The 57,671-nt window shown below is 40.3% G+C and carries 49 protein-coding genes (1 of these 49 only partly in view); 23 read left to right on the top strand and 26 right to left on the bottom strand.

What is annotated here, in order from left to right:
- Positions 1-713, top strand: the 3' portion of a protein-coding gene (locus QL995_RS11365) for an MBL fold metallo-hydrolase (RefSeq protein ID WP_024593451.1). Its footprint begins 367 nt before the window's first position; only the last 713 of its 1,080 coding nucleotides appear in the window; the start codon falls outside the window, past its left edge; the stop codon is at positions 711-713.
- Positions 714-780: 67 nt separating this feature from the next.
- A complete protein-coding gene (locus QL995_RS11370) occupies positions 781-1,509 on the top strand; it encodes a CBM9 family sugar-binding protein (RefSeq protein ID WP_024593452.1) in 729 nt (242 codons plus the stop codon).
- Positions 1,510-1,664: 155 nt separating this feature from the next.
- On the opposite strand, the gene QL995_RS11375 is transcribed toward QL995_RS11370, so the two are convergent.
- Together QL995_RS11375 and typA are read right to left on the bottom strand one after the other, a co-directional pair.
- Positions 1,665-2,606 carry a 5'-nucleotidase gene (locus QL995_RS11375; RefSeq protein ID WP_197184151.1) on the bottom strand — a complete coding sequence of 314 codons (942 nt, stop codon included), beginning with the start codon at positions 2,604-2,606 and terminating at the stop codon, positions 1,665-1,667.
- Between the two features lie 290 nt (positions 2,607-2,896).
- On the bottom strand, positions 2,897-4,720 hold the full coding sequence (gene typA / locus QL995_RS11380) for a translational GTPase TypA (protein WP_010554793.1): 1,824 nt from the start codon (positions 4,718-4,720) through the stop codon (positions 2,897-2,899).
- A 507-nt stretch (positions 4,721-5,227) separates the two neighbouring features.
- Between typA and glnA the strand changes: the two genes are divergently transcribed.
- From glnA to QL995_RS11405, 5 genes are all read left to right on the top strand, one after another.
- Positions 5,228-6,634 carry a glutamate--ammonia ligase gene (gene glnA / locus QL995_RS11385; RefSeq protein WP_290294198.1) on the top strand — a complete coding sequence of 469 codons (1,407 nt, stop codon included), beginning with the start codon at positions 5,228-5,230 and terminating at the stop codon, positions 6,632-6,634.
- 113 nt (positions 6,635-6,747) lie between these two features.
- Positions 6,748-7,269, top strand: a complete 522-nt coding sequence (locus QL995_RS11390) for a DUF4124 domain-containing protein (protein WP_024589531.1) — start codon at positions 6,748-6,750, stop codon at positions 7,267-7,269.
- 82 nt (positions 7,270-7,351) lie between these two features.
- A complete protein-coding gene (gene glnL, locus QL995_RS11395) occupies positions 7,352-8,422 on the top strand; it encodes a nitrogen regulation protein NR(II) (RefSeq protein ID WP_010554790.1) in 1,071 nt (356 codons plus the stop codon).
- A gap of 14 nt (positions 8,423-8,436) precedes the next feature.
- Complete coding sequence (ntrC, locus tag QL995_RS11400; RefSeq protein WP_007582175.1) at positions 8,437-9,822, top strand: nitrogen regulation protein NR(I); 1,386 nt, start codon at positions 8,437-8,439, stop codon at positions 9,820-9,822.
- A gap of 29 nt (positions 9,823-9,851) precedes the next feature.
- A complete protein-coding gene (locus QL995_RS11405; RefSeq protein ID WP_010554789.1) occupies positions 9,852-10,310 on the top strand; it encodes a cyclic nucleotide-binding domain-containing protein in 459 nt (152 codons plus the stop codon).
- Between the two features lies 1 nt (position 10,311).
- Here QL995_RS11405 and QL995_RS11410 read toward each other — a convergent pair whose 3' ends face one another.
- Positions 10,312-10,977 (bottom strand): hypothetical protein, encoded by a 666-nt coding sequence (locus QL995_RS11410; protein ID WP_290294199.1) that lies wholly within the window; start codon positions 10,975-10,977, stop codon positions 10,312-10,314.
- 56 nt (positions 10,978-11,033) lie between these two features.
- Positions 11,034-11,321: a hypothetical protein gene (locus QL995_RS11415; protein ID WP_007582180.1), complete on the bottom strand. Its 288-nt coding sequence runs from the start codon at positions 11,319-11,321 to the stop codon at positions 11,034-11,036.
- A 245-nt stretch (positions 11,322-11,566) separates the two neighbouring features.
- Between QL995_RS11415 and QL995_RS11420 the strand changes: the two genes are divergently transcribed.
- The 4 genes from QL995_RS11420 (at position 11,567) to QL995_RS11435 (ending at position 15,992) form a co-directional block, all read left to right on the top strand.
- Complete coding sequence (locus tag QL995_RS11420) at positions 11,567-11,950, top strand: RNA-binding S4 domain-containing protein (protein ID WP_010554787.1); 384 nt, start codon at positions 11,567-11,569, stop codon at positions 11,948-11,950.
- A gap of 101 nt (positions 11,951-12,051) precedes the next feature.
- Complete coding sequence (locus QL995_RS11425; RefSeq protein ID WP_197152802.1) at positions 12,052-12,480, top strand: hypothetical protein; 429 nt, start codon at positions 12,052-12,054, stop codon at positions 12,478-12,480.
- A 202-nt stretch (positions 12,481-12,682) separates the two neighbouring features.
- Positions 12,683-15,427: an aconitate hydratase AcnA gene (gene acnA, locus QL995_RS11430; protein WP_197152801.1), complete on the top strand. Its 2,745-nt coding sequence runs from the start codon at positions 12,683-12,685 to the stop codon at positions 15,425-15,427.
- A gap of 310 nt (positions 15,428-15,737) precedes the next feature.
- Positions 15,738-15,992, top strand: a complete 255-nt coding sequence (locus QL995_RS11435; RefSeq protein WP_290294200.1) for a hypothetical protein — start codon at positions 15,738-15,740, stop codon at positions 15,990-15,992.
- Here the strand turns inward: QL995_RS11435 and QL995_RS11440 are convergent, their stop codons facing one another.
- From QL995_RS11440 to QL995_RS11455, 4 genes are all read right to left on the bottom strand, one after another.
- A complete protein-coding gene (locus QL995_RS11440; protein WP_290294201.1) occupies positions 15,993-16,541 on the bottom strand; it encodes a DUF4124 domain-containing protein in 549 nt (182 codons plus the stop codon).
- A 142-nt stretch (positions 16,542-16,683) separates the two neighbouring features.
- Positions 16,684-17,424 (bottom strand): phosphoadenylyl-sulfate reductase, encoded by a 741-nt coding sequence (locus QL995_RS11445; protein ID WP_007582191.1) that lies wholly within the window; start codon positions 17,422-17,424, stop codon positions 16,684-16,686.
- Positions 17,425-17,467: 43 nt separating this feature from the next.
- Positions 17,468-19,165, bottom strand: coding sequence for an assimilatory sulfite reductase (NADPH) hemoprotein subunit (gene cysI / locus QL995_RS11450; protein WP_007582193.1), 1,698 nt, complete (start codon positions 19,163-19,165; stop codon positions 17,468-17,470).
- 61 nt (positions 19,166-19,226) lie between these two features.
- A complete protein-coding gene (locus QL995_RS11455) occupies positions 19,227-21,041 on the bottom strand; it encodes an assimilatory sulfite reductase (NADPH) flavoprotein subunit (protein WP_290294202.1) in 1,815 nt (604 codons plus the stop codon).
- 303 nt (positions 21,042-21,344) lie between these two features.
- On the opposite strand from QL995_RS11455, the gene QL995_RS11460 reads away from it, so the two are divergent.
- Positions 21,345-22,970: an endonuclease gene (locus tag QL995_RS11460; protein WP_290294203.1), complete on the top strand. Its 1,626-nt coding sequence runs from the start codon at positions 21,345-21,347 to the stop codon at positions 22,968-22,970.
- Positions 22,971-23,056: 86 nt separating this feature from the next.
- Here the strand turns inward: QL995_RS11460 and QL995_RS11465 are convergent, their stop codons facing one another.
- Positions 23,057-24,043, bottom strand: coding sequence for a hypothetical protein (locus tag QL995_RS11465; protein WP_290294204.1), 987 nt, complete (start codon positions 24,041-24,043; stop codon positions 23,057-23,059).
- Positions 24,044-24,461: 418 nt separating this feature from the next.
- Between QL995_RS11465 and QL995_RS11470 the strand changes: the two genes are divergently transcribed.
- Positions 24,462-25,961, top strand: a complete 1,500-nt coding sequence (locus tag QL995_RS11470) for a DUF3360 family protein (RefSeq protein WP_007582201.1) — start codon at positions 24,462-24,464, stop codon at positions 25,959-25,961.
- Between the two features lie 93 nt (positions 25,962-26,054).
- On the opposite strand, the gene leuD is transcribed toward QL995_RS11470, so the two are convergent.
- From leuD to fabR, 13 genes are all read right to left on the bottom strand, one after another.
- On the bottom strand, positions 26,055-26,654 hold the full coding sequence (leuD, locus tag QL995_RS11475) for a 3-isopropylmalate dehydratase small subunit (RefSeq protein WP_010555450.1): 600 nt from the start codon (positions 26,652-26,654) through the stop codon (positions 26,055-26,057).
- A complete protein-coding gene (gene leuC, locus QL995_RS11480) occupies positions 26,654-28,054 on the bottom strand; it encodes a 3-isopropylmalate dehydratase large subunit (RefSeq protein WP_121954607.1) in 1,401 nt (466 codons plus the stop codon). Before leuC ends, leuD begins: the two co-directional genes overlap by 1 nt.
- A gap of 60 nt (positions 28,055-28,114) precedes the next feature.
- The gene (leuB, locus tag QL995_RS11485) at positions 28,115-29,191 is read right to left on the bottom strand and encodes a 3-isopropylmalate dehydrogenase (RefSeq protein ID WP_007582207.1); all 1,077 of its coding nucleotides are present in this window, start codon (positions 29,189-29,191) and stop codon (positions 28,115-28,117) included.
- On the bottom strand, positions 29,188-30,741 hold the full coding sequence (leuA, locus tag QL995_RS11490) for a 2-isopropylmalate synthase (protein WP_008171909.1): 1,554 nt from the start codon (positions 30,739-30,741) through the stop codon (positions 29,188-29,190). The genes leuB and leuA overlap by 4 nt, the downstream gene beginning before the upstream one ends.
- A gap of 599 nt (positions 30,742-31,340) precedes the next feature.
- Positions 31,341-32,411, bottom strand: coding sequence for a hypothetical protein (locus QL995_RS11495; RefSeq protein ID WP_290294205.1), 1,071 nt, complete (start codon positions 32,409-32,411; stop codon positions 31,341-31,343).
- A gap of 45 nt (positions 32,412-32,456) precedes the next feature.
- Positions 32,457-33,527, bottom strand: coding sequence for a hypothetical protein (locus QL995_RS11500; protein ID WP_290294206.1), 1,071 nt, complete (start codon positions 33,525-33,527; stop codon positions 32,457-32,459).
- A gap of 148 nt (positions 33,528-33,675) precedes the next feature.
- A complete protein-coding gene (locus QL995_RS11505; protein ID WP_290294207.1) occupies positions 33,676-34,746 on the bottom strand; it encodes a hypothetical protein in 1,071 nt (356 codons plus the stop codon).
- A 161-nt stretch (positions 34,747-34,907) separates the two neighbouring features.
- Positions 34,908-39,647 carry an OmpA family protein gene (locus tag QL995_RS11510; protein ID WP_290294208.1) on the bottom strand — a complete coding sequence of 1,580 codons (4,740 nt, stop codon included), beginning with the start codon at positions 39,645-39,647 and terminating at the stop codon, positions 34,908-34,910.
- A 2-nt stretch (positions 39,648-39,649) separates the two neighbouring features.
- Positions 39,650-40,717, bottom strand: coding sequence for a hypothetical protein (locus QL995_RS11515; RefSeq protein ID WP_290294209.1), 1,068 nt, complete (start codon positions 40,715-40,717; stop codon positions 39,650-39,652).
- A 94-nt stretch (positions 40,718-40,811) separates the two neighbouring features.
- Positions 40,812-41,174, bottom strand: a complete 363-nt coding sequence (locus tag QL995_RS11520) for a hypothetical protein (RefSeq protein ID WP_290294211.1) — start codon at positions 41,172-41,174, stop codon at positions 40,812-40,814.
- A 1-nt stretch (position 41,175) separates the two neighbouring features.
- Positions 41,176-41,832, bottom strand: a complete 657-nt coding sequence (locus tag QL995_RS11525) for a peptidoglycan-binding protein (RefSeq protein WP_290294212.1) — start codon at positions 41,830-41,832, stop codon at positions 41,176-41,178.
- 9 nt (positions 41,833-41,841) lie between these two features.
- Positions 41,842-43,029, bottom strand: a complete 1,188-nt coding sequence (locus QL995_RS11530; RefSeq protein WP_290294213.1) for a hypothetical protein — start codon at positions 43,027-43,029, stop codon at positions 41,842-41,844.
- A 129-nt stretch (positions 43,030-43,158) separates the two neighbouring features.
- Positions 43,159-43,782: an HTH-type transcriptional repressor FabR gene (gene fabR / locus QL995_RS11535; RefSeq protein ID WP_007582233.1), complete on the bottom strand. Its 624-nt coding sequence runs from the start codon at positions 43,780-43,782 to the stop codon at positions 43,159-43,161.
- Between the two features lie 126 nt (positions 43,783-43,908).
- Here fabR and QL995_RS11540 point away from each other — a divergent pair, with 126 nt between their 5' ends.
- Positions 43,909-45,042, top strand: coding sequence for a fatty acid desaturase (locus tag QL995_RS11540; RefSeq protein ID WP_024589509.1), 1,134 nt, complete (start codon positions 43,909-43,911; stop codon positions 45,040-45,042).
- Positions 45,043-45,055: 13 nt separating this feature from the next.
- Positions 45,056-46,486, top strand: coding sequence for a Si-specific NAD(P)(+) transhydrogenase (gene sthA / locus QL995_RS11545; protein ID WP_033040546.1), 1,431 nt, complete (start codon positions 45,056-45,058; stop codon positions 46,484-46,486).
- Between the two features lie 107 nt (positions 46,487-46,593).
- Here sthA and hemE read toward each other — a convergent pair whose 3' ends face one another.
- The gene (gene hemE / locus QL995_RS11550; protein WP_002961084.1) at positions 46,594-47,658 is read right to left on the bottom strand and encodes a uroporphyrinogen decarboxylase; all 1,065 of its coding nucleotides are present in this window, start codon (positions 47,656-47,658) and stop codon (positions 46,594-46,596) included.
- 530 nt (positions 47,659-48,188) lie between these two features.
- Here hemE and QL995_RS11555 point away from each other — a divergent pair.
- A complete protein-coding gene (locus tag QL995_RS11555) occupies positions 48,189-48,659 on the top strand; it encodes an Rsd/AlgQ family anti-sigma factor (protein WP_007582240.1) in 471 nt (156 codons plus the stop codon).
- Positions 48,660-48,724: 65 nt separating this feature from the next.
- Here QL995_RS11555 and fkpA read toward each other — a convergent pair whose 3' ends face one another.
- Positions 48,725-49,471 (bottom strand): FKBP-type peptidyl-prolyl cis-trans isomerase, encoded by a 747-nt coding sequence (gene fkpA, locus QL995_RS11560; RefSeq protein WP_290294214.1) that lies wholly within the window; start codon positions 49,469-49,471, stop codon positions 48,725-48,727.
- Positions 49,472-49,686: 215 nt separating this feature from the next.
- Between fkpA and QL995_RS11565 the strand changes: the two genes are divergently transcribed.
- Complete coding sequence (locus QL995_RS11565) at positions 49,687-50,685, top strand: hypothetical protein (RefSeq protein ID WP_101162983.1); 999 nt, start codon at positions 49,687-49,689, stop codon at positions 50,683-50,685.
- A complete protein-coding gene (locus QL995_RS11570) occupies positions 50,672-50,887 on the top strand; it encodes a SlyX family protein (protein WP_007378900.1) in 216 nt (71 codons plus the stop codon). Before QL995_RS11565 ends, QL995_RS11570 begins: the two co-directional genes overlap by 14 nt.
- Before the next feature lie 32 nt (positions 50,888-50,919).
- On the opposite strand, the gene QL995_RS11575 is transcribed toward QL995_RS11570, so the two are convergent.
- Positions 50,920-51,123, bottom strand: coding sequence for a YheV family putative zinc ribbon protein (locus QL995_RS11575; RefSeq protein ID WP_007378899.1), 204 nt, complete (start codon positions 51,121-51,123; stop codon positions 50,920-50,922).
- A 132-nt stretch (positions 51,124-51,255) separates the two neighbouring features.
- Here QL995_RS11575 and QL995_RS11580 point away from each other — a divergent pair, with 132 nt between their 5' ends.
- The 5 genes from QL995_RS11580 (at position 51,256) to QL995_RS11600 (ending at position 56,927) form a co-directional block, all read left to right on the top strand.
- Positions 51,256-53,178 (top strand): ATP-binding cassette domain-containing protein, encoded by a 1,923-nt coding sequence (locus QL995_RS11580; protein ID WP_290294215.1) that lies wholly within the window; start codon positions 51,256-51,258, stop codon positions 53,176-53,178.
- Positions 53,162-53,584: a TIGR02444 family protein gene (locus QL995_RS11585; RefSeq protein ID WP_290294216.1), complete on the top strand. Its 423-nt coding sequence runs from the start codon at positions 53,162-53,164 to the stop codon at positions 53,582-53,584. Before QL995_RS11580 ends, QL995_RS11585 begins: the two co-directional genes overlap by 17 nt.
- Before the next feature lie 838 nt (positions 53,585-54,422).
- A complete protein-coding gene (locus QL995_RS11590) occupies positions 54,423-55,415 on the top strand; it encodes a hydrolase (RefSeq protein WP_007582255.1) in 993 nt (330 codons plus the stop codon).
- Positions 55,412-55,666, top strand: a complete 255-nt coding sequence (locus QL995_RS11595) for a YheU family protein (RefSeq protein ID WP_007582257.1) — start codon at positions 55,412-55,414, stop codon at positions 55,664-55,666. Before QL995_RS11590 ends, QL995_RS11595 begins: the two co-directional genes overlap by 4 nt.
- Before the next feature lie 64 nt (positions 55,667-55,730).
- Positions 55,731-56,927, top strand: coding sequence for a dipeptidase (locus QL995_RS11600; protein WP_290294217.1), 1,197 nt, complete (start codon positions 55,731-55,733; stop codon positions 56,925-56,927).
- A gap of 46 nt (positions 56,928-56,973) precedes the next feature.
- Here QL995_RS11600 and QL995_RS11605 read toward each other — a convergent pair whose 3' ends face one another.
- The gene (locus tag QL995_RS11605; protein ID WP_290294219.1) at positions 56,974-57,618 is read right to left on the bottom strand and encodes a hypothetical protein; all 645 of its coding nucleotides are present in this window, start codon (positions 57,616-57,618) and stop codon (positions 56,974-56,976) included.
- Positions 57,619-57,671: the final 53 nt, after the last annotated feature.

Raw genomic sequence — 57,671 nt, forward strand, 5'->3', positions numbered from 1 at the left:
CAGTCGCACTTGGCTTTAAACTCGGCGGTGGTATTTATCGTAAAGCAGGGGCTTGGCCTAGCGATCAAGAACTGGAAAATATTGATGCGGTAATGTATTCGCATATTCATTACGATCACTTTAATAAAGCCGACATACAAAGCATTGGCAATAAACCTCGCTATTTAACACCACTCGGTATGGCCGACAACTTCCCCACCGGCGGTTTTAATATTACCGAAATGCCATGGTACTCAACAACCAGCATTGACGACTTAGTTATTAATGCCGTGCCAGCTCATCATTTTAGCGCTCGCGTATTAGTGCCCTTTATTTACGAAGATAATAATAAAGACGCATGGAATGGCTGGCTGCTCGAACAAAACGGTAGCACCTTATTTTTTGCAGGCGATACAGGCTACTCAAACCACTTTAAAGATATACAGCAAAAATATGGCGATATTGATGTGTGCTTAATGCCTATCGCATCTTACTACAGTAAAGACAGTGGTAAATTTTATCGTTACGTCCACACCACACCAGAGGATGCGCTAAACGCAGCACAAGAGCTTAACTGCAAAGTAATGATACCGTGGGGATACGGTAACTCAAGTTGGAAAATGGGCGACCATACTAGCCACTCTGCTTTGCTACGTTTATTACACATGGTTGAAAAAATGGATGCTAAAACACCGCTGTATATTTTAAACGAAGGCGAAAGTATTTCACTATAACTATTTACTTAGCTGTTTTAAGATTGTTATTACATTAAGACAAATCGACAATAAAATTGAGAAATTAATGAAAAAATTAGCACTCGCCTTAAGCTTTTTATTAAGCACGCCAGCAATGGCTATTGATGTTGAACATACATCAACTCCAATTACTATTGATGGCGTATCAGAAAGTGCGTGGGATAAAGCCGCTTGGCACGATATGCCTTATTTAATGGATGGCACACTGCCATCAAGCGATGCCGACTTTAAAGGGCGTTATCGCTTACTGTGGGATCAAAACTATTTATACCTACAAGCCGATATTGTGGATGACGTTTTAATAGATACACACGCCGATCCAACGTATAAATATTGGGATGACGATGCGCTTGAAGTATTTATTGATAGCGATGCATCAGGTGGTAATCATCAATTTAATCACACCGCTTTGGCATACCATATTGGCCTTGATAACCAAGCCGCCGATTACGGACCTGATAAAAAAGCCCATTTGTATACCGACCACCTAGTCAGTAACTGGAAGCGCAACACCACCGCACCTTTTAACATTACCTGGGAAGTAGCAATAAAGCTCTACCCTAATGATTATAAAGAAGGTGCTAAAAACACCCCAATTACACTTAGCGAAAAGCAAGTAATCGGATTTATGTTAGCGTATTGCGATAACGATGGCAGTGACGTGCGCGAGCACTTTATGGGCTCACACGAAGTACAGCCAGTAAATGGCGACAGAAACCGTGGTTTTATAGATGCTGACGTATTTGGCAAAATCACCCTACTCCCTAAAAAGTAAGTAACTACCAATAAAATAATTGAACACGTATGTTGGGTTGAGCGAAGCGAAACCCAACGAAAAAACACCCCACCAACAAACACAGGGGCTTTGCATTATCGGGGATTTTAAAACGCATTAAATATGACATCAAATTAAATGCGTTTGGATAGAGATTAGTCTAACTTTAAATTTTTAACACCAAAAGGTATATGAACTGAAGGGGCAACTGTACTTGTAGAGTTTAAATGCCCTGATTGGTCATCGAAGAAGATATGAGGCTTAAGTACTCCTAATACTAAACCTTTATCTACACCACCGAGGAAAAATGCATCGTTAGCCATTACACCCCATTTCTTTAGAGTATTTAGAGCTCTCTCATGTGATGGAGCATTACGGGCAGTTACAATTGAAACTCTCAGACGATTTTTATAGTCAGGATCAGATTTCTTCTTTTTTTCTTCTAATTTTTGAATATCAGATATTTTTACAAGAAATTCTTTCAAAGGTCCTGGATTATGAGGCTGCAACACATTCTTAGTTTCATGTTCATGAAACTGGTTAACATCATTTGTATTATGCATTACCGTTTCAGATTCATCGTCAGCTAGAACACCATCAAAATCGAAAGCTATTCTTAAATCATCATCGTCTTCATCTACAATTGCTGATTCGAGAACATGACCCGCAGGGTATCCCATATCTATTGCTTCTTTGATATCAGAAGAATTACCGGATAAAAATAAAGATATACTTAATGCTGGAATATATTCGTAAGGAGATTTTCCTTGCATAAAAATAGCACGTGATATTGGTAAGCCATGGTGCTTAATCGATTTCATGACACGTAATCCGGTATCTGGATCATTACGTGATAGTAATACTACTTCCACTAAAGGATCAGTTTTAGGATTCTCGCTTAAGTTATTTAAAGAAAGTAACCGTTTAATAAATGAAAATGACACTCCTTTATCAAGCGGGTTATCAAGATTTTCTAATTGGTACTTCCTATACTCTTCCTCACCCTGCTTTCTGAAAACAGTATCCGATTCTAACAAATCAAACATAGCACTTGAAGCTACACCAATTACTAGTCTTTTCCCTAACTCATAGGCCATAATATACTCCAAATTGAGATTTAATAATTAAAAACTCTAACAGTGCACCACCAAGAATACCGATAAATATTTAGTGTTTGCACCAGCAAAACCCTTGCTAATATATAACAACACTATTACCCAAAAACAATACAAATTTACAAGTCGACCTAGATATACCACGCAGCGCCTCGGTGAGCTCTGTAGTAAAAACTCCTTCAACCTTTTTACTCAATTAACCTTCACCCACAAAAAAGCCGCTGTATTTTTCAATACAGCGGCTTTTAAAATCATTATTCTAAATTAATAGATTATGACTTAGGTCCACGACCTGCACGTTTACGCTCGTTTTCAGTAAGGTAACGCTTACGAATACGAATGTTTAGTGGAGTTACTTCAACTAGCTCGTCATCATCGATGAACTCAAGCGCTTGCTCAAGTGAGTAGTTAAGGTGTGGAGAAAGCGTTTGCGCTTCATCAGTACCAGATGCACGTACGTTAGTTAACTGCTTGCCTTTAAGGGCGTTAACTGTAAGGTCGTTATCACGGTTATGAATACCGATAACCATACCTTCGTATACTTCAACACCGTGACCGATGAATAAACGGCCGCGTTCTTGTAAGTTGAATAATGCGTTAGTAAGTGCTTTACCAGTTGCGTTTGCAATCATTACGCCGTTCTTACGAACACCGATGTCGCCACCTTTGTGAGGACCGTAATGATCGAACGTATGGTACATAAGACCAGAACCCGAAGTAAGCGTCATGAAATCAGTTTGGAAACCAATTAAACCACGGCTAGGGATCATGAAATCTAAACGCATACGGCCTTTGCCATCTGGAGTCATGTTAGTAAGTTCACCTTTACGTAGACCAACTTGTTCCATAACAGAACCTTGGTGCTCGTCTTGACAGTCAATAGTCACTGTTTCAAACGGTTCTTCTAGAACGCCATCTACAGTACGTAAGATAACTTCTGGACGAGAAACTGAAAGCTCGTAACCTTCACGACGCATGTTCTCGATTAAGATACCTAGGTGTAATTCACCACGACCAGAAACACGGAAGCTATCTGGGCTACCAGTATCTTCAACGCGAAGTGCTACGTTGTGTACTAATTCTTTGTCTAAACGTTCACGGATATTACGTGACGTTACAAACTTACCTTCTTTACCACAGAAAGGTGAGTTATTTACAGAGAATGTCATTGTTACAGTTGGCTCATCAACACTTAGTGGTGGTAATGCTTCAACGTTTCCTGGGAAACAAACTGTATCAGAAATCTTAAGCTCACCAATACCTGTTACAGTTACGATGTTACCAGCGTAAGCTCTATCAGTTTCGATACGTTCAAGACCTAGGTAGCTTTGTACTGCGCCAATTTTACCATTACGTGTAGTGCCATCAGCACTGATAATAGTAACTTGTTGGTTAGGAGCAACAGAACCACGTTTAATACGACCAATACCAACTACACCAACATAAGAGTTGTAATCTAGTTGAGAAATTTGCATTTGGAAGTCACCTTCAGGATCTGCATCCGGTGGTGATACTTCGTCAACGATCATCTTGAACATAGGTTCCATGTTGTCTGATGGCTCGTCTAAATCTAGTGTTGCCCAGCCGTTGATAGCTGAAGCGTAGATTACTTTAAAGTCTAACTGTTCGTCAGTTGCGCCAAGGTTGTCGAATAAATCAAAGATTTGATCCATAACCCAATCAGGACGTGAACCTGGCTTATCAATTTTATTGATAACTACGATTGGCTTTAAGCCTTGCGCGAATGCCTTTTGCGTAACGAAACGCGTTTGTGGCATTGGACCTTCTTGAGCATCAACAAGTAATAATACTGAGTCAGCCATCGAAAGTACGCGTTCAACTTCACCACCGAAATCGGCGTGTCCCGGAGTATCTACGATATTGATATGGTAGTCGTTCCAAGAGATGGCTGTGTTTTTAGCCAAAATGGTAATACCACGTTCTTTCTCAATGTCGTTTGAGTCCATCACGCGCTCTTCGTTACCGCCGCGTGTTTCTAATGTACCTGATTGCTCAAGTAGTTTGTCAACCAGAGTTGTTTTACCGTGGTCAACGTGCGCGATAATCGCTATATTTCTTAACTTTTCGATGCTCATATATTTACTCAGAGAAATTAAATTCTCAATGATCCTGCAAGATCTACGCACTCATCCACGCTTTCGCGAGATGTCCCAGCATAGGATTTAAAAGGGCGCATATTATCCCTCATTAATGACATGGATGAAAGTTTATCCAATACATATTTTAAAACTTTCTCAATACTTTTACTAAGTATCTGTTTTATATATGACAATTATATGAATTAAATTTCAATATTTTTTTGAAAAACAGTCTTTTTGGCTATTTTTCCGATCTTTTTGTTACTCTTTTACATTTAGGTTATGCTAATTTCAGCTGATTAAATTAACAACAAATTACGCTCTGTAAATTTTGCACTAAAATGGAATATTTACGCACCAATATGGTGCGTTTATATATTCCATTTTGATGCAATGATATTTTTTTAATTTATAAACAGCCAGTTACAATAATGGCACAAAATCAGCTTAGTAAATACCAAAGCAATTATGCAGCAATAACAAAACCCAATAGTTGGAGGACACATGTCACAATCGGTTTTAGATTTTATTAAAGAAAATGACGTCAAGTTCATTGATTTACGCTTTACTGACACTAAGGGTAAAGAGCAACATGTATCGATTCCTCATCACCAAGTTGATGAAGATTTTTTCGAAGACGGTAAAATGTTCGACGGTTCTTCAATTGCAGGCTGGAAAGGCATAAACGAATCAGACATGGTATTAATGCCAGTTCCTGAGTCAATCAAACTAGACCCTTTCACTGAAGAAGCGACATTAATTTTACGTTGTGACGTAGTAGAGCCTTCTACACTACAAGGCTATGAGCGCGACCCGCGTTCTGTTGCTAAGCGTGCTGAAGATTACATGCGTTCTACAGGCATTGCAGACACTGTTTTATTTGGCCCTGAGCCAGAATTTTTCGTATTTGACGATGTTAAATACAAATCAGATATGTCTGGTTCTATGTACAAAATTGATTCTAAGCAAGCTGCTTGGAACTCAGATAAAGAATATGCAGATGGCAACACTGGTCACCGTCCAGGTGTTAAAGGCGGTTACTTCCCAGTTGCTCCAGTTGATGACTTCCAAGATTGGCGTTCAGCTACGTGTCTAGTTCTAGAAGAAATGGGCCAAGTAGTAGAAGCACATCACCACGAAGTAGCAACAGCAGGTCAAAACGAAATCGCTACTCGCTTTAATACAATGGTATTAAAAGCGGATGAAATCCAAGAAATGAAATATGTTATCCATAACATGGCTCACTTATACGGTAAAACAGCAACGTTTATGCCTAAGCCAGTTGTTGGTGATAACGGTTCTGGTATGCATTGTCACCAGTCACTTGCTAAAGATGGTGTAAACCTTTTTGCTGGTGATAAGTACGGCGGTCTTTCTGAAGATGCACTTTACTACATTGGCGGCATCATCAAGCATGCTAAAGCAATTAACGCTTTTGCAAATGCGTCTACTAACTCGTACAAACGTTTAGTACCAGGTTTTGAAGCACCAGTTATGCTTGCATACTCTGCACGTAACCGTTCTGCATCAATCCGTATCCCAGTGGTTCCATCTGAAAAAGGTCGTCGTATTGAAGTACGCTTCCCGGATCCAACTGCTAACCCATACCTTGCTTTCTCAGCAATGCTTATGGCTGGCCTTGATGGTATCAAAAACAAGATCCATCCTGGCGATGCTATGGATAAAGATTTATACGACTTACCAGCTGAAGAAGCAGCAGAAATTCCAACTGTTGCAGCATCACTTGACGAAGCACTATCTGCACTAGATTCAGACCGTGAATTCTTAACTCAAGGTGGCGTTTTCACTGATGACTTAATCGATGCTTACATCTCACTTAAGTCTCAAGAAGTTGAAAAGCTTAACATGACAACTCACCCAGTTGAGTTTGAAATGTACTACAGCTGTTAATTAAGCTGTAAAAAATATGTGTGTTCTCAAGCCCGCTTTGCGGGCTTTTTTAATGGTAAAATTAGTCAATCTCCACTAAAGTTAAGTTACCGATAAAAATGCAGGGCTGCAGAGTGAATAACAAGATTTTATTACTATTAATTACTTTAGGATTAAGTAATTATGGTTATGCCGGTGAAACAAAAATATACGCTTGGAAAGATAAAAATGGCGTATTAGTGTTCTCAGACACCCCTCATAAAGGGGCCCAAGAGGTAAAGCTCACCAGCCAAGATCTTAATATGCCTGCAACAAATACTGACATTTTTGACGAGCAACCTCAGCCTCAACAAGCGGCCTTTAGTATTGCTATTTCCTCACCTGATCATAACCAGACTATTCGTGAAAATACCGGCACTGTTTATGTAACTAGCCGAATAAAACCACGCTTTGAAACTGGTTTTACTATACAACTTTTTATTGATGGTAAAGCACACGGCCCAGCCAGTGACAGCTCAACCTTTGCAATTAGAGATGTAGAACGTGGTCAGCACACACTACAATTAAAGCTTTTTAATAGTAAAAACCAAGTTATTGCTACAAGCGAACCCTGCATATTTTTTATGCACCGAAAAGGGCTAAACCTAGGTAACTAAATTGGGGCATTACTAAACGTGCAGCAGTGTATTTAACCATATAACTTGCTTGCAAACATCCACGCACTAAAATGGTGCAGCTATGATTAATAATAAAAACTTTAGCCCTGAGCTACTCGATGCCATTTGGCAAAATCAAACAACCGCTATCATGTTACTTGATAAAAACTTCACCGTTGTATATGCCAATACTAGTACTAGCGAGCTGCTTGGCCTTGGTAATAAGCGCCTATTAGATCAACCGTTTGATAGCCTTTTTAACTACCATTCAATCGATTTACAGCGTATAGAACAATACTCATTAGTTGAAGGCGTAGATTGCCAGCAGCATAGAGCTGACGTGGTTTTTAGCGATTCTCGCCATGCAAAAGTAGCCGTAAGTACACGACAAATTAAGTTTAATGGCTCGCTTTATATTTTATTTGAGTGGCGCCAAACCGATGACGAAATTAAGCACGACCAAGCGTCTAATCAAATGCATCAATATCAAGCTGCCCGAAACCTAATTAGAGGGTTAGCTCACGAAATTAAAAATCCTTTAGGTGGAATTCGCGGAGCGGCGCAGTTATTGCAGTATGAGGTTGATCAACAAGAAAGAGATCAATGTGCTGAGCTCATCATTGAGCAAGCCGACCGATTACGCGAACTAGTAGATAGGCTTTTGGGGCCCAATCAACTTCCGCAAAAATCGTATGGCAACATACATCAATCACTTGAATCAGTTGCAAGGCTAAGTACGTTAGATAATTGTTCTAACATTAGCTTAGTTAAAGATTACGACCCAAGTATTCCTGATGTATACATTGATCAAGGCAAAATTCAGCAAGTGGTATTAAACATTGTTCGAAATGCCCAACAGGCGCTTGTAGATGGCGGTGAAATAACAATAAAAACCCGCATTAATCATCAGCATCGTCGCCCAGGTAAAGCACCTAAAAAAGCCTTGTTGATCCAAATATCTGATAACGGACCAGGTATTGATCCCAGTGTACGCGAAACACTGTTCTACCCTATGATCACCAATAAAGAAGGTGGCTCTGGGTTAGGACTCTCAATAGCGCAAACACTGATAGATCAACATGATGGCTATATAGAATGTGATAGCTGGCCTGGACATACTGAATTTAATATCTATCTGCCCTTTGCAGATTAATGTTTGGAGTTTGCATGAAAACAGTTTGGCTTGTAGATGATGATGCTTCTATTCGATTTGTACTTGAAAAAGCACTAACCCGTGCAGGGTTTAACACAGAGAGCTTTGCTAATGCGCAAGATGTACTAAGCGCCCTAAAGTTTAGCCAACCTACTGTTTTAGTTTCTGACGTACGAATGCCTGGTATGGATGGTATGGCGTTGCTTGAACTTATTGCAGAGCAAAACCCTGGGCTGCCGGTTATTATAATGACTGCGCACTCAGATTTAGACTCAGCTGTAAATGCATTCCAAAAAGGTGCTTTTGAATACCTCGCTAAGCCGTTTGATTTAAACGAAGCAGTGGCGCTAGTCGAAAGCGCATGCAGAGCAAACTCCACTAAAAAAACTAAACGCAAGCAAGCTCCACCAAAAAGTGCCCACATAATTGGTGAAGCGCCCGCAATGCAAGAAGTGTTTAGAGCGATAGGTAAACTATCGGCCTCTAGCATGAGCGTATTAATAAATGGCGAATCTGGAACAGGTAAAGAACTTGTCGCCAGTGCGCTGCACAATCATAGCCCACGTAAAGAAAATCAATTTATTGCACTTAACATGGCAGCCATTCCAAAAGAGCTTGTTGAGTCAGAGTTATTTGGCCACGAAAAAGGCGCATTTACGGGCGCCGACAGCGTGCGTAAAGGCCGCTTTGAGCAAGCCAATGGCGGCACACTATTTTTAGATGAAATTGGTGATATGCCACTTGATGTACAAACACGTTTATTACGCGTTCTTGCCGATGGTGAGTTTTATCGCGTTGGTGGCCATCAAAGTATAAAAGTAGATGTGCGTATTATTGCGGCTACGCACCAAAACCTTGAAGATTTAGTTAAACAGGGCAAGTTTAGGGATGATTTATTCCATCGTCTTAATGTTGTGCGCCTACGTTTACCTGCTCTTCGAGAGCGTACTGAAGATATAGAAAGCTTATCGCAACACTTTTTACATAAAAGCGCTAAAGAGCTACAAGTAGAAAGCAAAGTGCTGAGCCCTAAGGCAACTGAGCAATTACGCTTATTTAATTGGCCAGGCAATGTACGCCAATTAGAAAACACCTGTCGCTGGCTTACTGTAATGGCACCGGGTGAGCTTGTAAGCGAGCAAGACTTACCGCCAGAGATTCTGGATGCTTCGCCAACCCAGGAAGAAGGTGATTGGCTAGATGCGTTTCAGCAATGGCTTAATCAAGAGCTTAAACAAGGCAAAGAAAATATTTGGCCTGACATTCAAGCCCAGCTAGAAACTCGCTTAATTAAAACCGCACTGGCTAATTGTTCTGGTCATAAGCAAGATGCTGCTATAAAAATTGGTTGGGGACGCAACACGTTGACCCGAAAATTAAAAGAGCGCAATATTAGCTGATTAAACGCTTTTAACACATTTGGTTATTGATGAAGCTAATCGAACATATTCCATTATTCAAACAAATGGAAATTATAAACAGGCTGCACTTTTTTAAAGAATTTACGCTCAGCGAGCGCCAAGTCTTATTAGAGTCGTTCGGCCTGTTGTATTTAGTAAGCCAGCATCAATTTTTATTTAAGCAATACGATAACGACAAACGTTTGTACATTGTACTTAGCGGCGCGTTATTAGTATTTAAACATAATCATTTGCTAGAACTAGGTACTATTGAGCCCGGTGAATTTATAGGTGAAGGCGCTTTTATAAATAACCGAGAGCGTAGTACTAGTGCTCGCGCTAAAACCGACAGTATAGTCCTCGCTATTACCCCTGAAGCACTCACCCGCTTACCTAATGTTATCCGCGAAAAAATTAAAGACCGAATTATAGAAGGTATGAGTCTGCGCATTGCCAAACTAAGCGAGCATATAGAAACTCACGGTTAGTTCAGTCCATATAAATAATTTGTAGTGAGCAATCAAGCCAGCTGGGGTTATTAACGTGAGCTGTAAACCTGTAAGTATCGGATGGTTTGGCGCCAAAGGGCGTATTTATAAGTGGTTGTGAGTGACTGTATGTTTGCGAATAATTTTTGTAATAAATGACAACGTAACCGTATAAAAACTCCCAACCTAACCTTACAACAGCGCCACTGGGTAAGGTAAAGTCAGCATATTTATCTGTAAATGTGACGAGTAAATCATTGTACTTGTCTTCGCTGCATTGAGTTGTTCGTAACTTTTTAGGCATAACAAAGGTTGTACCCGCCACTGCATTTTTTAGATAAAAGCCTATATTGCCATCACCATAAAAATGATTTGAACGCGTTGTATAGTTAACTTGTGGCTCGTAACCTAGCCCCTGCATAATAGTAGCTAACTGCTCAGTCTCTTTTGGGTAAATTTTGTCACTTGATAAGAGTAATGTAGCCTCACCAAAATCAGGTGGGATTGCCAGCGATACATATTCATAAGGGAGCGATTGTGCTTTTAGCGCAGCATCGAGCTGATTGCTCTGTTCATCTTGCAAGTTTTCACTAAATACATACACGGTAGGTTGTTGGCACGCAGCTAATGGTAATGCCAACACACACATTAAAATTCCATTTTTCATAGTTACCCCTTTTTGATTACGCTTGTAGTCTATTAAAGGTAACTATTTATAGCAATTTAATTTGTTTGGCTATCTAACCAAGCATCAACACTTTTGCGAGTATATAAAACTTCTTTAAATAAACGATGTCGTTCAAACTCGAGTTTTGTTTTTCTCGTGGCATCGCCACTAACTAAACGGCTATGGGTATCATTGAACTTTGAAATTACAGAAAAACCGCGCTCATCTTGATCAGCTTGCTTTTTTACAGAATTAGCAAGGTGCTCTCTAACATCGTCAGCAGTTAACATACCTGAATTGTCTAATCCCATTAGCTCTTTTTTCATTGCCAATCTTACGCCCATTTCCTACTCCATTTAATGAAAACTATTTAATCCGCCAAAGTTTTAGCAATTAGCAGGCCATACGTAAAATTAACTGCTGCAAAGGTTACTCTTCAATTGCTTCAGTTTTTTTAAAGACAGATAAAATACCTAAAAACTTTCATAGCTATTTACGTATTACAATTAGCGAAAGTCACTTGCTTTGGTGCAAAAGTAGCTGCAAGCCTTTATACTACAGCTTGTGCGTTACCCCACCGAGAGCAAATATGAACGAAGAATACATAGAAATAGAATTAGAAGAAGAGCCGATTGAGCTCTGTAAATTATTAAAAGTACTAAACTTAGTTGAAGGTGGCGGCCAAGCTAAAAACCTAATTACCGAAGGCTATGTGGGTGTTAACCATGAAATTTGTACAATAAAGCGGAAAAAATTATACAGTGGCGATGTATTAGAATTTGATGGTGAATTTTTTAAACTTGCGCTAAGTGAAGATGCAACCCCTGCAGAAAAACCTGCGGTACAAACTCAAGCAGAGTCAAAGCAAGCTGCACCACAACCAACAAATCAGCCAGCTAAAAGTAAGCGTAAGCGAACTAAAAAACCAAAAGTAGATGATAAAACAGGTCGTCGTCCTATTTCATTTGGTTAAGCATTTAAAAGCCCTCTTTTTATATAAAAAGGTCAACTTGTATAGTTGGCCTTTTTACTCTTTAATAACCTAGTTAATAATAATAAAAACAAGGTTATAAAATGTCTGTTAAAACACCTAAAAATTGGTTTAAGCCCGTTGTATGGGCGGCACTCGTATGGAACTTACTTGGCGTTATTGCATTTGCTATGCACATGATGATGACACCCGAAATGATAGGTAAACTTCCGCTAGATCAACAAGCTGCCTACTCTAACGTTCCTATTTGGTCAACCATTGCATTTGCTATAGCTGTATTTGGAAGCACTTTTGGTTGTCTGTTTTTACTTGCTAAAAACGCGCTGGCAACACCTACTTTTGCGCTATCGCTCGGCGCTATTTTAATTCAGCAATATTATAATTTTGTGGTCATAAACAGTATTGAGCTACTTGGCGCAAGTGCTGTATTTATGCCTATTTTTGTAATCGTTATTGCCATCGCTTTACTTTGTTTGAGTATTAAAGGTAAGCAACAAGGTTGGTTACAGTAATTAATAAGGGTCGAAATAACTTTTGATCCTACCTCTTTCAAATCATCTCTTGAAATTAAACTTTTCAGCATCATCTCTACTATATTAACTGTATAAAATTCGTTCTCTAAACACGGTTTTTTACACTGGTATGTACTTTGCAACTCGAACACTACAGAGGTCACTCTTCAAAATATTTTTCTAATTCATAAAGGGGCAAATAATGAATAATAGTTTCGATACCCAACATCAGCTCACAATAAATGGTGAGCAATATCATATTCATTCTCTAAAAGGACTTGGCGACAAAGCGAAACGACTGCCCTTTTCCTTAAAAGTATTACTTGAAAACCTGCTTCGTAACGAAGATGGCGCAAATATAAAAGAACAAGACATTCAAGCCCTTCTTAATTGGGATCCTCAAGCAAAGCCTGCATCTGAAGTTGCCTTTACTCCCGCCCGTGTTGTTATGCAAGATTTTACCGGTGTACCCGCTATTGTAGATTTAGCCGCGATGCGTGACGCAATGGAAAAACTAGGTGGAGATCCTGCAAAAATAAACCCGTTATCACCTGCTGAACTTGTTATTGACCATTCGGTACAAGTAGATGGCTACGGAGACGATGGTGCATTTGATTTAAATGCAAAACTTGAATACGACCGAAATAAAGAACGTTATGAATTTTTACGTTGGGGACAAACCGCTTTTGATAATTTAAAAGTAGTGCCACCTGCAACCGGTATTGTCCACCAAGTAAATTTAGAATACTTAGCGCGCGTTGTTTTTAATGAAGAGCGCGACGGCAAAAAATTCGCTTACCCAGATACGCTTGTAGGGACTGACTCTCACACCACCATGATTAATGGCTTAGGTGTGCTTGGTTGGGGTGTAGGCGGTATTGAAGCTGAAGCAGCCATGCTTGGTCAGCCAATTAGCTTACTCATTCCACAAGTAGTCGGTATGAAGCTAAGCGGCCGCTTACCTGAAGGTACTACCGCTACAGATTTAGTGTTAACGGTAACCGAAATACTGCGTAACCATGGTGTAGTGGGTAAATTTGTAGAGTTTTATGGTGATGGCCTTGCCGACTTACCACTTGCCGATAGAGCAACCATAGCGAATATGGCACCTGAATACGGCGCTACGTGTGGTATTTTCCCAATTGATGATGAGACCATTAACTACCTTCGCTTAACAAACCGCGACGAAAGTCACCTAAAGGTAATTGAGGATTACGCAAAACACCAAGGTTTATGGCGTAACGATGGTGACGAAGCTAGCTATACCGATACACTCGAGCTTAAACTAGGTGATGTTGTACCAAGCCTTGCAGGCCCTAAACGACCACAGGATAGAATTTCCCTAGACAAGGCTGGTGAAGTGATTAGCCAGCATTTAAAAAACTTTCAAGATGAACGTATGGCTCGTCGTGATAATAGCGACGAAGAACAAGCTCGTATTGAAAGTGAAGGGCCAACAACAAATCCAGATGAACCAGTCAACGAAGCGCAGTTTATGGGCGCCGCCAAGGTTAAATTTAAAGGGCAAGAGTTTGAACTAAACGATGGCGCTTGTGTTATTGCTGCAATTACTAGTTGTACTAATACTTCTAATCCGAGTGTAATTTTAGCTGCTGGCTTGGTTGCCAAAAAAGCAAAACAGTTAGGCATTAATGTAAAACCTTGGGTTAAAACATCACTTGCACCAGGCTCTAAAGTAGTTACCGACTACCTAGAAAAAGCAGGCCTGATGGATGACCTAGAAAGCCTAGGCTTTAACTTAGTTGGCTACGGCTGTACTACGTGTATTGGTAACTCAGGGCCGCTTGCAACTGAAATATCAGACGCGATTCAAAAACATAAATTAGTAGTGAGCTCTATTTTATCGGGTAACCGTAACTTTGAAGGGCGTATTCACCAAGATGTTAAAATGAACTTTTTAGCCTCTCCTCCGCTTGTTGTAGCTTATGCCATTGCAGGTAGAACCGATATTGACGTATACAACGAACCCCTTGCTCAAGATGCTAACGGTAACGATATTTACCTTAAAAACATTTGGCCAAGCGTTAAAGAAGTAAGTGACCTAGTTAAAGAAACAGTAACTAAAGAAATGTTCGAAAAAAGCTACGCTAACGTTTACGAAGGCGATAGCCGTTGGCAGCAAATTAAAATACCAGATGGCAAACTTTACGATTGGGATGACGCATCTACCTACATTAAAAAAGCACCCTTTTTTGATGGTATGAAAGTAGAACCACCAGGTATCCCTACTATCGAAGGCGCACGTTGTTTAGCTAAACTTGGGGATTCAGTAACCACTGACCATATTTCTCCAGCAGGTGCTATTAAAGCAGATGCACCAGCAGGTTTATACTTGCAAGAAAATGGCGTAGATAAAGCGCAGTTTAACTCATACGGTTCACGCCGTGGTAATCACGAAGTAATGATGCGTGGCACGTTTGCTAATGTTCGTCTTAAAAACTTACTAGCACCAGGTACTGAAGGCGGCGTAACACGTACTCAGCCTGGCGATACGCTAGAGAGTATTTATGATGCAGCAATGGAGTATCAAAAAAATAATACGCCACTCATTATTTTAGCGGGTAAGGAATACGGTACGGGTTCATCTCGTGACTGGGCTGCTAAAGGCTCACTTTTATTAGGCGTTAAAGCCGTTGTAGCACAAAGCTATGAACGTATTCATCGCTCTAACTTAATTGGTATGGGTGTATTACCGCTGCAATTTAAAGAAGGTGAAAGCTACGAGTCACATGGGTTAACAGGGCAAGAACAATTTGATATTGATGGCCTGTACGATAAAACCGATGAAGTAACCGTTATTGCTACAAATGCCGAAGGTAAAAAAGTAACCTTGAGTGCTGATGTACGTATTGATACCCCTAAAGAGTGGGATTACTACAAACACGGCGGTATTTTACAATATGTACTGCGTAATATGCTCGACTAACAAAGACAGTAGTTAATACATTTAAAAGCCCAGTTTAGTAATAAGCTGGGCTTTTTTATGTGTGCTGTTTGTTGTCTTAAATCAATGCTAAGCATTTAAAGCGTGCCTACACTAGGGCCTGTTGACCTTTCAGGATTAAAATTTGTTCAACCTAGGGGCTATTTAATCGCGGCGTGAGGTTTGTAACCTAGTGGGCTAAGTAAAAACCGAGCAACAAAGAGTAAATAGCCCCTAGGCAGAACCCTTCGGGCAGCGCATGTTTAACCTCGAAAGATAAACAGGCCCTAGGGCTACTCTTAGTGAGGTAACTATGTCGCAAACGATGATAATTAGGCTGCTTAAAACATCAATAGTGCTTGGGTTGTGCCTTATTGTGGCTGGCCACACTTTAATTGTGTCGAGTTACTTCACTGTTAATCATGGTATTAAAGGAATAATTATAGCTGCGGCATGCATTGCTGTAGGTGTACTGCTGTCGCTTCCCACTAAAATATATTTAACCGTATTATTGATGGAAGCCGAAAAACGTTATTTAAAAAACCATAAAAGCACGCACTCTAAATAATTAGAGTGCACTTAAATTATTAATTTCTTTATTACGTTTTTCTAGTTTGTCTTTTACATTTTCGGCGTCATTAAATAGCTTTTTAACCGAATCTGGGTTCAAAATACTGATCCCCTCAGGTGCTGCCGACATTGTATTTGGAGTTGAAGAGGTATTTAAAATAGACGTGTCTTCTGCAGCAATAACAGTAATATCTTTAGGATCGAGTTTTACTTCAATACTTTTTGCATGCGGGTTAGGTGTATCAGAAAAGTGCCATTGGCCTGTTTCGTCTTGCCACTTAAAAATTTTGCTGCTTGAGGTAGTACTTTCAGGCATTGGTTCATCAGAAATACTGCTCGCAATTTTATCGCCAGCTTGCTTAACGCCCTGCACTGCTTGGTCCAAAGTATTGCTAGATAGCGCAACCATTCTTTCTTTAATTTGCTGAGATTCACTGCTAATTGATGATGCAGAAAGCCATGTTTGACCATCGGGCTTTTTTAAATAAAACAAAGAGATAACTGCAATAGCCATGATTGATATAGCTAAGTAGGTAAAGTATTTCATAGCGTTCCTGCTTTAATTAATCCTTTATTGCCTTGAGTCTAATAAAAAATACTTAATTAGGCAATTTTTTGTACCCTAATAAAAAATAAAAACGCAGCCGAAGCTGCGTTTTTATTTGCAATTTAACTACACCGTAGTCGCGTTAAATACCGTCACCATCCATGTGTAGTCCGCATTCTCGGTTTAAACCAAAAAAGCGAGTTTCTTCCTCTGTCATTCCTGGTTCTAACTTACGTGTTGTATGTACGTCTCCCATAGACACATAACCTTGCTCCCATAATGGGTGGTAAGGTAAATCGTGCTTAGTAAGATACTGATACACGTCGCGGTTAGACCATTCAATAATCGGGTACACTTTAACGGTACCACGGCTAATTTCTACAAACTGTTTATCAGCACGTGTAGATGATTGATCGCGGCGCAGACCACTAAACCAAGTACCCGCTTCTATTTCTTTTAACGCACGGGTCATCGGCTCTACTTTATTAAGCTGATTATATTGCTTAATGCCGTCTTCGCCTTTCTCCCATAGTTTACCAAATTTAGCCTCTTGCCATGCTGGGCTAAGCGGCGCTCTATACACCTTTAAGTTAAGTGATAAACGCTCACTCATTTGCTCAATAAACTGATACGTTTCAGGAAACAAATAGCCTGTATCGGTTAATACAACGGGAATATCTGGACGTTGTGAGGTCATTAAATGCAGCATTACTGCCGCTTGAATACCAAAGCTAGATGATAAAAAAGCCGTATTAGGCAAGTTATCAAGCGCCCATGCAACACGCTGTTCTGCGCTCATATTCGCTAGTAAACCATTAGCATCAGCTAACATAGCCGTTTGGCTTTGTTTATCTAGCTGTAAAATGTTTTTAAATTCACTCATGGTAAATTCCAAACCTCACCAGCGCCAAAGCGCTGGTATTTAATTAAGCGTGAAAATCGGTTACTGATACTTTTACTTCAGCAACAATGCCTTTGCGTATAACAAAGTCACCAAAACACTCACCGTCATTGCGCTCACTTGCCCATTGGCCAATGAGCTTATCGAATGCTTCTAGGTAAACGTCTTCGCCTACGTTCTCAAGGTACAATTTAGGAATACGTGTACCTTCTAAATTACCACCTAAGTAAACGTTGTACTTACCTGGGCCTTTACCTACTAAACCTGCTTCTGCAAGCATTGCGCGGCCACAGCCGTTCGGGCAACCTACAACGCGCATAATAATGCTGTCATCGGGTATACCGTGCTTAGCAAGTAATGCTTCAGTTTTTTCTACTAGGCTTGGTAAGTAACGCTCTGCTTCGGCCATTGCAAGTGGGCACGTTGGCAGTGAAACACACGCCATAGAATTTTTACGCTGCTGCGAATCTGTGTCGTCAATCAGGCCATGGCTACGTGCAATCTCTTCAATCACGGCTTTTTGATCTGCAGGTACGCCAGCAATAATTAAGTTTTGGTTTGCCGTCATACGCATGTCACCTTGGTGAACTTCTGCGATTTTACGACAACCTGTTTTAAGCGGCTTGCCTGGGTAGTCTAAAATACGACCACTTTGAATAAATAGCGTTAAGTGGTGCTTACCATCAATGCCTTCAACCCAACCAATGCGGTCGCCACGATGAGTAAACTCAAACGGACGGCTTGGTGCAAACGTAACGCCTGAGCGCTTTTCAACTTCTGCTTTAAATACATCAACACCTACACGGTCTAATGTGTATTTAGTTTTTGCATTTTTACGGTTTGAACGATTACCCCAATCGCGCTGCACAGATACAACATGCTCTGCAATTTTTAAGGTATCTTCTAGCGTAATAAAGCCAAAGTCATCGGCTTTGCGCGGATAAGTTGCTGTATCGCCATGCGTCATGGCAAGGCCACCGCCCACTAATACGTTAAAACCAACAAGTTTGCCGTTATCAGCAATTGCCACAAAGTTTAAATCGTTAGCGTGCACATCAACTTCGTTGTTAGGTGGAATAGTCACCGTGGTTTTAAACTTACGCGGTAAGTAGTTAGATCCTAAAATTGGCTCTTCTGTGGTTTCTGCTTTTTCGCCATTTAACCAAATTTCGGCATACGCTTTCGTTTTTGGTAATAAATGTTCAGAAATTTTTGCAGCCCAGTCATAAGCTTCTTGGTGTAACTCAGACTCAACGGGATTAGTAGTACAAAGCACGTTACGGTTAACGTCACCCGCTGTAGCAATAGAGTCTATACCTACGCTATCAAGCATTTGGTGCATGCCTTTAATATTAGGCTTTAATACACCATGAAACTGAAACGTTTGACGCGTTGTTAAACGAATACTGCCGTAGCTTGTTTTGTCATCTGCAAACTTGTCGATTGCTAACCACTGCTCTGGCTTAATAATACCGCCAGGCATACGTGCACGTAACATTACATTATGTAGCGGCTCTAGCTTTTGCTTAGCGCGCTCACCACGTATATCGCGGTCATCTTGTTGATACATACCGTGAAAACGAATTAGCTGAAAGTTATCGGCTGTAAAGCCACCGGTAATTTCGTCTGTTAAATCTTTTTCTATGGTGCCACGTAAAAAGTTACTTTCTCTTTTCAAACGTTCGTTATCAGAAAGTTTTACGTTTTTATCTTGTTCGCTCATTTTAAATCCTAAATTTGTTACAGTGACGGCTGCTAGCTGCTAAATAAAATAAGAAACGTGGTTAATACACGTCTTTCTGATAGCGGTTTGCGCTACGCAAATCTTTTAAATATTGCTCTGCGTCTTCATTGCTCTTGCCTGTGTTTTCTTTAACAATATCAAGCAAGGCGTTGTGTACATCTTTTGCCATGCGATTTGCATCGCCACAAATATAAAAGTGAGCGCCAGCTTCTAACCATTCAAACACGTCTTTACTGCTACTGCGTAACTTATCTTGTACGTATACTTTTTCGGCTTGATCGCGGCTAAATGCAACATCTACTTTGTTAAGTAAACCCGATTTTAAATAACCCTGTATTTCTACTTGGTATAAAAAGTCTTGAGTGAAATGTGGGTTACCAAAAAACAACCAGTTTTTGCCTTGTGCTTCACGCGAATCACGTTCTTGTAAAAATGCACGGAACGGCGCAATACCCGTACCAGGACCAACCATAATCACAGGTGTATCATCGTTAGTGGGTAGGCGGAAATTGTCGTTGTGTTCGCTAAATACTTTAACTTTACAACCTTCTTCTGCACGACGAGTTAAGTAACCAGTACAGCCACCTAAATGCTCGCTATCAAATGCATCAAATTGCACTAGGCCTAGTGTTAAATGCACTTCGTCTTCAACCTCAGCTTGGCTAGATGCAATTGAGTACAAACGAGCTTGTAGTTTACGTAGGCAATCTACTAATGTTTGCGCATCAATGTTTGCAGGGTTTTGGCGAATCACATCAAATATTTGACGAGGTTCAATATACGCACGCATTGCAGCTTTATCTTCTACAAGCTTTAATAATTCAGGCGTACCAGTTGCTATTGCGTATTTTTCTACAAAACCTGGGTATGACTGAGTCAGCTCTAGTTTTTCAATAAGTGCGCCGCGTACGCTTAGCTCTTCATCACCTACTTTTACAATGCTTGTTGCATCTATTTGAGTAAGTGTAAGTACTTCATCAACTAATACATCATCATTTAAAAAGTACACACCTAACGAATCACCTGGTGTGTAAGTAATGTCTGAACCTTCAAGCGAAATTTCAACGTGGCGTACATCTTTAGTTGAGTCGCGACCGGTAATTTTTTGAACTGTTAATAGCTCTGCTTCAAATGGATTTTGCTTTGTGTATTGGCTTGAAGCGGTCGCTGGTGCGCCAAATGGCATTGATACAACTTGACCACCAGCGGCTTCTTGCTGCGCTTTTAAATCAGGTTCGAATGCATCAACTGCACCGGCAATCCATGTTGCAGCTTCATCTTCGTAATCTACATCTAAATCAGCACGTTGATATATGGTTTGTGCACCGAGTTTATTTAAACGTTCTTCAAAATCTTTTGCTGTTTGACAGAAAAACTCATAGCTAGAATCACCTAAGCCAATAACCGCTATTTTTACATCGTCTAGTTTTGGCGCTTTTTTAGTGGCTAAAAATTCGTGAAGTGTTTCTGCGTCTTCAGGTGGCTCACCTTCGCCGTAAGTAGATACAACGATAGTTAAAAACTTTTCTTTTTTCAGGGCTGTTGGTTTGTAATCTGACATGCTAACAAGCTTAACTGCTAAGCCTCGCGACTCAGCCTGCTCTTTCATTTTGGTAGCTACACCTTTTGCGTTACCTGTTTGCGAACCATATAAAATAGTTAGCGCTGCTGCATCACCCGCAGCCGGTACGCCTGCCGTAGGTGCACCTAACGCAGCCGAATTAGCATTTGCAGCTAAGTAACCGCTTACCCACGCTTGTTGAATTGGATTAAGTTCAGCCACTAAACCTTGCAGCTTTTGTACTTGATCTTGCGATAGCGGGCTTGCCGCAGCATTTAGTTGACCTAACAACATGAATCGATTCCCCATAACCCTGAAAATTAAACACAACACACTTTGTGTATTGTTAAAAATGAGTTTTACCTCATCCAGAGCGTATCTGTTGAGGTTTTCTAAGTATGTAGGATAACGGGCTCTGCATAGATAAAAAAAGAATAGAATCTGCTTTGATATTCCATTTAGTTATTAATTTATAAAAATACCTTCAAAAACAGATTAAAGGGCGATTATTGCCTTTTGCAGCACTTTAAATTAACAATTTTGTAACCTAACTAATGTAGGGTATATTCCTCATTCAAAATAAAAATAGGAACAACTATGTTACACGGGAAATATAAAAATAAACTACTTAGTACCGCTTTGTTACTTGGCTCATTACCTGTAATGGCCAATGTAGCTAATGGCGACTTTGAACAATGGACTGGCAATACACCTAGTTCTTGGAGCACTATTGATAGCGGAATCAGCTTAACGCGCTCAACCAGTACAGTTAAAAGCGGTAATAGCTCTGCTGCTGTAAATGTAACTACAGGATCGCAAAGTAACACTGATTTACTACAACAAGTTGCTGTAAAAGCAGGTAAAACCTATAACTTTTCGGCTGATGTTTACCACACCGAAGGTAAAATTAAAGCTCGCTTGTATGTAGATGGTTATCAAGGCTATTCAAATCAAGCACAAACTAACCAATGGCAAACAGTTAGCCATAGCTATACAGCAAGCAGTGATAAAACAATTAGCGTAGGGCTTAGGTTTTATGATGTAAGTGGATTTGATGGCAGCGAAACCGTATACGTAGATAACTTTTTACCAAATGCTGATGGCAGCGCATCAACAAGTTGTACCGACAATAGCCTTACACTAACGCTTAATACCGATAATTACGGTAGCGAAACTAGCTGGGCCGTTAATAACAATCAAGGTAGTGCTGTTGCTAACGGCAGTGGTTACGCATCAAACACTCAGTATGATGAGCAAATATGCCTAACTGATGGAACTTACACACTTGTTATTAACGACAGCTACGGCGATGGCATGTGTTGTTCAACAGGTAATGGCAGTTATGCGCTTAAGCAAGGCTCTACCACACTTGCTAGCGGTGCAAGTTTTAGTAATACAGACAGCACGGCATTTACTTTAGGCAGTGGCTCTGGTGATGGCGGCGGGAGCAACCCAACACCCACTGGCTACTATGTTACAGCTCAAGGGCTATCGGGTTATGCACTAAAAACTGAGCTTTATAATATTATTAAAGATCATAATGCACAGGGTTACTCGGCTATTTGGAATTTTTACGACTCATCAGCACGTGATACATACTTTGAAAACGATAACAGCATTTTAGATATGTATAGCGAAAAACCAAACGGCTCAGATAGCTACAATTATGCTGCGGTGAGCGATCAATGTGGTAACTATAGTGGAGAAGGCGGCTGTTACAACCGTGAGCATTCATTTCCTAAAAGCTGGTTTGGCGGCACTATTGAGCCAATGAACTCAGATGTGCATCATATTTACGCAACCGACGGTTATGTAAACTCAAAACGTAGTAACTTCCCATTTGGTGAAGTAGCAAGCGCTTCATTTACATCAACCAACGGTAGTAAATTAGGTTCTGCCGCAAGTTCATTAAATTACTCAGGTACTGTATTTGAGCCAATTGACGAATTTAAAGGTGACTTTGCTCGCGCTTATTTTTACATGGCAACGCGCTACGAAAATGTAATAGGCACTTGGCAAACCAAAACGACCTCAAGTAATGCTGTACTTAATGGTTCAAGCAACCAAGTATTTGAAAGCTGGGTTGTAGCCATGCTGCTTAACTGGCATAACAGCGATCCTGTAAGCCAAATGGAACTTGACCGTAACCAAGCAGCGTTTGAATTTCAAGGTAATCGTAACCCGTATATCGACCACCCTGAATTTGTAGAAATGATTTGGTAAAAGTTAGCAGTTAAAACAAAAGCCTTTGCAAATGCAAAGGCTTTACCTTTTAGCGTGTAATATTTTTATAAACACAATGCTTTAAGCTAATTATAAGAAACAGCTGCGATAAGTGATTTTTCAGCTCTGTTTTTCATCAACGTTAAAAGTGAATGATGAAAATCTTGAAATATCACCTCACCCCATATTCGCGAATAAACACCAAAATTTGTATTATCTTGCACGGTCGTTTTTAACGTTAAAATCGTATTGCCGCTTTTATCTTCACTTAACTCATATCCACCGTAAAGAGGTGAAAAGTATTCACCGCCTAGTTTTACGTGTTTATCGAGTGCGTCATCGGGGATAGCATCTGGGTCTATATCAAATCTATAATGCATCTGTTTATTTGGTTGCCAGTCGGTTATTACTTCTTTAAACACAACGCCTTTTTGCCAAGTACTTGTGCGAACAGCGCCTATACCGCTTGCATTCATACTTGCCTTTAATGGCTTTGGTACACCAATTAATTGAGTGAGTGAAAAAGGCACTTCCTGTGGTTTTATGTCACTCACATTAGCTAACTGCTGCCACACAACATTGATGGGCGCGTTAATAGCTATTGAATTTGTTACTTCGTATGTTTTTGATAAATGTAAAAAGTTAACTTCAATAGGTGAGAGCAATATAGGTAACAACGCGATTGATAATAAAGAACTATTCGCTTTTTTTATTTTACGTTTTCTAACAAAGCCCGCAAGTAACCCACCAATGCTGGCAAAAAACATAAAAGCAGGCAAAGCCATTGCCACACAAATGCTCCCTTCAAGCAAAGTAATTACACTTACAAATAAAAAAACAAAAATAGGCTGCCAAGCAATCGTGATCATTTGCCTTTTAGTTAATGCCTTTGATTCGTTGTACTCAAAGTGAATACGAATATAGCCAATAGCAACAGGCACTAAAAACATAAATGATATAGAGACTAAGCTACCTAAATTATAAGCATTGACTAGCTCTACAAACAGCCGCATAAATATGCCGTAAAGCGTACCAAGTAAAATACCAATTGATTTAGGGGAGTTGAGTTGCATCTCTATTCTTTATTGTTGTTATTAACAATCCGAAAGTAACAGAAGTATTATTTCACCACAAATAAAACGAAATTAACGGCTACTACCAATAAGCTTTTCAAACAAAGCGGCTTTACAGCCACTAAGACTAAAGGATAATAACCTGCCATTAACACTATTTCCCGTTATAAACAGTAATCAAACTCCTTAAAATAAAAAATCAAACCATTGATTTGTAATAACTTTAAATCATTTTGTGTAGTTTTATAATTTTTAACGTAAAGCTGACTGTCAGATTAACTGTATTAAAAACAACCATGCACGACCTTTTGCCTATACATCCCAGCCTAAAAGCTGATTTACCCTGCATGTTCAATATTCATTTGCTTTAACAAAAGCCGTATTTATTTGATTAAGCAACAATGTTGCAGGAGAACGCATGCAAACTACACCACCCGGTGATGCACCATCAAACACGCACAAGGATGCTCAAAGCTACGAGCAACTTCACAAGCCGAGTTCAGAGTTTAATACTCGCGACGAGTACCTCGAACATGAATTACAAATTATGCAGCCTAAGCGCTGGCGTCCTAATTTACCGTTTAGAGATTACCGATTTGAATTTGAAGACACCATTCCAGCAATGGCGGGCACTATTGGTAAAGTCGTTATGGTGGGGGCTATTGCAGCAACCTTTGCGGCGCCTCTTGGTTTAAGCGATGCATTTGTTTTAGAAAATGTACGTTACGAATTACTCATTGTTTCTATTTTTATCATCTTATTCTCAGGCTTTATTTTACCAACAGCCAACTTGGCTGGTACTCACGGCCCGCTTATTCCGTTAATTCCTATTGTTGTTGCTGCTGGCGGTCACCCTATGGCGTTTGGCTTACTCATTGGTGCCTTTGGTTTTATTTTAGCCATAACCAAGGGAGGAAGTATGCTCGCGCGCCTAACCAGTAAAGGTGTATGTGGCGGGCTACTTATTTATTTAGGCTTTATTGGTACTATTTCGCAAGTTAAAAAGCTGTTTGCTTGGGCTGAAGCCATTGATATGGCACACATTGCGTTTATTGTTATTTTAGCCACCATTTTATTGTATGCGCTATTAGAGCACTTTAAAAAGCGTTGGTTAGCCGTGCCGTTAAGTTGCCTTATTGGTGGCGTGGTTGCCTTTGCCTTAGGCGCACCGTTTGAGTTTCATACTGCACCGGGTTTACCAAATATGAACCCAGCTTACTGGTGGGGCGAAAACACGGGTTGGATGCTAGGTTTACCAACGCTTGAAAGCTTTGTTGTTGTACTCCCATTTGCAGTGCTCGCCGTTGCTATGTGGTCTCCTGATTTTTTAGGCCATCAAGTATTTCAAAAAATAAGTTATCCGCAACGCACTGAAAAAGTACAAATGAATATCGACGACACCATGCTAAGTGCATCGGTTAGACAAACATTCGGCTCACTTGCCGGTGGTGCTAACTTTGCCTCCTCTTGGGGTACTTATATTGTGCCTGCCGCTATTGCTAAACGCCCTATCCCTGCTGGCGCTATTTTAACTGCATTATTTTGTATTATTGCTGGTTTATGGGGTTACCCTATGGATTTAGCAATTTGGCAGCCTGTATTGTGTGTAGCGCTTATTGTTGGTGTGTTTATCCCGCTACTTGAAGCTGGCATGGAAATGACGCGCGAAGGTAAAACGACGCAATCAGCCGCTATTGTGGTGTTTGCTTCGACCTTGGTTAATCCTGCTTTTGGTTGGTCGCTTACTATGTTACTTGATAACTTAGGGCTGATTGGCTGTAAAGAGCGCAGCGCTGAGTTAACTAAAATGAGCCGCTGGGTGATTCCACTTATTATGTTTGTGTTACTTACCACTGTAATGGCAATTGTAGGTATGTTACCTGGTATACCGGCGTTAATGGCTGACTTTAGGCATTAACCTTTAGCTATTACATCTCATATTTACCCACAAAAAAGCACGGCAATTGCCGTGCTTTTTAATACGTGATTTTTAATACACACGGTTAAGCAATTACTGCCAAGAACGCTCAGTCGCTAGTTGTTTTTCAAACGCATCAATTTGTGGGTTTAGCGTTTCGGTTACACCAATAAAATCTAAGCCACTTAATAAGCGCTCTTTTACCTCTTTACTAATATCAAAACTAATTGGTGCAAACTTACTGCTTGTTAGTGTTTGATTTTCAAGATCGATTTCAATGTTAATATCGTCGTGCTGCTCGCTAAGTACAAACAATTGCTCAAGCGTATCGGCAGGTAACGCTATGGCTAACATTTGGTTGTTACCACAGTTATTAAAGAAAATATCTGCAAAGCTTTCAGCCAAAATAACTTCAAAACCATATTGCTTCAGCGCCCAAGGAGCATGCTCACGAGATGAGCCACAACCAAAGTTGTCGCGCGTTAATAATATTTGCGCGCCTTGGTAGCATGGGCGGTTTAAAATAAAGTCAGGGTTTGGCTCGTCGTTATCTAGGTAACGCCAATCATAAAACAATGCCGCATCAAAGCCTTCGCGGCTAGTTGATGTTAAAAACTGCTTAGGGATAATTTGGTCAGTATCTACATTGTTTTTATCAAGTGGGGCCATTAAGCCACTAAAAAATACGCTCATTAGGCTTCTCCTCTAATATCAACAAAGTGACCATGTATTGCAGCGGCTGCCGCCATTGCAGGGCTAACTAAATGGGTACGCCCGCCACGACCTTGGCGGCCCTCAAAGTTACGGTTAGAAGTAGATGCACAACGCTTGCCTGCTCCTAGGCGGTCATCGTTCATCGCTAAACACATAGAACAACCTGGTTCGCGCCATTCAAAGCCAGCGGCTTTAAAAATATCAGCTAAGCCTTCGTCTTCGGCTTGTTTTTTAACTAAGCCAGAGCCCGGTACAATTAACGCTTCAATGCCGGCTACCACATGTTTGCCTTCAACAATTTTTGCAGCTGCGCGTAAATCTTCAATGCGGCTATTTGTACATGAGCCAATAAATACCGTGTCTACTTTCGCGCTTGATAATTTATCACCCGCTTTTAAATCCATGTACTTAAGCGCGCTGCGAATAGCATCGGCTTTAATTAAATCTGGTTCTTGGTCTGGATCGGGTATGCACTCATCAACACCAATTACTTGCTCTGGGCTTGTGCCCCAGGTAATTTGCGGCTGAATGTCGTCGGCATTTAGCTCAACAACTAAATCAAAGTGTGCGCCTTCATCCGTTTTTAATGTTTCCCAATATTCAACGGCTGCATCAAAATCTGCGCCTTTTGGTGCAAACGGACGACCTTTTAAGTAATCATAAGTAATTTGGTCAGATGCAATTAAACCCGCTTTTGCACCCATTTCTATGCTCATATTACATAGCGTCATACGGGCTTCCATTGAAAGCGCTTCAATGCCTTCACCACAAAACTCTGCTACATAACCTGTGCCACCAGCGGTACCTAACTTGCCAATTACCGCCATAATTAAATCTTTAGCCGTAACCGTTGGACGCAATACACCGTTAATTTGAATTTTTAACGATTTCGCCTTTTTTTGCTGTAGCGTTTGCGTTGCTAATACGTGCTCAACCTCAGACGTACCAATACCATGCGCTAATGCGCCAAACGCACCATGCGTAGAGGTATGGCTATCGCCACATACAATGGTTGTGCCAGGCAAAGTAATACCTTGCTCTGGGCCCATTACGTGCACAATACCTTGATTAATTGAGTTTAAATCGTAAAGCACAATACCAAACTCTTTACAGTTTTTATCAAGCGCCATTAATTGGTTTTTAGATACTTCGCTTGCCGCATCAAGTGATCGGCTCTTAGTCGATACGTTGTGATCCATCGTTGCAAAGGTTTTTTCTGGGCAACGTACAGTACGGTTTTTTTCACGTAGACCAGCAAAAGCCTGCGGAGAAGTAACTTCATGCACTAAATGGCGGTCAATATAAAGTAAGTCGGTTTGCTCGTTTATGCTGGCAACGGTATGTGATTGCCAAATTTTTTCGTATAACGTTTGGGCCACTTGCTAATTCCCTAATCTGTTTGAGTTGCAGCATAACGGTGCTGCAACTTTAATATGTTATTAAATGCGTGAAACGATGGCTGCTGCCACATCGCTTGTGCTGTAACCTGCATTTGGATATATATCTGGTGTGCCAACGCCTGCTTCTACGGCTTCTGCTACTGCTTTTTCAATGGTGCGTGCAGCTTCGTCTTGCCCTAGCGAGTAACGTAGCATTAATGCGGCACTTAAAATTTGTGCTATTGGGTTTGCAACGCCTTTACCTGCAATATCTGGTGCTGAACCGCCTGCTGGCTCGTACAATCCAAAACCTGATTGATTCAAACTTGCCGATGGTAATAAGCCCATTGAACCTGTGATCATGGCGCACTCATCTGACAAAATATCGCCAAATAAGTTATCGCAAAGTAATACATCAAATTGGCTAGGCTGCTTAACTAACTGCATAGCGGCGTTATCTACGTATATATAATCTAGGCTTACTTCTGGGTAGTCTTTGCTTACTTCGGTTACTACTTCGCGCCATAATACGCTTGATGCTAATACGTTTGCTTTATCAACAGAGGTAACATGGTTACTACGTAGTTTTGCCGCTTCAAAAGCAAAGCGTGCAATACGTTCAATTTCTTTTCGTGAGTATGTTTGCGTATCAAATGCAAACTCTTCTGCGCCTTCACCACTGCGGCCTTTTTCACCAAAGTAAATGCCGCCAGTTAGTTCGCGCACACATAAAATATCAAACCCTTTTTCGCTGATATCAGCGCGAAGTGGCGACGCTGCACTTAATGCAGGTAATAACTGTGCAGGGCGTAAATTACAAAACAAACCAAAGTGCTTACGAAGCGGCAATAACGATGCGCGCTCAGGCTGCTCGTTTGGTGGTAAGTTTTCCCATTTAGGACCGCCTACCGAACCAAATAAAATAGCGTCTGAGTTTTCACACGCAGTAAGTGTACTCTCTGGTAATGCTTTACCAAATTCGTCAATGGCTGCGCCGCCAATTGCATAATGCTCGCGGTTTAGGGTAAAACCAAACTTATTGCTCACAGCATCAAGTACTTGCTCTGCTGCTGCCATTACTTCTGGACCAATACCGTCGCCAGCTAATACCGCAACGCTGTAGTTTGTTTTACTCATCCTGCTTTCCTTTGTTGTTTTAAATCAGACACTTTTTGTGCACGATAAATTAAGTTATAAACACGGATCATGGCGCGTACCGACGCTTCAACCACATCCGCTGCAATGCCCGCACCGTGGTAAGGTCGGCCATCGTATTTAGCTATAATATTTACTTGGCCTAATGAGCTTGCACCTTGGCCTGTCGCTTCTAAGTTATATTCAATCATTTCAACGCTCATACCGGTTAAGCGCTCAATAGCTGCAAACGAAGCTTCAACTGGGCCATTACCTGTCGCGGCTTCTTGTTTAGCTTCGCCATCAATGCGCATTCCAATAGTAGAGCTTGCTACCGATTGTGAGTTAGAGGCTGAGTTAACAAATTCTAATTGGTATTTTTCGTCTTTGTCGTTAATTTGATTAAAGTAAATCATCGCCTCAAGGTCGTAATCGTATACTGTGCCTTTTTGGTCAGCCAATTCGATAAAGCTTTTATATAAGCCATCCATATCGTAATCAGATTTTTGATAGCCTAATTCTTCTAGGCGATGCTCAATAACATGACGACCCGAACGCGAAGTCATATTTAATTGGTTGCTTGGCACACCCACGCTTTCTGGCGACATAATCTCATAAGTATTTTGCGCTTTTAATACACCGTCTTGGTGAATGCCAGAGCTGTGTGCAAAGGCGTTTTCGCCAACAATCGCTTTATTTGGCTGTACTGGCATATTACAAATTTTAGCCACTTGGCGAGATGCGCGGTAAATTTCTTCACTTTTAATATCTGTGTATACTTTTAAGTGGTCGTGGCGCATTTTCATGATCATCGCCACTTCTTCAAGTGAGCAGTTACCAGCACGCTCACCAATGCCATTAATAGTACACTCAATTTGACGTGCTCCGGCTTGCACTGCAGCCACCGAGTTTGCTACGGCTAAACCTAAATCGTTGTGGCAATGCACACTTAAACGCGCTTTATCAATATTTGGCACGTTATTCATTAAATGGCGGATCATCGCGGCGTATTCGTCTGGCGTTACAAAACCAACGGTATCTGGCAAGTTAATAGTTGAAGCTCCGGCATTAATTGCCTGCTCAACAATTTTACATAAATCCCAATGCGGCGTACGACCGGCATCTTCACACGAAAACTCAACATCGTCTGTGTAGTTACGCGCTAATTTAATTGATTTAACCGCCATTGCCGTTGCATCATCTAGGCTCATACGCAATTTATGTTCAAGGTGCAAAGGGCTTGTAGCAATAAAAGTATGAATACGGCTTTGCTGAGCTGTACGAAGTGCTTCGCCACAGGCTTCAATGTCTTTAGCAACTGAGCGCGCTAAACCACAAATAATCGGGCCTTTTACTTCGGTTGCAATACGTTGCACCGAGCGAAAATCAGCAGGGCTCGAAACCGGAAAACCCACTTCCATCACATCCACATTCAAGCGGCTAATTGTATGTGCTAATTGAATTTTATCATCTTCAGTAAGGCTCGCTTTAAGCGCCTGTTCGCCATCACGTAAGGTGGTATCAAAAATCCATACTTTATCTTGCTCTTGCATAACTGCCCCTCATTCCTATGTTATCCAAATTTCAATTAATCCCAGCCGCGAGATAAAAAAAACCCCGCAATTGCGGGGTTTTTAGTGTTCAACTCGATGCAAACACACTAATCCCCGCTTACTTGCCATAGCAGTAAGAGGTTAAGTTTTAGTGTAATTAAACGAATAATATGCATCTTGTTTTCTTGTGTGTGTGTTCAGTGAAGCCTATTTTTAACATTACAAAGCGACGGAAGCAAGCATAAAAATTCCACAAAACACCTTTAAAACACAACCTTAAAGAAAATAAAAACCAATAAACCTCAAATAACAAGATTAAAAATACCAAACACGCTTCTTGTCACCATAATCAAATCGGCTTTAAAGTGATCCCCGATTAGATAAGTTTTATTATTTTTATCTGGGCTTATAAAGTAATCCCATGTTTAATAATTAAAAAGTGCCATTACTCACTTTATCGACAAAATAGTCAAAGTGATTTGAGTTACATTGAACCTACTTTCATATCGATAGAATCGATTCATTCTGTTCAAAGTATCCTGTTAATAAGTAAACTACTGGGCTTGCAGATCCTTTGCTAATATCGTGCATAATCAATACTACCTTTCTTGAGCTACTAAGTTTGTAATAGCGATAGGAGTTAAAGATCTCATACCCCATATATATTTTTCTTTTATTAACGTCTCTAACTGCTCATCTGTCACAATGTTTTTTGTTTTTATGACGCGCTCTGAAAGATAGAAACCTTTTTCATCACGCTCTTTTGAATGTTTTATTGTATACTCTAATAGGAAATCTTCTTCTGGAGGAAAAATAACGCCATTTCCCTCCCCTTTTTCTGAGTGCTCTATTTCAGGGTTTGCAATATTCACCCAGTGGAAGTGAAAATCGTCTCTTCCATGTGTCATAAACGCCAAATATTTACCATCTGGGGAAATTCGATGATTTCTCATCACCCACTCCTTCGGAAAACCAAAATTAACTTTGCGTACTACTTCACCATTAAACTTATGTATCCAAAAGCCATCGTGTTTTATCGCTAAAAACTCTTTATCGCCCGGGAGTAAGAAAGCAGCGCCGCTGTGGTGAATTTGAGGTCGAGGGGTTAGCTCCCCTGTTGGTACATGGTAATTAAAGTGTTTGCCATCTGAGTAAAAAATGACGTTTTCACTGTCTGAAGTCCAGTTAAACCAAGGGTAGCCGCCCCCGCCTGACATGGTAATTAGTTTTTTCTCTTTAGTATCGTAAAGCTGACGAGTCGCTCGGTCATTTATATAGCCCGAAATAGCGATATAACGGTTATCTGGTGAGCGTGCTGGTGAATGTATACTAATAGATTCAAGCTTTTGAAATACCTCTTCTGGAATAATACGGCGCCTGTCTGAACCATCTAACCGTGATGACCACAGTGTGCGCACCTCACTGTATTTGTATTTATTCCAGAACATTAACCGTGGTGTAGAAAATGTATCTGCATCGCCATACACTTCTTCGCGTATTTCGAGTGGCCACTCTGGGTGGTTTTTGTGCTCTTTAGCCCATGGGTATTTAGCAACATCAACCTCTACTTGTGGTGAACTTTGCGATGAGGGCTCTGAGCAACCGCTTAGCAATAAGCTGGCACAAAGAGAGAGCACGCAAAGCACGCTGTGATTTTTTAAAACCGTCATTATTAAAGTCCTTTTTGCCTTTTATTTGGAGAAAGGCATGTATGGTTAGTTATTCTGTGCCTGTTGGTTGGCAATAGCGATGGGTGCTAATACGTTAAGGCCCCAAATATTCATTTCTTTAGTACGCGTAATGCGTTTCTCTTCTGTTAAAATATTGGTTCTAGTGATAATGCTATAAGTAACAGGTTTACCAAGCTCATCAACCTCGCCCATCGGGTTAAAACCAAATTTAAGCGTGATATTTTCATCCAATGAAAATATCACTCCACCACCCTCCCCTTTTTCTGAGTGCTCTATTTCAGGGTTTGCAATATTCACCCAGTGAAAATGCGCCTTTGGTCTAGCGTGGGTCATAAAGGCTAAATACTTGCCGTCTGGTGAAATACGGTGGTTTTTCATTTCCCACGCTTTCGGAAAACCAAAATTAACTTTGCGAACCACTTCACCATTAAACTTATGTATCCAAAAGCCATCGTGCCTAACTGCTAAAAACTCTTTATCGCCTGGCAACAAAAATAACCCTAAAGAATAAATTGTCTTTCGTTTCGTAAGTGTGGCTGTGGATACGTTGTAATTGTAATGCTTACCATCTGCATAAAAAATCACATTATCGCTATCTGAAGTCCAATTAAATGAAGGGTGTCCTCCTCCAGCTGACATAGTGATTAGTTTTTTATCTTTAGTATCGTATAACTGGCGAGTCGCTCGGTCATTTATATAACCCGAAATAGCGATATAACGGTTATCTGGTGAGCGTGCTGGTGGATGCAATCCCGCAGGCTCCAGTTGGGTAAAAATTTCTTCAGGAATTATGCGTCGCCTATCTGAGCCATCTAACCGTGATGACCACAGCGTGCGTACTTCACTGTATTTGTATTTATTCCAAAACATTAACCGTGGTGTAGAAAATGTATCTGCATCGCCATACACCTCTTCGCGTATTTCTAGTGGCCATTCTGGGTGGTTTTTGTGCTCTTTAGCCCATGGGTATTTAGCAACATCAACGGCTGTTGTGTTTGTTGTACTTTGCGATGATGGCTCTGAGCAACCGCTTAGCAATAAGCTGGCACAAAGAGAGAGCACGCAAAGCACGCTGTGATTTTTTAAAACCGTCATTAAAACTATCCTTTTACTACATACACTTATTTACGAGGTAATATAAATAAGCGCACTCATTAAAACTTTTTATGATTTATTGTTTTCAATATAACCAGTTAATAAGTAAACTAATGGGCTTGCAGATCCTTTGCTCATTTCATGCATTTTATTTTCCTTCTGCTGCTAAATTTGTAACAGCTATTGGACCTAATGTATCCAGACCCCAAATTCTCTTTTCTTTTACTAGTGCCTCAGCTTGCTCACCGGTCACTATATTTTTTGTTCTTATTATACGCCTTGAAGGATATAAGCCGTTTTCACCACGCTCTTTTGAAAACGTTGTTACATACTGCAATTGATAATCTTCCTCTGGAGAAAAAATAACGCCATTACCTTCCCCTATTTCTGAATGTTTTATTTCAGGGTTAGCAATATTAACCCAATGAAAATGTGCTTTTGGCCTTAAGTGAGTCATAAACGCTAAATACTTACCATCAGGTGAAATACGGTGGTTTTTCATTTCCCACGCTTTAGGAAAACCAAAATTAACTTTGCGAACCACTTCACCATTAAACTTATGTATCCAAAAACCATCGTGCTTTATGGCTAAAAACTCTTTATCACCCGGAAGTAAAAAAGCAGCGCCGCTGTGGTGAATTTGAGGTCGAGGGGTTAGCTCCCCTGTTGGTACATGGTAATTAAAGTTTTTGCCATCTGAGTAAAAAATGACGTTTTCACTGTCTGAAGTCCAGTTAAACCAAGGGTAGCCGCCCCCGCCTGACATGGTGATTAGCTTTTTCTCTTTAGTATCGTAAAGCTGACGAGTCGCTCGGTCATTTATATAGCCCGAAATAGCGATATAACGGTTATCTAGTGAGCGTGCTGGTGGATGCAATCCCGCGGGCTCCAGCTGGTTAAATATTTCTTCAGGAATAATACGGCGCCGGTCTGAGCCATCAAGTTTTGATGACCAAAGCGTATAAACCTCGCTATATTTATATTTATTCCAGAACATTAACCGCGGGGTTGAAAATGTATCTGCATCGCCATACAGCTCTTCGCGTATTTCTAGTGGCCACTCTGGATGGTTTTTATGCTCTTTTGCCCATGGGTATTTAGCAACATCAACTTCTACTTGTGGTGAACTTTGCGATGAGGGCTCTGAGCAACCGCTTAGCAATAAGCTGGCACAAAGAGAGAGCACGCAAAGCACGCTGTGATTTTCTAAAACCGTCATTATTAAAGTCCTTTTAAGCAGTTAAAGTACTGAGCAGTTCTGCACACTATGTCCATACCCTAATGAATAAAAAGCTCATATTCATGAGCTTTTTATTCTTACTATAATTGCGCTGTTGCGCTCAGTTATGTTGGTAGTAACTACTTGAATTACGAATAAATTTATTCGCTTTTAAAAGCTCCTAGCGGCCTTACTTTCCTCTTTGTAGCATCTTCAACAAACCACTGTTTCACTTCATCTTCAGTCAACCCTTCCTCTGACAAGCGCTTATATAGGTCTTTTTGTGATGGAGTTGAATGATCGCTATTTAGCTGAGCGGCTAATTCTTTTAAATCAGCCTCTGGTAGTGTTTTACCCCAAGGCAAATTGCTATTTGTAGGGTTCGGTAGTGGTAACTTTAACTGCAAGCCATGGTTGCTAATTTTATCGGTCATCGAACCGATATCATTAAAATTAAAGCCCGAATTTCCCGCTGAGTTAAAGCTAGCTATACCTAGCTCCATAGTATATTGCCGGTCTTCTTTGTCAGTAAATATATCACTAAATTGGCTTGTAAATATGTCTCCAAAAGGCCTTAAGCCGTTTACTTCAACACGCTTCGGTGAGTCATATTTCAAACTAAAATTTGCAGCAAAAACAAAAACCTGCTCTTCACCGGCAAATGCTTCAGCGTCTTTATTATGCCAATTAAGCAGCGCTCGACCCTGTTTACCTTTTTCGTTATCAGAGCCTGCGTTATTCAATAATTCAATTAACTCTTCATACTCTGGGCCTACCTGCTCATCAATTTGGCACTGGTTGTCATACCACTTATCCTCAAATTGATAGTCATCGTCATGCCATATGTCCACCATTTTATTTAAAATACGCTCTGTTTTATAACCTTTATTTGCATTACGTGTAGCCTTGCCTAAATAGCAAAGTTTTGACTGATACTTCGGGCCTTTATCATTAATACCAATAGTTTGCTGCAGTATTAAATCACATGGCACACTACGCCAATCTAAACCAATGAGTTTTTTTGTATAATTATCAGACTCTAGCTCTGTACAGGTGGCTACAACCATAATATCGACTTGGATATTCCAATCAAAGTCATCAAATATTATGTCATCGCCAAACTGGCGTACTTTAAACCCTAAACTTTGTGCGGCAACAAATTCACTCTTAAACAAACGAATAACTTGCCCTTGCCTTTGTATTTTACTGGTTGTTAAATAAGGTTTACCCTCACCACCAAAGCGCACCAAAATTCTAATGCTTTTTTCCCCAGCAAAAAGCTCTGGATATACAAAGCTTGAGCTACTGCTCGTTAAAAAATCTTTTATTAATAGTGACTCTTCATTACCACCATTACGCTTTGTATTTAAATCAACATAAAACTCATTCGCCACAAACTTATTTCTTAAGCCTAAGGCATAGAGGACCTCCGCAGTGTCAGACTCAAAAATCATCTCATCACTATTATCTTTACGCTCCCCCATTAGTGGCAATACAACCTTACTGCTACTACCAACTTGTGCACCAATGTAATAACGCATATCAGAAAAATTGTCATCTTGATAATATTCAAGTGCAGAGTCGTTTATAATCGAGTAAAAGGCTTCTTCGTGCACCATAGGCTTGGTACCTAAATACGTTTTTGGCCCTAATTGAAAAAATGGTGTAAATACACAACCAAACTTTCCTGCAAAATGCTTTTCATTATTTAATAGCTCAGACTCTACAAGCGGCCTTACAAGCTCTTTATAAGCAAGTTCGTTATTTATTACGCCATCACAGCGCGTTACTTTAAATGTAATAGGTGCAATACCGGTCATCGTGCCGTTAAACACAACAAGAACACGAATCGGGGTGAATGGCGTTAAACGCTTTAGTTTATTGGCAATAATTGGCAACCATTTTTTTGAAGTCTGGTCTTGATAATATATGGCGCTGTGGTGATAACTCGCCTCACCATAGTCAGAAAATACTGGTTCAAATGTGTTTGCAAAGCTTTCGAGGTATTTACTGCCTTCTTTTTCTTGCGTGGCAAATGTGTGAATGGGGAAGTAATTTTGAAATTCAGCCGTAATATAATTATGTTCACGCGCTACTGTTGGCACCGTCATCATATAAAAACCATACGGGTTAAATTGCGATTGCAAATAAAGCGTGTTTTCAGGATCTGTAACTGCGGCTTTACGTGCCGCTTTATCTAGCAAGCTGTAGTTGTCACTAAAGCCGTAAAGTGCTTTTTTATCACCATCGGTACTTTGCTTTTGACTGGTAATGCTATCAATTAAGAACACCCAAAATGTATCCATCCTAATTGATGCACCAGGTAAATTAGGTAGTGCCCAGCTATCACCTAATAAAAAGTTTTCTATGTATTGTTTTACTTTATAGCGCTCTAAGTTTGAATAATACTGGCTTTTATCACCTTCACGCTGGGCCCTAAGTAGTAACCCCATAAGGCCCGATATGGCCTCTGAGCGCAACCTAAATTGAGCTGCCCATTGTGTACTTTGTTGCGTTTTTCCGTCTTTATTATATTCACTTAATAGCTCATGCATCATACCTTGGTTAGCTGCACACTCTTGGCCTAAGCGTTTATCTCGCTGAATTTCTGCGTAATAATGTTTACAGGCGTTATCGAGGAGTGCTTCATCCATTAAATTCGCAGCCGACGTAGCAATAGCGCCACCCGCTTTTATTACCGCTACTGCCGCAGCAATGGGAGCTGTTGCCGGGATAAATGCCATAACACCCAGAGCAATGTTAATCATTTGCCACGCCATATCGTCGCCTGTTTCATCTACTTTTATATCATTGGCTACGGTTAAATTACGAAAACGCTCTAAACTATCCATACCTTCACGAGACGGGCAAACATTTATTTGGCTAATAGCATATGCGGCAATGTGTACACGGCGGTTTTGTGCTCGGCTTGCCTCATCTTTATTATTTATAAGTGGTTGAGCATAACCCAGCCCTAGCACTTCAATACGTGCCTCATCAATGCCTGCTTGGGTCACTAAAATGTGCTTAACAGCCTCTGCTCGTCGCTCAGATAACGCTATATTATAATCGTAATTACCTATATCGCAGGTGTGGCCTGCCACAGTCACTTTAAGGCTCTCATTTTGCTTAAGCGCTTTTATAACGGCCTCGCTTTGCTGCAAAATGGTATTACGGTAATCATCGGTTACTTGCTCGCTATTAAGCGAAAACGTTCCTTCAATTACGACATCTTTTACAATTTCTTTGGCACTTAAATGCTCAAAGTAATCGTTAGCAACCGTTTTATAGTGCTGTTTAGCTTGCGCTAAATTAGGGATATTTGTACCAAATTGCTGCAACGTAGTTTGCCCAAGCGCTACAATATTTGTGGTTAAGTCAGCTATATTGAGTGCATTACCTGCTGCATCCATTGCCACCTTAGGAATGCCAAGCTTTTTACCTAAACTTTTATTATAGCTTTCCATTGCTGCTGGTGTGTTAGCTGGTAAGCGCCACAAATTTTCTGCAAGTGCTTGCCGCCAAGCATCGGTTGTAAAGGCTGCGCGAGCTTCACGTAGCTTGTTCCAAGCATCCTGCCCATCTTGCATAGCAAACACGGCATCTAGCGTTGCTTGTATTGCCTTGTCTTCATATGTTTCTAAATGTCCGTGTATTGCTTTAGCAATTTTACTCCCTAAAACAAACTTACCATTAGTGGTAAAATTACCGTTACTGGCGCTAGCGGTTATATCGGTATTTATTAACCCTGCGGCTAATTGTGCACGGCCTTTAGCCACCGCCCATCCATGGCAAAAGCTCTCAAAGCCGCTGGCTATTTTTATTGGTTCATCGCTAACTTTTGCGCGGCCAACTTCTTTACCGTTTTCATCTTTAACACTAATATTTTTAGGGTCATACGTGGCATGCTCGGTTTTTAAATCTTTGGCATAGCTTATTAAGTGGCTATAAAAGCGAGGGAATTGCTTTATTATTGCCTCTTCAACTGAAAACGGGTCGCAATTAATTACATCAAACTCACCTGCCTCATTTTTTATATCAAAGCGGATCATTTCGGCAAGTTCGTAGTAGTAATATGTGCCATCAAATTGAAAAGATTTATTGCACCAACGTAGCTTTTGAGCATTTAGTAACTCAGCATCTAATCTTATTTTAATACGATATAAGCCATTTAGTAGTTTTTTATCAGTACCAGATATGACCGCTAAATTAGTTTTAGGATCGAAAGTAGTAAATATGTCCTCACCCACTGGTGGTGACAAAACAATATTTTCGCCGGGAGAGAGAAGAGGTACCTTTGGATTAATACTTAGTATTACTGCTCGCGTTTTAGCTAGTATATATGCATTAATTTTTTTAACGTTTTTTGCAGTAATCTCACTTGTATACCAGTCGGTGTAATCTTGGTCATTCTTACTAATCACAGCCCCATTTTGCGAAGATATTATTGGCGTTTTTAAATTACTAACTGGCACAGTTTGCAGAGTTAAAATAGGTAATGGTGGCGGTGAAGCCTTATCAGTTTCTTGAGCAGAACCCGAGCTTTCAACTTTGCGGTAATCGCTTAAGTAACTAATGAAGTTTTCTGCCCAGCCAGAAGGATTATTTACTGCTAACAAGCTAACTGACTCCAAAGGAGGAATTATAATCGGCCGACTCTTGTGTGCATGGAAAGGCTGGCGCGTCGCTAAGGTTTCATTATCTAAGGTCGAAATAATACCCGCAGCATTAGTTTTTAGCACTACCGGCTTTTTTTCATTATATATCGCAGTTGCTGGATCTTCCGCCACCACAATACGGTTTGTTAGCGGCGTTAACTTAGTTACCGGTAATTCCTTTTCAAAATACCCAGTGAGTAGATACACAACGGGGCTGGCACTTCCTTTGCTTATATCGTGCATAGTTATAACCCTTGCGCTGCTAAATTAGTAATCACGATAGGAGACAAGGTTCTCATCCCCCAAATGCCCTTCTCCTTGACTAACGCCTCTGTTTGCTCACCTGTTGCTATATTTTTTGTTCTTATAATCCGCTTTGAGGGATAAAAACCGTCCTTATCAGCCTCTTTTGAAAACTTTGCTGCAAACTCCAATTGATAGTCCTCTTTTGGAGAAAAAATAGTACCACCACCTTCGCCTATCTCTGAATGCTTAACCTCAGGGTTTGCAATGTTTACCCAGTGAAAATGTGCTTTTGGTCTAACATGCGTCATAAACGCTAAATATTTGCCATCGGGTGAAACCTGCGGATTTTTCATTTCCCATTTGCGTGGAAAACCAAAATTAACTTTGCGAACCACTTCGCCATTAAACTTATGTATCCAAAAGCCATCATGCCTAACTGCTAAAAATTCTTTATCGCCTGGCAACAAAAATAACCCTAAAGAATAAATTGTCTTTCGTTTGGTAAGTGTGCATGTAGATACGCTATAATTATAGTGCTCGCCATTGGCATAAAAAATGACGTTTTCACTGTCCGACGTCCAATTAAAATGAGGGACTCCTCCTCCAGCTGACATGGTGATTAGTTTTCTCTCTTTGGTGTCGTAAAGCTGACGAGTTGCTCTATCATTTATATAGCCCGAAATAGCAATATAACGGTTATCTGGTGAGCGTGCTGGTGGATGCAATCCGGCAGGCTCCATTTGGGTAAATATTTTTTCAGGAATAATACGACGCCTGTCTGAGCCATCTAACCGTGATGACCACAGCGTGCGCACTTCACTGCCTTTATATTTATTCCAAAACATTAACCGCGGGGTTGAAAATGTATCTGCATCGCCATACACCTCTTCGCGTATTTCAAGTGGCCACTCTGGGTGGTTTTTGTGCTCTTTAGCCCATGGGTATTTGGCAACATCAACCTCTGCTTGTGGTGAACTTTGCGATGAGGGCTCTGAGCAACCGCTTAGCAATAAGCTAAAACAAACGCTGAGGGCGCAAAGCATGCTGTGATTTTTTAAAAATGTCATTAAAACTATCCTTTTACTACATGCACTTATTTACGAAGTAATATAAATAAGCGCACTCATTAAAACTTGTGTTATTGAGGCAAAGTGCTTCCACTTACTCTTCTACTATTTCTGCCATTAAAACGGATTCTGGCGTTTGATCGTAAAGCTCACTGAATGGGACATTGTCGAAAATATAATAAGCTGGCTGGCCATCATTTGGGTCTTGCATTAAATCAAAGTTGCCACTTTGAGGAATATTAGTAAATTTTATTTTTACCCACGTGGAATCAAGCCTCACACTGGCTATAGACTGTACCTGTTGCCAACTATGTTGTTTATTTATGAGTATAAGCTGCTCTTTATCGTACTTTGGCGAATTTGGGTCGACCTGATACATAAATACAAAAGCGGGCTTAACCATAGTTAACGGGTTTATGTTATTTACTACCATTGGCATACTGTGCGAGGCACTCATACTAACTCCCAAATACTTGTTGTAGTTTTGCTTTGGTTTTAGGGCCTGGTATGCCGTCTATGTCGAGATCGTGCTCGTACTGAAATTCCTTTACACCAATGCGAGTTTTTTGACCCATAACACCATCAACCGTACCACAATCAAAACCCAGCATATTGCACCTACCTTGCACACCCGAGAGGGTTTCTATTGGATCTAGGTTGCCTATTTGTACCGCAAAGCTTTTAGTTGGTGTGGTTTCGCCTTCATTTAAGTATAAATCAACGGTGCCGGTTAGGGCGTCGTTATTATTAAGCTCTACCTCAATAAGCCCATCACTTTGCAGTACGGTATCTATTGTTTGGCTACCAATGGTGATTACTACGCGTTTACCGGCTACATCATCACCGTCGTCGTACGATACTTGCAGGCGAAAATACTCTTTTTCGTTTTGTACAACAAAGCTATTAATGCTGTTGGTGCGCAGCGGTATAAACTTTTCTTTTTTTGGTGGAATCGTGATTTTATCGCCCGGGTAAATTAAATTAGGATCGGGGCGTAGGGCTTTAAACTCTGCGTTGCTTGGGTGGTTGTAAAGCGCTTTAGATGTTTGGTAGCCGTATTGCTTTGCTATGCGCAATAGCGTTTCACCTTGGGCTACGGTGTGTTGTTGGGTCATTGTGTATCCTTAAACTTTGCCTACAGACCAATCTTCGCTGTCGAGTTCAAAAAAGCTGACTTTAGCATTTTCAAAGTCGGGGCCTGATACGTTGGCATAACCGTTTTGATCAAGTTGCCCGGTAATAATGTGGCCGTTGCGTAGGCGTATTTTGTAGCCCATATTAGCTTGTGGTTCGCCAGCTTCGTCGAGTAGTTCTATTTCGTAGGCTAAAGTGGGTTGTTCAACAGTAAATGTGGTGGTGTCGGTTGCGCCACTTGCCGTTACCGTAACATTATAAAGACCCGATTTTACCTCAGCGTAGTGCTGCCAAAACGAGACTTCGTCGGGGCGTTTTTTTTCTAGTTGTAGTGTTATTTGACCACTTGTTGGCCCTTGCCACTGAATAACTACACTGCGGCTGTTACTGCATGAGCCTTCTATATTAAGTTTCCAACCATTGGGGACTGTTAAGCTTGTGCCTGCTTTAGCAGGTTTGCGCTCGCTATAACCTAGGTTGTAATCGTAAATTAAATTGGCATTTTTATAGCCGGTATATTGCTGTGCTAATTGCTCTACGGTTTCGGCGGCGCTAAGTACGTGGGTTGTAAAATTTTGCCTAACAGTGTGAGACGCTTTTAGTAGCATTGTGCTGTTTAGCTCTGGCTTATAAATGCGTACAGCGGGCGCATGTTGTTGTATAGGTTGCGCTGCTTTTTTAGGTTTTTGATTATAACTTTGCTGATTTATAAATTGCGGACTATTTTGCGCAGCTGATTGGCTGTTTATAAATGCAGAAGTGCTTGGCGTCATTACTGTGTTATTTATAAAAGTATTGTTTTGCAACGCTGTTTGCGATGATGTAACTGAACCATTATTAACCGCGCCCGAGTACTTTGTTGGTGCTTGAGTTTGTTTTGGGTAAACAGCCAAACGTGTATTAGCTTGTTTAAAAACTGAGTACGGTACTTTTTTCCACTCTTTGTCTTTAGCCCAATATTGGCACCGAGTGTCGTCGCGTAATCGCGCAGCTTGGTGTTTATCTAGCGCACCAAATAAGTTGTCTTGCAGTTGCCTTTGCAACACTTTAGGAAGTTTGCAAAGCTGAGCACGACTTAAATAAGAGAATGTAACCACAGACTCTGAATTTTCAGGCTCATCATGTGGTTGTTCAAATAGTGGGGGGTAATTTAAGTTCACCGGATCCTTGGTGAGCATTTGCATCCTCGCTTTCTCTTAATAAGAGACTTATTTATTATTTAGTTACGGCTAAAAGGTATGCCGTTATTATAGTGCGTTAATATAAAGAAATAGGCACAAAAAATCTACAATGAATTTTTAAATTTGCTAACTTTGTTCAGTGTTTTCTCTGACGTAATGTCCGGCTCCACGAGTAATATAACGCAGCTGCCAAATAACGCGCTCAATCAATTCGTCGCGTTGCAATCCTTCTATATCGAGCGCCTCTGCACCCGCATTAAATACGAGCGTTACCATAGATTCCGCCTGAATATAGGCATGCATAGCATTACATTTAGTTTCACTTTCTAAATAATGAGCCAGCTCTAAAATAAAATGTTTTACCTCGCGGGCTACAGCGGCTCTAAATGCTTTAGAAGTCCCAGAGCGTTCTCGCAGCAACAACCTAAATTGGTTACTTGAGTTATCAATAAACTCCATAAAAGTAACCACTGAGGTATTTATAACACTGCCGCCATCGTTTGCTATTCGTCTGCGTGCTTGACGCATTAGTTGGCGAAGGGTTAAACCGGCTTCGTCTACCATGGTTAAACCTAGCTCATCCATGTCTTTAAAATGACGATAAAAAGACGTTGGGGCAATACCGGCTTCTCGTGCTACTTCGCGTAAACTTAAATTCGAAAAACTATGATCAGCACTCAGCTGATTAAATGCCGCTTGAATTAACGCCTGTCGTGTTTTTTGTTTCTGTTGCGCTCTAACACCCGACATCAACAGCTCCCTGAATTATTTTATATGAATATTTAGTGATATTAGCTCAATTGTCCAGTCTAATACTTGACGACAAGAGTTTGAAATACTATTTTAGCTTACAGTTGTACGCTGAGATTGAGAATTATGAATAAACCACCGATTATTTGGACAAACGTCCTATTTTTTAGCCTAACCTTTTTGGCGGCTGCCACACTTGTACCTTGGTACGCCATTAGCTACGGATTTACCAGCGCGCATTGGATTGCTTTTGTAGGCTGCATGTTTTATGCGGGCTTATCAATTACTGCCGGCTACCATCGATTATGGGCACATAAAACCTATAACGCACACCCTGCTGTTGAATTTATTTTTGCGCTTGGCGGTGCTTTTGCACTACAAAACAGTGCTTTGCATTGGAGTAGCGATCACCGTATACATCACGGTCAAGTTGACGACCCAATAAAAGACCCTTACGCGGCTACCAATGGTTTTTGGTATAGCCATATCGGCTGGATGTTACGTGACTACCAAGGCGATAGCTACAACGACTATAGTAATTGTCGTGATTTACAACGAAATAAAGTCGTTATGTGGCAACATAAGCACTACTTAAAACTAGCTATTGCTATGAACGTAGGTTTGCCTCTTGCACTTGGTTTATTAGTTGGTGATGTGTGGGGTATGTTAATTCTTGCAGGTTTACTACGCTTAGTACTGAGTCAACACTTTACCTTTTTTATAAATTCGGTTGCACATATTTGGGGCTCTCGCCCATACACCGAAAAAAATACGGCACGCGATAACGGCTTTTTAGCGTTATTTACATACGGTGAGGGGTATCACAACTTCCACCATATATTTGCAAGCGACTACCGTAACGGTATTAAATGGTTTCATTACGATCCAACAAAATGGATGATCCGCTCTTTAGCAGCTGTTGGTTTAGCTAATAAACTAAAGCGTACACCTGTTGAACGTATCGAAAAAGCAAAGGCCGAAACGCTAATGAGCAAAACGCAAACGCGTCTTGCAAAATTGCCTTTAGCACAAGATAAGATTACATTATTACAACAAGAGTACGATTTACTGCTGAAAAAACTGCAAAATTATTGTTCACTACAAAAACAAGTGTTAGAAGTTAAAAAAAATAACATGGCAAAGCAGTGTGAACGCTCAGCATTAATGGCACAATACCATGAGTTGGAAGCCGCCTGGGAAAATCAAAAACAGGCATGGCTAGCACTTAATGCGAGGTTATTAAAAGCCTCTTTTAATTAATTTAGGAGTGGCTGTGGCCAAACAACCAGAACAAAAAAAAGTACCCGTGACATACCAATATGATGCAATAATTATTGGCACGGGTCCTGGCGGTGAAGGTACCGCCATGAACCTTTCAAAAAATGACAAAAAAGTAGCGGTTATTGAACGCCAAGAATCAGTTGGTGGCGGTTGTGTACATTGGGGAACAATTCCTTCAAAAGCGCTTCGCCACTCTGTTAGCCGCTATATTGAATACAAAGCAAATCCGTTATTTAATGTTGGTGAGCGCCCTAGCCGCTTAACATTTCCTGATATTTTACGTCATGCCAGTTCTGTTATTTCTAAGCAATCTAATTTACGTAGTAGCTTTTACGATCGTAACCGCATTCATATGTTTCAAGGTGATGCGAGCTTTGTAGATAAGCACACAATTGAAGTAAAAAGAAATGATGGTTCAACTGAGCGACTGACTGCTAAAACGATTGTTATAGCAACCGGCTCACGCCCTTATCGCCCACCAGAAGTCGATTTTACGCATTCTCGTATTTATGAGAGCGACACTATTTTAGGTCTTAAACACGACCCTCACCGCGTACTTATATACGGCGCTGGTGTAATTGGTTGTGAGTACGCTTCTATATTTAAAGGTTTAGGCGCTAAAGTTGATTTGGTTAATACACGCGACCGACTACTTGCTTTTATGGATGCTGAAATATCTGACGCGCTTAGCTATCACTTTTGGAACAGCGGTATTGTTATTCGTCATAACGAAGAGTTTGACCGAATAGAAACGCGTGACGACTGCGTTATTATGCATTTAAAATCAGGCAAACGCGTAAAAGCTGACTGTATTTTATTTGCTAATGGCCGTACTGGTAATACAGATACATTAAACCTTGAAGCCATTGGTTTAAAAGCCGATAGCCGTGGCCAATTAAAAGTTAACGAAACATACCAAACAGAAATTGACAACGTTTACGCCGTAGGTGATGTAATTGGCTATCCAAGCCTTGCTAGTGCTGCGTTTGACCAAGGTCGTATAGCTGCTGATGCAATTGCGTGTGGTAACTGTGACGACAGACTGATTGTTGATATTCCGGCCGGTATTTATACCATCCCAGAAATGAGCTCAGTAGGTAAAACAGAGCAAGAACTTACAGCCGCTAAAGTACCGTATGAAGTTGGCCGTGCTCAGTTTAAGCATTTGGCACGTGCGCAAATTGCTGGTACTGAAGTAGGTAGTTTAAAAATATTATTCCACACTGAAACCAAAGAAGTACTTGGCGTACATTGTTTTGGCGAGCGTGCCTCTGAAATTGTTCACATTGGCCAAGCCATTATGGAGCAAAAAAATGGTGGCAATAATATCGACTACTTTGTAAATACCACATTTAACTACCCAACCATGGCTGAAGCCTACCGTGTTGCGGCATTAAATGGTTTAAATCGCTTATTTAAATAACTGCTTAACTAAGCAGTTTTAAAAGCCTTTATAAATAGGTAACAAAAAACCCGCAACTTAGCGGGTTTTTTACTTTTAAACAGTTTTAAAGTTTATTTAAGTAGCTATTACTTATGGTACTTAGCACTTAGCTCATGTACTGCATTAATGAATACACCAGCATTTTCAGGGTCTACATCTGGTGTAATACCGTGGCCTAAGTTAAACACGTGGCCATTGCCTGTACCGAAGTCTTCTAAAATAGTGCCTACTTCTTGGCGAATACGCTCTGGTGTACCGTGTAACATAGATGGGTCCATATTACCTTGTAGAGCTACTTTATCACCCACACGGCGTTTAGCGTCGCTAATATTAATAGTCCAATCAAGACCAATTGCATCACAACCTGTTGCTGCAATAGCTTCAATCCATTGACCACCATTTTTAGTGAACAAAGTAACCGGTACTTTACGACCATCGTATTCACGAATTAAGCCATCTACAATTTTATGCATATATTGCAGTGAAAATTCGTTGTAATCGCGCGGGCTTAATACACCACCCCACGAGTCAAATACCATTAGCGATTGCGCGCCAGCTTTAATTTGAGCATTTAAATAATCAATAACTGAGTCAGCTAACTTATCGAGTAATAAATGAAGTGTTTGCGGCTCTGCAAACGCCATTTTTTTGATTTTACCAAATACTTTGCTGCTACCACCTTCAACCATATAAGTTGCGAGGGTCCACGGTGAACCAGAGAAACCAATGAGTGGTACTTCACCTTTAAGTTCACGACGAATAGTGCTTACTGCGTTCATTACGTAGCCAAGCTCGTCTGTAGGGTCTAACTTTGGAATTTTTTTAACATCAGCAAGTGATGAAATAGGACGTTCAAACTTAGGGCCTTCGCCTGTTTCAAAGTAAAGACCTAAACCCATCGCATCTGGAATCGTTAAAATATCACTAAATAATATAGCGGCATCTAACGGGTAGCGACGTAATGGCTGCAGTGTTACTTCACATGCAAGCTCAGCATTACGGCACAGGCTCATAAAATCGCCCGCTTGTGCACGTGTAGCGCGATACTCTGGTAAATAGCGTCCTGCTTGGCGCATCATCCATACCGGAGTTACATCAACAGGTTGTTTTGCAAGTGCACGTAAATAACGGTCGTTTTTTAATTCGCTCATGGCGTAAATGATCCTAAGACTTGTATAAATTGTGCAAGATTGTACCACCATATTCATCCACCCTCTATTGCTTAGGGACGAAAACAGCTTTACCTAGAGGTAGATCAATAGAATGGAGTGTTTTAATCCATTTTGACTATAAAACAAGCAAAAAAGAATAACATTTAAAACTTTCTATTAATATGTTTGCAACATTACAAAAACCTTGGTATTGTTTGTCCCGCGTTAACAAAAACAACAATAAAAATCTTAAAACAATAAAAATAAAAGTTTTAAAATAATAACAATAAAAATCATCTCATAAAAATAAGAAAGCTTGTTATAACAAGTCACTGAAAGAAATTAGACCACCGTAACTGGTGGTTTTTTCTTGCCTAAAATAAAATCTCTCGCCTTAGATTATATAAAAAGGTACACCCCTCAAAGTAGCTCAACTTTACTTGTTGATATACGCGCAAATTAAATATATCTTGATGTACATAAACTTATTATATTCTAATTGAAAGACCAACCCAGCTAGGAGAACAGTTATGCTGACGCGTGTAGAAAAAGCTCAACAAAAATGGGGTGGTAGCCACACAGTAATTGATAAATGGCTAAACGAACGCCAAGACCTTATTGTACTTTATTGCAAAATTGCAGGTTTTACGCCGTACGAAAAACAAGATCAAGCATTGCCAGAGCCAAAACTAATTGAATCATTTTGCCAACTTTTAATGGATTACCTATCTGCGGGCCATTTTGAAGTGTATGACGATATAGCAAAAGCATGTGAAAAAAAGGGCTTACAGAGCCAAGAGCTTGCAAACTCTATTTACCCGCGTATTTCCAGTACAACCGACATAGCGTTAGATTTTAATGATAAGTACGCTGAAGTAGACAAAGAAGACTTGTTAAAGGGTTTTGATGATGACTTGTCTGTTATTGGTGAGGCATTAGAAGCACGCTTTGCACTTGAAGATGAGCTTATTGATAACTTGTTTTCTAATCACGCAAACTAATATGTTATTTACGCATATTAAAAAAGGGACCTAAGGTCCCTTTTTGCATTTACACAATAAACTTATTATTGTGCTGGTGCTTCTTCATTTTGAGTTTCAAGTAATTCAACTTCAAATACAAGTGTTGAATTAGCTGGAATCTTACCTAAGTCACGGTCGCCGTAAGCAAGTTCTGAAGGAATAGTGAACTTGTACTTAGAACCCACTGACATAAGTTGTAAACCTTCAGTCCAACCAGCAATTACGCGGTTAAGAGGGAAAGTTGTAGGTTCGTTACGTGCATATGAGCTGTCAAACTCAGTACCGTCTAATAAAGTACCTTTGTAGTGTACTTTAACTACATCAGTTGCTACTGGCTTTTCGCCATCGCCTTCGCTAAGTACTTCATACTGTAGGCCAGACTCAGTTACTGTAACGCCTTCTTTTTTAGCGTTGTCAGCTAGGTATTTAACACCCGCTTCTTTGCTTTTTTCAGACTCTACTTTTGCTTTTTCTTCTTGCTTAGTACGTACTGATGTATCTAGTTCAGTTAACACTTCGCGAATTTTTTCTTCGTCAATTTTTGCATTACCAGCAAGTGCATCTTCAAAACCACGGATTAGAAGTGCTTGGTCTAGCTCAATACCAATTTCTGTTTTGTCTGCTAGGTCTTTATTTAAAAAGTTACCTACAGATGCACCAATACCGTATGCTTGTTGCTGTTCTACAGTGTCTAATTTAACTTCAGCTTGTTCTTTTTTTGCTTCTTGATTACAAGCTGTAAGCGCTAAAACTGACGCTGCAATCAATGACAATCTAATCGTCTTTTTCATTTTAAATCTCCGACACACTTTGCAGTTGTCATTTTAATGTATTATTACTAGTTAAAGATTAACGGCCCACATGATAGGCTGCTTGTTTAATGACTAAATTCCACATTGTTAGCTAAACTAAAAACATATCCAGTGATTAGACAAACAACCTAGGCATTTAACGCGTCCTAGTCTAACCTCTCAGTCACTAAGAGTTAAGGGGAAATACCTGTAATATGTCGATATTTCGTACTTTTTTAATCGTATTTAGCTGTTTTTTAGCCATCGCCTGTACCGATAAAAAACAACACGCTGTAGCAAGTTACGAACATGCTGCACAAGGTGCGTTTTCATCAACACTTTCAAACGATGGTAAATACAGTTTGATCTCCTCTATCAACCATGGGGTCGCCCTGTGGGATAATCAACAGCAGGTACTAAAATACCAATGGTTTCAGCAGCAAGATCAAGACAGTTTGGTATACGCCGTTGCTATTGCTTTTGATAACAGCGTGGCTGTTACCGCCGAAAAAACCACGTTTGCTGTGTGGGATATAGCCACAGGCAAAAATAAAGGTTATTACAAAATACAAAAAGCCAGTATTCGCGATATTGCTATTAGCAATCAAGGCCGTAGTGTTTTATACGGCCGTAGCGACGGCGTTGTCGTATTTGTAAACCTAGAAACCGGACGTCGTATTGAGTTTTTAGGTCATCAAGATAAAGTTAACACCGTTGACCTATCACCTAACGGACGCTACGCCTTAAGTGGTTCTAACGATTATGTTGCTTACTTTTGGGATACACGTACAGGGCAAGTAATTCATCGTTTTAATCACCCAACGCGTGTTACCCAAGTAACGCTCGATCCACAAGGTCGCTATGCGTTTACGGCCGATAGTATGGCACAAGCAAATGTATGGAAGCTGACTACAGGTGATCTTGTGAGTAAACTGAAGTATATTGCGCGTCAGAAAATTTTTACTGCTGTGCGCTTTAACGAACAAGGCACTTTGCTTGCAACCGGCTCGCCAAATAAGCGCGTAGATTTGTGGCAAATACCAAGCGGTGAAAAAATTCAAACTTGGCAGGTTACCCCGCGCGAAGGCAGTAAGCCTAAATCGGCGGTGGTGCTAGATGTGACATTTACAGATAACGGTAAGTCGTTGTTAACCGAAAGCTCCAGCGGTATCGCAGAGCGATTTATTATACGAGAGAATAATGAACACAATTGAACATCGCTTAATGGAACTTGAAGCCAAGGTGGCTTTTCAAGACGAAACGATTGAAGTCTTAAATGATGAAATAAAAGTGCACCAGCAACTTTTAGCAAAAATGAAACGCCAAACTGAGCTGCTAGCAGAGAAGATTAAAGAGTCGCAGTCATCATCGTCTATGATGTCTGAAGCACCTGAGCCGCCTCCACCGCATTACTAAAACCGGTAAAAATTAGGCAATAAAAAACCGGGTTAGTCGCCCGGTTTAAATACACCAATTACTTGTTCAAATTGGCGAGTAGACGCCTGAACAGCGTTATCGGGTTGCGCCATTTTATGACCACACTCAACACACTCTACTTTTTCAACATCATGTTCTCTGTATAGCATCATAGTATCCATGGCTTTGCAGTCAGGGCACGATGCACCAGCAATAAATCGCTTCTTTTGTCTCACAACATTTTTCCTGTGGTTTGAACTGCTGTCATTTTATCGTATAACTTCACTTGTTGATACGCTTGATAAGAGCATTAAGTTCTATGTTATGATAGCGCCAACTTAACAAGGGCACAGCAAAGTAACGCATTCATGATCCAAATCTCAGAAATAGAACTACTTCGTGGCGGTAAAGCCTTATTAAAAAACGCATCAGCTACATTATTTCCAGAGCACAAAGTAGGCCTTGTTGGCGCTAATGGCTGTGGAAAATCAACGTTATTTGGTTTACTAAAATCAGAACTGCAACTAGATGCCGGTAACTGCAGCATTCCAAAAGATTGGTCTATCGCCTCTGTTAAGCAAGAGACACCTGCACTTGAAATAAGCGCGATTGATTATGTACTTCAAGGCCACCCAGAATACTACGCAATGCGCATAGCACTGCGTGAGGCCGAGAAAAACAACGATGGCGACACACAAGCCAAAGTACATATTCAGCTTGAAAACATTAAAGGCTACAGCATTGAATCAACCGCAGGTGAGCTATTACACGGCTTAGGCTTTGCCAATAACCTTATAGAAAACCCTGTCAGCTCGTTTTCGGGTGGTTGGCGTATGCGTTTAAACCTTGCCCAAGCATTAATACGCGACGCCGATTTACTATTACTTGATGAGCCAACAAACCACCTTGATTTAGATGCCGTTTATTGGCTTGAACGCTTTTTACGTGCTTATACCGGCACCCTTGTACTTATATCGCATGACCGTGAGTTTTTAGATGCGGTGGTTGACCAAATTTGGCATGTAGATAAGCAACTTATCAATGTGTACAAAGGTAACTACTCGCAGTTTGAGCGCCAAAAAGCAGAGCGTTTACTACAACAACAAGCAATGTTTGATAAGCAGCAAGATCAAATTGCACACTTAGAGCAATTTATAACGCGCTTTAAAGCAAAAGCCAGTAAAGCTAAACAAGCACAAAGCCGTGTAAAAGCGCTTGAACGCATGGAAAAACTAGCACCGGCACATGCCGACTCGCCATTTAACTTTGAGTTTGCAGAGCCAAAAGCATTACCAAACCCACTAATGACAATAGATAAAGCCAAAGCGGGTTATGGTGACGTCACCATTTTAAATAATATAGAGCTAAACCTTGTACCAGGTAGCCGAATTGCTTTATTAGGTCGAAATGGCGCGGGTAAATCAACGCTAATTAAACTACTTTCTGGTGATTTAGAGCCGCAAGCGGGCGAAGTTATTCAGCATCACGGATTAAATATTGGTTACTTTGCGCAGCATCAGCTGGAATCCCTTGATTTAAAAGCCAGTGCAATAATGCACTTACAACGCCTCGACCCAAAAGCCACTGAACAATCACTACGTGACTTTTTAGGTGGCTTTGCCTTCATTGGCGATAAAGCACTTGAGCCTGTAGCCCCGTTTTCGGGCGGCGAAAAAGCCCGTTTAGTACTTGCCATGTTGGTATATCAAAAACCAAACTTATTATTACTGGATGAGCCAACCAACCACCTTGATTTAGAGATGCGCCATGCACTTGTTATGGCACTACAAGGCTTTGAAGGCGCTATGGTTACCGTTTCGCATGATCGCCATATGCTTAAAAATACTGCCGATGAGTTTTACTTAGTAGATGACGGCAAAGTAACCCAGTTTGGCTACGACTTAGATGCATATTATCAATGGTTACTTAACGCGAATAAAGAAGCGGTTAAAGCGCAGCAAACCGACGAGCCTAAAGCAAACCCAGGTGTTAACCGTAAGGAACAAAAGCGTTTAGAGGCTGAGTTTAGAAAAGCCACTCAGCCACTTAAAAAGCAAATTGAAAAGCTTGAAAAGCAACTCGATAAATTTACCGCCGAATTAAGTGAAGTTGAAGTGACCTTAGGTGATAACGAACTGTACAACGACGACAACAAAGCCAAGCTTAAAGAGTTATTAGCCAAGCAAGCAACCCTTACGCCTAAACTTAACGACGTTGAAGAAGAGCTACTTATGGCACTTGAAGAAATGGAAGAAAAAGAGCAGGCATTCGCCGATGAACTTGCTCAATAGCGACCATTTTTGGCAGTTTGCGTGCACCTTGTACGCAAAGCCTGATCAACAAACAACCTTGCTGGCGCTACAAAACCAGCAAGGAAAAAACGTTAATTTATGCTTATTACTGCTTTATTTAGATTCATTAAATTTAAGTGTTAATGCCCAACAGTTAAATGAGTTAACGCAAGTAGTTAGTGAATTTGATACTTATGCATTACAGCCTCTGCGCGCTGCTCGTAGCTATTTAAAAGCTAATCAGAATACGATAAGTGATTACACCACAATACGCGCAGAGTTACTAAGCGCTGAGCTAAAGCTTGAAAAACAACAGCAACATATGTTGATTGAAGCAGTAAATGAGTTTGAATTAATCGAGCATGCAGAACCAAACAATATTGAGCTGTATATGAAAGCCACTTAGGCTGCTAGTTTTTATACCCTCTTCTACTGCTCATTCTATTTTCTTTGTGCAAAAAACCTTTAAATAATTTATTCACAAAGAGGTTAAGAGGCGCTTCGCTTTTAGAGGAAAACAAACTAGATTACTTAGGTAAAAATATAAATATTGAGCGGTTTTTTAGCTCAGCATTTTATTACCCAGCCCTAATTTTCTTCTTTTTGCGCAAAGACCTTTAAGTAATTTACTCACAAAGAAGTTAAGAGGCGCTTCGCTTTTAGAGGAAAACAAACTAGATTACTTAGGTAAAAATATAAATATTGAGCAGTTTGTTGCTCTACCCTCATTTACTTCTCATTCTTTTCTCTTTGTGCAAAAAATCTTTAAGTGGTTTACTCAAAAAAGTTTAAAGCGCTACGCTTTTAGGTAAAGTGAAAAACTCTCTTAGCTCTCAGTGGTAATAACTTAGTAGCCTTTAAAGCATGATCTAAATCAACTTAGCTTCACCCCTATATCTGCTTATGTAAATAACTTGATCTCGATCACGTTGCGACCTGCAAACACCGCCTATGATTAACCTATCAACAACGAGGGGAACAACTCATGAACGTATTCTTTAGAGACTTTTTTACAGATCCAGTTTTATTTATGTCTTTTGGGTTTTTAACCATCGTTGTTTCTTTGTGTATATTTTTTGCTTTTTTCTTTTTGAAAAAAATACATGATGCAGAAATCCCCGAACAAAATTAAGCACGACGCACTAAAGCGCCTTATTAGTTTACTAGTTAGGCGCTTTTTATTTTCTGAAGCGAAAAATTTGGTACACTAGCTTTTCGTTTAATACAAAGTGCGTAGTACAAACATGATCTCTCAGTTCAAACCAGCATGGTGGATGACCAATCGTCACGTTCAAACCATAATGCCGCGTTTTTTCCGCCCATTTCACCACACTCGCTACGAACTTGAGCAACTTGATACACCTGATGGTGACTTTATTGAGCTCGCATGGTCACTTCCACATAACGAAACCGCTCCACTTGCCGTTGTTTTACATGGCCTTGAGGGCAATATAAATAGCTTTTATGCCAAAGGCATGATGAAGGCGTTAAAAAAGCAAGGTTATGCAGTTGTGCTTATGCACTTTAGAAATTGCTCAACTGAAGTCAATCGCCTACCTCGCGCTTATCACAGCGGTGACACCGCCGATTTAGCCTTTTTTATAAATCACTTAAAGCTGCAATTTCCTGAGCGCACTATGGTCGCTGTAGGTTTTTCGTTAGGCGGTAACGTACTGGCCAAATACTTAGGTGAACAATCACAAGCATGCCCACTAAGTGCTGCAGCGGTGGTATCTGCTCCTTATGATTTGTCGTCATCAAGCGATGTTATTCGTAAAAGCTTAGGTAAAATTTACCAAAAATATCTGCTCGATCGCATGAAAAAATCAATGCAGCGAAAGCTGCCACAAATTAAGCAGCAAATTTCACTAACACCAAAACAGTTAATGAAAATTGACGATTTATTAGAGTTTGATAATCAGTTAACAGCCCCTCTGCATGGTTTTGAAAATGCACACGATTACTATCGCAAAGCCAGTGCAATGCCGTACTTAAAAGATATCGCTATACCTACACTTATTATTCATGCCAAAGACGACCCTATGCTCTCAATTAAGGCCGTACCAAGTAGGCAAGACGTAAGTGAGCATGTTACGCTGCGCATCTCTGACAAAGGCGGACACGTTGGTTTTATTAGCGGTAAAAATCCGTTTAAGCCTATATTTTGGTTAGAGAAAGCCGTGCCATGCTATTTTGGGCAACATGTTTTAGGCAACGCAAACAAAGAGCAATTATGATTATCCCTTTTGAACAACTCGATAAAGATACACTATACAACCTAATAGAAAGCTATGTACTGCGCGAAGGCACCGATTATGGCGAAGTAGAAGCAAGCATCGAATCTAAAGTTAACCAAGTTAAGCTTCAGCTTAAAAATGGTGAAGCGATGGTGTTTTTCTCTGAATTACATGAGTCAGTTACTATTATTTCTAAGGGCGAATTTAAAGCGCTGCAAAGTGAAGAGCATCAAGCAGAGGCGTTTGATTAAGGTGTAGTACTTGTAACTTTTGAATTGAACGTACACAATGGCTTTTTACCCAAAGAGCCAAAACATGATAAAACTCAGCACTCTAGTGGTAGCCATATCACTAGCTTTAACTAGCCAAGCCCAAGCAGAACAAACAATAACAGCATCTGACAAGGCAATTAAACTCGCTAAAGACACCATTTTAATTGATACCCATATCGACGTACCTTATCGAATTCACGAAAGCTGGGTTGATGTAACTAAAGCGACAACTGATGGCGATTTTGACTACCCTCGCGCTGTAAAAGGCGGTTTAAACGCACCGTTTATGTCAATTTATATTCCTGCGCATTTGGAATTTGAAGGTAAAGGAAAAAGCTACCAGCTAGCCAATCAAATGATTGATAGTATGGAAGCCATAGCCCAGCGCGCACCCGATAAGTTTGCTATTGCTAGCTCAAGTACTGATATAGAAGAGCAATTTAAACAAGGCAAGCTGTCTATAGCGATGGGTATGGAAAACGGCTCTCCTATTGAAGGGGATATGAAAAACCTTCAGCACTTTTACGACCGTGGTATTCGCTACATCACGCTAGCGCACTCGCAAAGCAACCATATTTCGGATTCGTCTTACGATATACGCCGTAAATGGAAAGGCTTAAGCCCATTTGGTAAAGATCTTGTCACTGAAATGAATAATATTGGTATGCTAATCGATGTATCGCATATTTCTGATGATGCGTTTTATCAGGTTATGGATCTATCTAAAACACCCGTAATTGCCTCACATTCATCACTTCGTAAATACACGCCTGGCTTTGAGCGTAATATGAATGACGATATGCTATTGGCACTTAAAGAAAATGGCGGCGTTATTCAAATTAACTTTGGCTCAAGCTTTGTTACCGCTAAAGCAGGCAGTTGGGGCAAGCAGTTAAAAAGCACAAAAGAGTCCGTTAAAAAAGACGGCACTAAATTAAGCAAAGATTTTGATGCTGCGTACCGCGCTAAAAACCCGTATCCATTTGCAAGTCTTGAGCAGGTGCTTGACCATATTGATCACGTAGTTGAGCTAATTGGTATTGATTATGTAGGTATTGGCTCTGATTATGACGGAGTTGGTGATTCATTACCTATCGGTTTAAAAGATGTATCTAGCTACCCTAATCTTGTTCAAGGTTTAATGGACAGAGATTACAGCGACAAAGATATTAAAAAGATTCTTAGCGGTAATTTATTAAGAGTTTTAAAACAAGCTGAAGAGTATGCTAAAAAGCATTAATCGCGAAAGTTAAATAGCAAATCTTTTAGTGCTTATTGAATTTCCTTTAGTGCTTAAGTTCTTTTATGGCTTTTAAAACTGTTTCGTTAATATTTTTATGCAAAGCTTGAAAGTAAATATCAGGGTTATCACTATCTGTGTTAACCCTAAATAATGCTTGAGGTGAAAAGCTCTTAATTTTTTCATTAATTGTTAGTTCTAGTTTTGAATCTGAGTCTTTCGAAATAAAGTCACATACATTAACTAGTTCTTCAGATAGTCTTTCATTTAATATTGATACCCTTGCTTTATCTTTTATTGATGATAGGAGGCAGCTATACTTCTGTTTATATTCTATACGGTCGATAATTGGACTATAGAAGTCTAAAAGGAGGAGTCCAGAATTATTTGTTTTAATGTCTATGTAATCCTTCAATTCATAAAGCTTTAAGCAAAGCTCAGTAGTTAGCTGCAACTTAGAAAGTTTAACTGCCTGTTTAGATGCTTCATGTGACTTAACTGCGACTTTATACGTTACAAAAGCAATAACAGCAGTAATTCCAGCTATAATTAATGTAAGAAGATCAGCAATACTTAATACCATATAAACCCTCTGTAATATTGGTAAATAAATTAATATAAAAAACAGTGATAAGTCCCAGGCAGGATATCTCTTATCTATTTTTTCAAGGTAGTTAAAAAAAGGGTCCAAATTAATTCCTTTTTATTTTATTGCCACAGCTTTACTCTAAAAGCTTCTTTAGG

Source organism: Pseudoalteromonas sp. APC 3358 (assembly GCF_030408075.1).
In the GTDB taxonomy this organism is placed as follows: Bacteria; Pseudomonadota; Gammaproteobacteria; order Enterobacterales; family Alteromonadaceae; genus Pseudoalteromonas; species Pseudoalteromonas arctica.

Coding starts and splice junctions, on each gene's coding strand:
- QL995_RS11370 (WP_024593452.1), top strand. CDS start 781: ATGAAAAAATTAGCACTCGCCTTAAGCTTTTTATTAAGCACGCCAGCA.
- QL995_RS11375 (WP_197184151.1), bottom strand. CDS start 2,606: ATGGCCTATGAGTTAGGGAAAAGACTAGTAATTGGTGTAGCTTCAAGT.
- typA (WP_010554793.1), bottom strand. CDS start 4,720: ATGAGCATCGAAAAGTTAAGAAATATAGCGATTATCGCGCACGTTGAC.
- glnA (WP_290294198.1), top strand. CDS start 5,228: ATGTCACAATCGGTTTTAGATTTTATTAAAGAAAATGACGTCAAGTTC.
- glnL (WP_010554790.1), top strand. CDS start 7,352: ATGATTAATAATAAAAACTTTAGCCCTGAGCTACTCGATGCCATTTGG.
- ntrC (WP_007582175.1), top strand. CDS start 8,437: ATGAAAACAGTTTGGCTTGTAGATGATGATGCTTCTATTCGATTTGTA.
- QL995_RS11405 (WP_010554789.1), top strand. CDS start 9,852: ATGAAGCTAATCGAACATATTCCATTATTCAAACAAATGGAAATTATA.
- QL995_RS11410 (WP_290294199.1), bottom strand. CDS start 10,977: ATGAAAAATGGAATTTTAATGTGTGTGTTGGCATTACCATTAGCTGCG.
- QL995_RS11415 (WP_007582180.1), bottom strand. CDS start 11,321: ATGGGCGTAAGATTGGCAATGAAAAAAGAGCTAATGGGATTAGACAAT.
- QL995_RS11420 (WP_010554787.1), top strand. CDS start 11,567: ATGAACGAAGAATACATAGAAATAGAATTAGAAGAAGAGCCGATTGAG.
- QL995_RS11425 (WP_197152802.1), top strand. CDS start 12,052: ATGTCTGTTAAAACACCTAAAAATTGGTTTAAGCCCGTTGTATGGGCG.
- acnA (WP_197152801.1), top strand. CDS start 12,683: ATGAATAATAGTTTCGATACCCAACATCAGCTCACAATAAATGGTGAG.
- QL995_RS11435 (WP_290294200.1), top strand. CDS start 15,738: ATGTCGCAAACGATGATAATTAGGCTGCTTAAAACATCAATAGTGCTT.
- QL995_RS11440 (WP_290294201.1), bottom strand. CDS start 16,541: ATGAAATACTTTACCTACTTAGCTATATCAATCATGGCTATTGCAGTT.
- QL995_RS11445 (WP_007582191.1), bottom strand. CDS start 17,424: ATGAGTGAATTTAAAAACATTTTACAGCTAGATAAACAAAGCCAAACG.
- cysI (WP_007582193.1), bottom strand. CDS start 19,165: ATGAGCGAACAAGATAAAAACGTAAAACTTTCTGATAACGAACGTTTG.
- QL995_RS11455 (WP_290294202.1), bottom strand. CDS start 21,041: ATGTTGTTAGGTCAACTAAATGCTGCGGCAAGCCCGCTATCGCAAGAT.
- QL995_RS11460 (WP_290294203.1), top strand. CDS start 21,345: ATGTTACACGGGAAATATAAAAATAAACTACTTAGTACCGCTTTGTTA.
- QL995_RS11465 (WP_290294204.1), bottom strand. CDS start 24,043: ATGCAACTCAACTCCCCTAAATCAATTGGTATTTTACTTGGTACGCTT.
- QL995_RS11470 (WP_007582201.1), top strand. CDS start 24,462: ATGCAAACTACACCACCCGGTGATGCACCATCAAACACGCACAAGGAT.
- leuD (WP_010555450.1), bottom strand. CDS start 26,654: ATGAGCGTATTTTTTAGTGGCTTAATGGCCCCACTTGATAAAAACAAT.
- leuB (WP_007582207.1), bottom strand. CDS start 29,191: ATGAGTAAAACAAACTACAGCGTTGCGGTATTAGCTGGCGACGGTATT.
- leuA (WP_008171909.1), bottom strand. CDS start 30,741: ATGCAAGAGCAAGATAAAGTATGGATTTTTGATACCACCTTACGTGAT.
- QL995_RS11495 (WP_290294205.1), bottom strand. CDS start 32,411: ATGACGGTTTTAAAAAATCACAGCGTGCTTTGCGTGCTCTCTCTTTGT.
- QL995_RS11500 (WP_290294206.1), bottom strand. CDS start 33,527: ATGACGGTTTTAAAAAATCACAGCGTGCTTTGCGTGCTCTCTCTTTGT.
- QL995_RS11505 (WP_290294207.1), bottom strand. CDS start 34,746: ATGACGGTTTTAGAAAATCACAGCGTGCTTTGCGTGCTCTCTCTTTGT.
- QL995_RS11510 (WP_290294208.1), bottom strand. CDS start 39,647: ATGCACGATATAAGCAAAGGAAGTGCCAGCCCCGTTGTGTATCTACTC.
- QL995_RS11515 (WP_290294209.1), bottom strand. CDS start 40,717: ATGACATTTTTAAAAAATCACAGCATGCTTTGCGCCCTCAGCGTTTGT.
- QL995_RS11520 (WP_290294211.1), bottom strand. CDS start 41,174: ATGAGTGCCTCGCACAGTATGCCAATGGTAGTAAATAACATAAACCCG.
- QL995_RS11525 (WP_290294212.1), bottom strand. CDS start 41,832: ATGACCCAACAACACACCGTAGCCCAAGGTGAAACGCTATTGCGCATA.
- QL995_RS11530 (WP_290294213.1), bottom strand. CDS start 43,029: ATGCTCACCAAGGATCCGGTGAACTTAAATTACCCCCCACTATTTGAA.
- fabR (WP_007582233.1), bottom strand. CDS start 43,782: ATGTCGGGTGTTAGAGCGCAACAGAAACAAAAAACACGACAGGCGTTA.
- QL995_RS11540 (WP_024589509.1), top strand. CDS start 43,909: ATGAATAAACCACCGATTATTTGGACAAACGTCCTATTTTTTAGCCTA.
- hemE (WP_002961084.1), bottom strand. CDS start 47,658: ATGAGCGAATTAAAAAACGACCGTTATTTACGTGCACTTGCAAAACAA.
- QL995_RS11555 (WP_007582240.1), top strand. CDS start 48,189: ATGCTGACGCGTGTAGAAAAAGCTCAACAAAAATGGGGTGGTAGCCAC.
- fkpA (WP_290294214.1), bottom strand. CDS start 49,471: ATGAAAAAGACGATTAGATTGTCATTGATTGCAGCGTCAGTTTTAGCG.
- QL995_RS11565 (WP_101162983.1), top strand. CDS start 49,687: ATGTCGATATTTCGTACTTTTTTAATCGTATTTAGCTGTTTTTTAGCC.
- QL995_RS11570 (WP_007378900.1), top strand. CDS start 50,672: ATGAACACAATTGAACATCGCTTAATGGAACTTGAAGCCAAGGTGGCT.
- QL995_RS11580 (WP_290294215.1), top strand. CDS start 51,256: ATGATCCAAATCTCAGAAATAGAACTACTTCGTGGCGGTAAAGCCTTA.
- QL995_RS11585 (WP_290294216.1), top strand. CDS start 53,162: ATGAACTTGCTCAATAGCGACCATTTTTGGCAGTTTGCGTGCACCTTG.
- QL995_RS11590 (WP_007582255.1), top strand. CDS start 54,423: ATGATCTCTCAGTTCAAACCAGCATGGTGGATGACCAATCGTCACGTT.
- QL995_RS11595 (WP_007582257.1), top strand. CDS start 55,412: ATGATTATCCCTTTTGAACAACTCGATAAAGATACACTATACAACCTA.
- QL995_RS11600 (WP_290294217.1), top strand. CDS start 55,731: ATGATAAAACTCAGCACTCTAGTGGTAGCCATATCACTAGCTTTAACT.